42 protein-coding genes, 3 tRNA genes, 3 rRNA genes and 1 riboswitch (1 of these 49 running past the window's edge) are annotated in these 57671 nt (G+C 58.2%); of the genes, 18 read left to right on the top strand and 30 right to left on the bottom strand.

The window, feature by feature from the left end:
- On the top strand, window positions 1-1023 hold the 3' portion of the coding sequence (locus ACZ5FP_RS18415; RefSeq protein WP_464663428.1) for a UvrD-helicase domain-containing protein. It extends 396 nt beyond the left edge of the window; 1023 of the gene's 1419 nt are visible here — the last part of the coding sequence; its start codon lies beyond the left edge, outside the window; it ends in the stop codon at window positions 1021-1023.
- A 662-nt stretch (window positions 1024-1685) separates the two neighbouring features.
- Here ACZ5FP_RS18415 and repC read toward each other — a convergent pair.
- From repC to ACZ5FP_RS18395, 4 genes are all read right to left on the bottom strand, one after another.
- Window positions 1686-3062: a plasmid replication protein RepC gene (gene repC / locus ACZ5FP_RS18410; protein ID WP_464663426.1), complete on the bottom strand. Its 1377-nt coding sequence runs from the start codon at window positions 3060-3062 to the stop codon at window positions 1686-1688.
- Window positions 3063-3218: 156 nt separating this feature from the next.
- Window positions 3219-4229 carry a plasmid partitioning protein RepB gene (gene repB / locus ACZ5FP_RS18405; protein ID WP_464663424.1) on the bottom strand — a complete coding sequence of 337 codons (1011 nt, stop codon included), beginning with the start codon at window positions 4227-4229 and terminating at the stop codon, window positions 3219-3221.
- Between the two features lie 3 nt (window positions 4230-4232).
- Window positions 4233-5432: a plasmid partitioning protein RepA gene (gene repA / locus ACZ5FP_RS18400; protein WP_464663423.1), complete on the bottom strand. Its 1200-nt coding sequence runs from the start codon at window positions 5430-5432 to the stop codon at window positions 4233-4235.
- 391 nt (window positions 5433-5823) lie between these two features.
- Complete coding sequence (locus tag ACZ5FP_RS18395) at window positions 5824-6657, bottom strand: aldo/keto reductase (RefSeq protein WP_464663421.1); 834 nt, start codon at window positions 6655-6657, stop codon at window positions 5824-5826.
- A gap of 125 nt (window positions 6658-6782) precedes the next feature.
- Here ACZ5FP_RS18395 and ACZ5FP_RS18390 point away from each other — a divergent pair, with 125 nt between their 5' ends.
- The gene (locus ACZ5FP_RS18390) at window positions 6783-7694 is read left to right on the top strand and encodes a LysR family transcriptional regulator (RefSeq protein ID WP_464663420.1); all 912 of its coding nucleotides are present in this window, start codon (window positions 6783-6785) and stop codon (window positions 7692-7694) included.
- A gap of 52 nt (window positions 7695-7746) precedes the next feature.
- On the opposite strand, the gene ACZ5FP_RS18385 is transcribed toward ACZ5FP_RS18390, so the two are convergent.
- Complete coding sequence (locus tag ACZ5FP_RS18385; RefSeq protein ID WP_464663418.1) at window positions 7747-8097, bottom strand: VOC family protein; 351 nt, start codon at window positions 8095-8097, stop codon at window positions 7747-7749.
- On the opposite strand from ACZ5FP_RS18385, the gene ACZ5FP_RS18380 reads away from it, so the two are divergent.
- Window positions 8081-8635: a DUF3592 domain-containing protein gene (locus ACZ5FP_RS18380; protein WP_464663417.1), complete on the top strand. Its 555-nt coding sequence runs from the start codon at window positions 8081-8083 to the stop codon at window positions 8633-8635. The genes ACZ5FP_RS18385 and ACZ5FP_RS18380 overlap by 17 nt on opposite strands.
- 50 nt (window positions 8636-8685) lie before the next feature.
- Here the strand turns inward: ACZ5FP_RS18380 and ACZ5FP_RS18375 are convergent, their stop codons facing one another.
- Both ACZ5FP_RS18375 and ACZ5FP_RS18370 read right to left on the bottom strand, forming a co-directional pair.
- Window positions 8686-11829, bottom strand: coding sequence for an efflux RND transporter permease subunit (locus ACZ5FP_RS18375; protein WP_464663415.1), 3144 nt, complete (start codon window positions 11827-11829; stop codon window positions 8686-8688).
- Window positions 11826-12989 carry an efflux RND transporter periplasmic adaptor subunit gene (locus ACZ5FP_RS18370; RefSeq protein ID WP_464663413.1) on the bottom strand — a complete coding sequence of 388 codons (1164 nt, stop codon included), beginning with the start codon at window positions 12987-12989 and terminating at the stop codon, window positions 11826-11828. Before ACZ5FP_RS18370 ends, ACZ5FP_RS18375 begins: the two co-directional genes overlap by 4 nt.
- Before the next feature lie 35 nt (window positions 12990-13024).
- On the opposite strand from ACZ5FP_RS18370, the gene ACZ5FP_RS18365 reads away from it, so the two are divergent.
- From ACZ5FP_RS18365 to ACZ5FP_RS18350, 4 genes are all read left to right on the top strand, one after another.
- Window positions 13025-13870 (top strand): TetR family transcriptional regulator, encoded by an 846-nt coding sequence (locus ACZ5FP_RS18365; protein ID WP_464663411.1) that lies wholly within the window; start codon window positions 13025-13027, stop codon window positions 13868-13870.
- A gap of 153 nt (window positions 13871-14023) precedes the next feature.
- A complete protein-coding gene (locus ACZ5FP_RS18360) occupies window positions 14024-14206 on the top strand; it encodes a hypothetical protein (protein ID WP_464663409.1) in 183 nt (60 codons plus the stop codon).
- Window positions 14207-14211: 5 nt separating this feature from the next.
- Window positions 14212-14505 carry a YkgJ family cysteine cluster protein gene (locus ACZ5FP_RS18355; protein ID WP_223616087.1) on the top strand — a complete coding sequence of 98 codons (294 nt, stop codon included), beginning with the start codon at window positions 14212-14214 and terminating at the stop codon, window positions 14503-14505.
- A 158-nt stretch (window positions 14506-14663) separates the two neighbouring features.
- Window positions 14664-14957: a hypothetical protein gene (locus ACZ5FP_RS18350; protein ID WP_464663408.1), complete on the top strand. Its 294-nt coding sequence runs from the start codon at window positions 14664-14666 to the stop codon at window positions 14955-14957.
- A gap of 27 nt (window positions 14958-14984) precedes the next feature.
- Here the strand turns inward: ACZ5FP_RS18350 and ACZ5FP_RS18345 are convergent, their stop codons facing one another.
- The 5 genes from ACZ5FP_RS18345 to ACZ5FP_RS18325 form a co-directional block, all read right to left on the bottom strand.
- Entirely contained in the window at window positions 14985-16274 is a 1290-nt protein-coding gene (locus ACZ5FP_RS18345; RefSeq protein ID WP_464663406.1) for an Hsp70 family protein, read from the bottom strand.
- Between the two features lie 134 nt (window positions 16275-16408).
- The gene (locus ACZ5FP_RS18340) at window positions 16409-18985 is read right to left on the bottom strand and encodes a DNA translocase FtsK (protein WP_464663404.1); all 2577 of its coding nucleotides are present in this window, start codon (window positions 18983-18985) and stop codon (window positions 16409-16411) included.
- 421 nt (window positions 18986-19406) lie between these two features.
- Window positions 19407-20624, bottom strand: coding sequence for an aminotransferase-like domain-containing protein (locus ACZ5FP_RS18335; RefSeq protein ID WP_464663402.1), 1218 nt, complete (start codon window positions 20622-20624; stop codon window positions 19407-19409).
- A gap of 152 nt (window positions 20625-20776) precedes the next feature.
- Window positions 20777-22252, bottom strand: a complete 1476-nt coding sequence (locus ACZ5FP_RS18330; protein WP_464663400.1) for an MFS transporter — start codon at window positions 22250-22252, stop codon at window positions 20777-20779.
- A gap of 272 nt (window positions 22253-22524) precedes the next feature.
- Complete coding sequence (locus ACZ5FP_RS18325; RefSeq protein WP_464663398.1) at window positions 22525-23820, bottom strand: amidohydrolase family protein; 1296 nt, start codon at window positions 23818-23820, stop codon at window positions 22525-22527.
- A gap of 267 nt (window positions 23821-24087) precedes the next feature.
- Between ACZ5FP_RS18325 and ACZ5FP_RS18320 the strand changes: the two genes are divergently transcribed.
- Window positions 24088-25152, top strand: a complete 1065-nt coding sequence (locus tag ACZ5FP_RS18320) for a GSU2403 family nucleotidyltransferase fold protein (protein ID WP_464663396.1) — start codon at window positions 24088-24090, stop codon at window positions 25150-25152.
- A 39-nt stretch (window positions 25153-25191) separates the two neighbouring features.
- Here ACZ5FP_RS18320 and gcvP read toward each other — a convergent pair whose 3' ends face one another.
- The 4 genes from gcvP to ACZ5FP_RS18300 form a co-directional block, all read right to left on the bottom strand.
- Window positions 25192-27990 (bottom strand): aminomethyl-transferring glycine dehydrogenase, encoded by a 2799-nt coding sequence (gene gcvP, locus ACZ5FP_RS18315; RefSeq protein WP_464664000.1) that lies wholly within the window; start codon window positions 27988-27990, stop codon window positions 25192-25194.
- 10 nt (window positions 27991-28000) lie between these two features.
- On the bottom strand, window positions 28001-28369 hold the full coding sequence (gene gcvH, locus ACZ5FP_RS18310) for a glycine cleavage system protein GcvH (RefSeq protein WP_223616047.1): 369 nt from the start codon (window positions 28367-28369) through the stop codon (window positions 28001-28003).
- Window positions 28370-28374: 5 nt separating this feature from the next.
- Window positions 28375-29478 carry a glycine cleavage system aminomethyltransferase GcvT gene (gene gcvT, locus ACZ5FP_RS18305; protein ID WP_464663394.1) on the bottom strand — a complete coding sequence of 368 codons (1104 nt, stop codon included), beginning with the start codon at window positions 29476-29478 and terminating at the stop codon, window positions 28375-28377.
- 150 nt (window positions 29479-29628) lie between these two features.
- Window positions 29629-29725, bottom strand: a riboswitch (glycine riboswitch).
- A 129-nt stretch (window positions 29726-29854) separates the two neighbouring features.
- A complete protein-coding gene (locus tag ACZ5FP_RS18300; protein WP_464663393.1) occupies window positions 29855-30862 on the bottom strand; it encodes an adenylate/guanylate cyclase domain-containing protein in 1008 nt (335 codons plus the stop codon).
- A gap of 450 nt (window positions 30863-31312) precedes the next feature.
- On the opposite strand from ACZ5FP_RS18300, the gene ACZ5FP_RS18295 reads away from it, so the two are divergent.
- The 8 genes from ACZ5FP_RS18295 (at window position 31313) to ACZ5FP_RS18260 (ending at window position 40516) form a co-directional block, all read left to right on the top strand.
- Window positions 31313-32317 (top strand): LLM class flavin-dependent oxidoreductase, encoded by a 1005-nt coding sequence (locus ACZ5FP_RS18295; RefSeq protein WP_464663391.1) that lies wholly within the window; start codon window positions 31313-31315, stop codon window positions 32315-32317.
- Window positions 32318-32333: 16 nt separating this feature from the next.
- Window positions 32334-33686, top strand: a complete 1353-nt coding sequence (locus ACZ5FP_RS18290; RefSeq protein ID WP_464663390.1) for an LLM class flavin-dependent oxidoreductase — start codon at window positions 32334-32336, stop codon at window positions 33684-33686.
- A complete protein-coding gene (locus ACZ5FP_RS18285) occupies window positions 33686-34879 on the top strand; it encodes a M20 aminoacylase family protein (RefSeq protein ID WP_464663388.1) in 1194 nt (397 codons plus the stop codon). Before ACZ5FP_RS18290 ends, ACZ5FP_RS18285 begins: the two co-directional genes overlap by 1 nt.
- 18 nt (window positions 34880-34897) lie before the next feature.
- Window positions 34898-35449, top strand: coding sequence for a GNAT family N-acetyltransferase (locus tag ACZ5FP_RS18280; protein WP_464663386.1), 552 nt, complete (start codon window positions 34898-34900; stop codon window positions 35447-35449).
- Between the two features lie 220 nt (window positions 35450-35669).
- On the top strand, window positions 35670-37475 hold the full coding sequence (locus tag ACZ5FP_RS18275) for an amino acid ABC transporter permease/ATP-binding protein (protein ID WP_464663384.1): 1806 nt from the start codon (window positions 35670-35672) through the stop codon (window positions 37473-37475).
- A 43-nt stretch (window positions 37476-37518) separates the two neighbouring features.
- Window positions 37519-38454 carry an ABC transporter substrate-binding protein gene (locus ACZ5FP_RS18270; RefSeq protein ID WP_464663382.1) on the top strand — a complete coding sequence of 312 codons (936 nt, stop codon included), beginning with the start codon at window positions 37519-37521 and terminating at the stop codon, window positions 38452-38454.
- 41 nt (window positions 38455-38495) lie between these two features.
- On the top strand, window positions 38496-39545 hold the full coding sequence (locus ACZ5FP_RS18265; RefSeq protein WP_464663381.1) for an LLM class flavin-dependent oxidoreductase: 1050 nt from the start codon (window positions 38496-38498) through the stop codon (window positions 39543-39545).
- A 35-nt stretch (window positions 39546-39580) separates the two neighbouring features.
- Window positions 39581-40516 (top strand): ABC transporter substrate-binding protein, encoded by a 936-nt coding sequence (locus ACZ5FP_RS18260; protein WP_464663379.1) that lies wholly within the window; start codon window positions 39581-39583, stop codon window positions 40514-40516.
- A 56-nt stretch (window positions 40517-40572) separates the two neighbouring features.
- On the opposite strand, the gene ACZ5FP_RS18255 is transcribed toward ACZ5FP_RS18260, so the two are convergent.
- The 8 genes from ACZ5FP_RS18255 to ACZ5FP_RS18220 all read right to left on the bottom strand — a co-directional run bounded on the left by ACZ5FP_RS18255 (window position 40573) and on the right by ACZ5FP_RS18220 (window position 51105).
- The gene (locus tag ACZ5FP_RS18255; protein WP_464663378.1) at window positions 40573-42972 is read right to left on the bottom strand and encodes an aldehyde dehydrogenase family protein; all 2400 of its coding nucleotides are present in this window, start codon (window positions 42970-42972) and stop codon (window positions 40573-40575) included.
- Between the two features lie 11 nt (window positions 42973-42983).
- A complete protein-coding gene (gene deoC, locus ACZ5FP_RS18250; protein WP_464663377.1) occupies window positions 42984-43943 on the bottom strand; it encodes a deoxyribose-phosphate aldolase in 960 nt (319 codons plus the stop codon).
- A gap of 41 nt (window positions 43944-43984) precedes the next feature.
- Window positions 43985-44992, bottom strand: a complete 1008-nt coding sequence (locus ACZ5FP_RS18245) for an ABC transporter permease (protein WP_403185084.1) — start codon at window positions 44990-44992, stop codon at window positions 43985-43987.
- A complete protein-coding gene (locus ACZ5FP_RS18240) occupies window positions 44979-46475 on the bottom strand; it encodes a sugar ABC transporter ATP-binding protein (RefSeq protein WP_464663375.1) in 1497 nt (498 codons plus the stop codon). The genes ACZ5FP_RS18245 and ACZ5FP_RS18240 overlap by 14 nt, the downstream gene beginning before the upstream one ends.
- Complete coding sequence (locus ACZ5FP_RS18235; protein WP_346305145.1) at window positions 46465-47460, bottom strand: sugar-binding transcriptional regulator; 996 nt, start codon at window positions 47458-47460, stop codon at window positions 46465-46467. The genes ACZ5FP_RS18240 and ACZ5FP_RS18235 overlap by 11 nt, the downstream gene beginning before the upstream one ends.
- The gene (locus tag ACZ5FP_RS18230) at window positions 47457-48977 is read right to left on the bottom strand and encodes an FGGY-family carbohydrate kinase (protein WP_464663373.1); all 1521 of its coding nucleotides are present in this window, start codon (window positions 48975-48977) and stop codon (window positions 47457-47459) included. The genes ACZ5FP_RS18235 and ACZ5FP_RS18230 overlap by 4 nt, the downstream gene beginning before the upstream one ends.
- Before the next feature lie 44 nt (window positions 48978-49021).
- Window positions 49022-50044 (bottom strand): galactitol-1-phosphate 5-dehydrogenase, encoded by a 1023-nt coding sequence (locus tag ACZ5FP_RS18225; RefSeq protein WP_464663998.1) that lies wholly within the window; start codon window positions 50042-50044, stop codon window positions 49022-49024.
- A 71-nt stretch (window positions 50045-50115) separates the two neighbouring features.
- Window positions 50116-51105 carry a substrate-binding domain-containing protein gene (locus ACZ5FP_RS18220; RefSeq protein WP_464663372.1) on the bottom strand — a complete coding sequence of 330 codons (990 nt, stop codon included), beginning with the start codon at window positions 51103-51105 and terminating at the stop codon, window positions 50116-50118.
- 292 nt (window positions 51106-51397) lie between these two features.
- Here ACZ5FP_RS18220 and ACZ5FP_RS18215 point away from each other — a divergent pair, with 292 nt between their 5' ends.
- Entirely contained in the window at window positions 51398-52339 is a 942-nt protein-coding gene (locus ACZ5FP_RS18215; protein WP_464663371.1) for a threonine/serine dehydratase, read from the top strand.
- 86 nt (window positions 52340-52425) lie between these two features.
- On the opposite strand, the gene ACZ5FP_RS18210 is transcribed toward ACZ5FP_RS18215, so the two are convergent.
- From ACZ5FP_RS18210 to ACZ5FP_RS18200, 3 genes are all read right to left on the bottom strand, one after another.
- Window positions 52426-52502: transfer RNA gene (locus ACZ5FP_RS18210), tRNA-Met, on the bottom strand.
- A gap of 299 nt (window positions 52503-52801) precedes the next feature.
- Window positions 52802-52916, bottom strand: a 5S ribosomal RNA gene (gene rrf / locus ACZ5FP_RS18205).
- A 287-nt stretch (window positions 52917-53203) separates the two neighbouring features.
- Window positions 53204-56153, bottom strand: a 23S ribosomal RNA gene (locus ACZ5FP_RS18200).
- A 61-nt stretch (window positions 56154-56214) separates the two neighbouring features.
- Between ACZ5FP_RS18200 and ACZ5FP_RS18195 the strand changes: the two genes are divergently transcribed.
- The gene (locus ACZ5FP_RS18195) at window positions 56215-56502 is read left to right on the top strand and encodes a hypothetical protein (RefSeq protein ID WP_464661485.1); all 288 of its coding nucleotides are present in this window, start codon (window positions 56215-56217) and stop codon (window positions 56500-56502) included.
- 47 nt (window positions 56503-56549) lie between these two features.
- On the opposite strand, the gene ACZ5FP_RS18190 is transcribed toward ACZ5FP_RS18195, so the two are convergent.
- From ACZ5FP_RS18190 to ACZ5FP_RS18180, 3 genes are all read right to left on the bottom strand, one after another.
- Window positions 56550-56625: transfer RNA gene (locus ACZ5FP_RS18190), tRNA-Ala, on the bottom strand.
- A gap of 17 nt (window positions 56626-56642) precedes the next feature.
- Window positions 56643-56719: transfer RNA gene (locus ACZ5FP_RS18185), tRNA-Ile, on the bottom strand.
- 308 nt (window positions 56720-57027) lie between these two features.
- A 16S ribosomal RNA gene (locus ACZ5FP_RS18180) occupies window positions 57028-57671 on the bottom strand; the annotation flags it as partial.

Genomic DNA, 57671 nt, shown 5'->3' with positions numbered 1-57671 from the left:
GAATACCAAGACTGCAGCGTTGATCAACACAAGATCGTGCGCCTGTTGTCTAGGCTCGTTCCCACCCTTATTTTTGGAGATCCGCTGCAGAGCATATTCGATTTTGGTGGCGAACCCACCGTAGGCTGGCAGGACGACGTCCTGCCAGCCTTTCCGGAAATCGAGGAGTTGGACACGCCTTGGCGCTGGATAAACAAAAAGAATGATCCACTTGCGGATTGGCTTCGTACTGTGCGCACCGACCTCTTGGCAGGCAGGGCGATCGACTTGCGCAAGGCGCCGGCCTGTGTCCGGGTTCACCATCTGGACGAACCAGGGCGGCTGCGGTCCCTAGAGACAAAGGCCTGCAACCATAGCAACCTGTCAGACGCCAACCGGCTCGCCATTATCGGCTCCAAAAGCAGCGAACGGGTGCGCGCAGCATTGGCAAAACGGGTTCAGGCTCAAAACGTCGAGACGATCGAATGTAAGGATCTGCAGACGGCCTGCTCAAAAATTGAGGCAACGGCCGGTATGGATCGGTTAACGTTTGTGATGGGGTTGCTCCAGCGGTCGATTGTCAGGGTGAACCTGACACCCTTCCTGCGCCGGATAAGTGAAATCCATGGCGGCAAGCAGATCCGCAAGCCCCTTACGTCAGCCGAAGCCGCAGCCTTGGCGATCGTGACGAATGACAAGTTGGACCCAGTCATCGCCCTGCTCGACGAATTCCGGAAAGGGAGGCGTACGTTCCGCGGTGAACTCATCTTTGCTCTCCGTGAAAGTCTTCAGCTGCGCTGCTTGTCTGGAAGTCCGTCACTGCTGGAATGCGGCTGGCATGTGCAAGAACGCCGGCGCCATGCCGGCCGACGTCACGGCTATAAGATCGTCACCAGCACCCTCCTCGCGAAGGGCTTGGAGTATGAGAATTCGGTGGTTTTTTTGACGGATCTCACCACGAAGGAAGATATCTATGTCGCTTTGACTCGAGCGTCGCGCCGGATCGACATTGTAACCGCCACCCTCGATCTCTCAGCCACATGATCGCGACGACTTTCTGACAAAGCACTTGTTAAAAGCCGTGATGAATCTTGTTGCAAGAAGCCGGCCGCTGTCGGCTCCATCGCGGTCATTCGATTTCATTGGTTCAGTGATCGTTATGGCCACAATGACGAGCGGATGGTCCACCTGCTTTCTTGGCTCAACCAGTTCTAGAGATCAGATCGGACCAATGGATGGAGGCTCATTGCGGCCGCAAAATTTGCCCCATTTACCCCAATTCGAAACGAGCTCCAACACCGAACGCAGATCATTTAGTGTTGTTATCATTATATTAATTACCTTATCACGCATTTATAATGATAATAGCTTCCTTACCGTGGACTAAAAATACTGCTTAACCATCTGACACTTACTTCCTGAGCTGTCTTATAAGCGCAATTTCGCTCTGTGGTCGTCCATCGGCCCGGCACATGCCCATTTCCTGCATTTGCTCGGCGTTACAGCATTGGTTTTGAAGGGTTTTCCGGTGTCCCCTGCCCTCTCCGCTCTGTCCCGTCACCCGCCCGCCCACCGGTGTTTTCGTCTTATCGGCATATACAACTGTTCGTTTTCTCGCGTCTTGCGTGTTTGTACACATTGGATTTGCTGGGGTTTTCCGGGTGGTTTCGCCCGCGAAACGGTGTGGTTGGCGCGCCGCATTGGTGTCATTCCAGCTGCCCCTTGACCAGCCTGACATGGGTGCCATTGGCCCTGAGCTGGGCGAGCAGCATCGGCCAGACGGAGAATTCGCCCTTGGCCGCCTTGTCGGTGAGGGAGCGGAGGTAACCGCCCGCCGAATTGATCTGATCGGCCCTTTGCAGGATGCAGGCCATGGCAATGGCGGCGTTTTCCTGGCCGAGCACCGCACAGGCCTCCTCATAGGCGGATGGGCTGACGCCGAGCATGGAGCGCACGACAATGGCCGCGCCCATCAGTTCGGACCAGCTGGCAAGGCCGTTCCTGGCATAGGCCGCTATATCCGGACAGGCCTGGCGCACCAGTCCGAGCGGAACCGCTTTGGCCTCGAAGGCTTCCGCGCCCAGCCCGGAAAGATCGACGCTGCGGCCGGACATATCTGCCGGCAGCCCGGCGGCCTCCGGCATCCTTCGGTCCGGGCCCGGGTTTTCCGCTGCCTGGTTTTCCCCCTGCTCTTGCTGCGGTTCGCTCGGCAGATCCCCGTTGTGGTTGTGCGCGTCGGCTTGGCCTTGGTTTTTTCTAAAGCCAGGTTCAAAATCAGAAGTGGATTGGGTATTTGAATTTTGTTTGTGGCGCTCAGAATGAGACTCTTTGGCGCTTGTTTGTGTCGAATTCAGCTTATCCTGCAACAACTTGGAGATCTCCAGCTGGATGCATTCCAGGCCATCGACAACCGGCTCCAGATCGCGGATCGTCGCCTGGCGCGGAATGTCATCGATCACACCGCGAAACGCCGTGTGGTGGCCGTTCCAGTCGATGTCAGGCATTTCCTCAAAGCCGAGCTCAATCAGCTTGACGATGTCGCGGCGCAACAGCGTCACCTTCTCCTTCATCAGCTTCAGCTGCAGCCGCTCGGCCCGCACCGTCTGCGCCATGGTGTCGAACTCCTGCGCCCGCACCACCAATGGCGCCAGCGAGAAGCCAAAGGCCTCGCCGCCCTCCCCTGCCCCCGCTGCCCGGGTTTTGCGCGCATAGCGCTTGCCGTTGGGGCTGTCCTTGCGGAAAATCAGGCCGGTTTCCACCAGCGCGCTCAAATGCCGGCGCAGGGTTGCCGGCGCCATGCCGTGCGCGCGCAGCGACAATTGCACATTGGACGGAAACACCACCAGCCCGCCCGCCTCGCTGAGCGCGTTCTGCGGATAGAACGTCAGCAGCGCGTTCAAAACCACCAGCGCCCGGTCGGAAATCCCGATCAGCGCCCGCGCCTCGCACAAGGAGCGAAACAGCTTCCATTTGTCGACCGAAGCCTCTGGATCGACGTCGCTCGCCTGCGCCTGCGTTGCCAGCATGCCAAACGACAGCGATCGCCGCCCGAAGGGCGTCGTGAATGCATTCCCCGACTGCATCGTCTTCTACCTTTCCATAGGCAAAAGAAATCCACTCGCCCAAACGACGCCAAAATGTCTTGACACTGATTCCCGGAAATGCGATTCTCAAGTTACCACACTGTGAGAAGGGCTTCCGCGACGGCAACGTTCGGGAGCTTTTTTCTTTTGCGGTGTCTAGTCTCCTGTTTCCTTCCGGAATTCTTCAAACAAAGTCAGCAGCTTGCGCTCGACAAAAGCGCCGAACTGCGTGCCACTCCGTTTGTCGAAAGCTATATTAAGCGCCGTATCGGTCTCCTTGATCTTCGCCGGAGATGTTCCGTCAGGCGCAGTCCAAGCCGTCACACGCGGCTTGTCTTTGCTGATCTTGAGGAGATCAAAGATAATCTGAAAGCGAGCATCGCTCCTGGCTGCGAGAAAATCTGCATCTTCAACGTGCTTGAGGGCCCGCATGCGCTTGGCCCTGTCCTCGACCATATCAGCGATTTCTGCCCACCGTTGCCGCCCAAAAGACGGAGCCGGGCCGATCGCTTCGATCAATGGCGATGGCACACGCCTTACCAGGGCAATCATCCGTGACAGTGCCGCTTTATCCACGCCCAGTGACGACATGATTGTCTCGCGGCCAAACCCCTTGGTTTCCAGCTTTGCCGCAAAATAGCACCGTTCAATGAACGACAAGTCCGTGCGGGCGTTGTTTTCCTGGCCCTGCGAGACGATCAGTTGCTCGTCCGTGAGATCGCGTACAACAGCTTTAACCGTCCCGCCGATCTCCTTGACGGCGGCCAGACGCCTGTGACCATAGGCAACCTGAAACCGCCCTGCCCTTTCAGGATGCGGGCGCACCAGGATCGGGACCTGCTGGCCGTGTTCACGAATCTGGTCGACCAGACCGGATTGATCCTCCGCATCAACACCGAGACGATCAACAACGAACGAGGCATCAACCAGCGAAGGATCAAGCTCGATGATCGCCTGCCCTTCGGCAAGGCGCTTTTCAATTTCTTCCGCGCGCTGCGCCTTGGCGGATATGCCATCCAGCGATTGGGAGATTGCACCAACGGGGCTTGCCGGGCGCAATGGACGATCAAGGCCCAGCAAAGGCCGGCCGAGCGTTGTCCTGACAGGTGCCGCAGCTTCCGGTTCAGCGGTATCCGGCGTCATTTCAAACAGGTTCTTGCGCGCCATGGGTTACTTCCTTCCCCACGTTCTACGGAGCAGTTCTTCGATTTCACCATTGACCAATGTCAGGCTTTCCAGTGCGCGATCGTAGGTGCCGCGCGTGAACAGCGAACGGTCCACTTCGTAGAGCGTTTGCTTGGTCAGGCCGGCATCGGAAATCGCCGTGGATTTCAGCATTTCATTCTCAAGAACGCGATTGCCGAAAATCGAACGCATGAAGCCCGCCATCTGGTTTTGCGGGCCATCATTCGGTTCAAAGCGCGTCACCAGATAGCGCATCCAGTCATAGTCGGTCTTGCCCCCGGCATTCTCCACCACGGCAAGCAGATCGCTGGTCATGTGCAGGAACTGCGACATCGACATCACATCCAGCATCTGCGGATGAACCGTGATCAGGATGGCGGTTGCAGCACAAAGGGCCGACAGCGACAGGAAGCCCAGCTGCGGCGGGCAATCGAGGATGACCACGTCATAGGCGGATTCGATATCGGCAAGACATTCGCCAATCCGCGAGAAAAACATCGTATCGGGACGCTTGTCCGCCAGAACTTTCGGCGTTTCGTGCTCGAACTCCATCAATTCCAGATTGCCCGGAATGATGTGCAGGTTCGGCGTATAGGTTGCACGGACAATTTCGGTGATATGCCTGCGCTCGGAGCCGTAGCGGATGGCGCCGTACAACGTCTCGTTCTGATCCACATCTAGTTCCGGCTGGTGCCCGAACATGGCGGAAAGCGAAGCCTGCGGATCGAGGTCGATGGCAAGCACGCGATATCCCCGCAGCGCCAGATACTGCGCCAAATGTGCGGATGTCGTCGTCTTGGCGCTTCCGCCCTTGAAGTTCATGATCGAAATGATCTGCAGCTTTTCACCGTCCCGGCGATGCCGCACATATTTGGCAGCACTCTTGCCGTTGGCATCGAGCAGACGGCGCAGTTCTTCCAGGTCATTGACGGAATAGAGCCTGCGACCATTGGGTTGCGGCGCGGGGCCATGACCATCCGCCACGATCTGGCGCAGATACCCCTCATGAATGCCGATGAAGTCTGCAGCCTCGGCCGGCGTGAAAAGACGGATTGTCTTCTGCGCCGTGGGCGGGAAAATGCGTGATTGATGAGCTTGCAGCTGCCGCGCCAAATCTTCAGCGTCAGATGCGATCAACGACCGCAACGTCGTTGCGGGCACATCTGCCGGGTTCTGATCAAGCATCTCAACCTCTCATCCGCGCATTTTGGTCCAAACTTTAAAAATATGCGCTGATTACAATATGGAGAGATTCTCTTTTTGTGGCAAACTGTTTTAGGTTAACCAACAGTTAAGTGGGCTGACGCCCCAGGAAGCCACCGCTGTTGTACGCGTACAACCAATTCCAGGAATGCTTGCCCGCGAATCCCGCACTGGCAGGTGGCCGTCGTTGCCGATAAGTTGTACGCGTACAACGCCGGACAATCGCAACATTGCGTGATCTTCGGCAAATAAAATGGAATCACCATTCCTCGCATCATAACAGGTATCAGGCAGTTCACCTCCCTTGCAAAGACAACGGAGGTGAACTGCAGTTTCATCCCATCGCAGGCAGCTTTCTTGCCTGCGGCCTTGCTTATGCAATTTTATCCCATACCGGAGCCAGGCCGCTCGGGCTGACGATACGGCCGTCCGTACGCGCAAGTCCATGGATGGCCGTCATATCCGCATCATTGAGCGCAAAGTCGAAAACGGCGAAATTTTCGATCGCACGTGCCTCGCTCACGGTTTTCGACAAAGCAATCATCCCACTCTGCTGCACCATCCAGCGCAACACAATCTGGGCAACGGTTTTTCCTTCGCGCGCAGCGATGTCCATGAGCATGGAATCGGCAAAAACAGCGCCGTCTGCCATCGCGTAATAGCCGGTCACCGACAGGCCAGCCTTTCGCGCCGCATCGATGACGGGCTTCTGGTCGAGATAGGGATGATACTCTACCTGGTTGGTTACCAGCGGTGCATCGGTCAGCGCCACCGCTTCGGCCATCAGCGTTGTATTGAAGTTGCTCACTCCGATATGGCGCACTTTGCCCTCCGCCTTCACTTCGTTCAGGGCGCCAATCTGTTCGGCAAGCGGTACTACATCATTCGGCCAATGCAGCAGCAGAAGGTCTACATAATCGGTCTTCAGTTTTTTTAGGCTCTCTTCGACCGAGGCGACGAAGGCATCACGCCGATAATTGTCAACCCAGACCTTGGTTGTCAGAAATACATCACGGCGTGCAACACCCGAATTGAGAAGACCTTCGCCGACCTCGGCTTCGTTCCCATAGATCTGCGCAGTATCGATGTGGCGGAAACCCAGTTTGAGCGCATGCGGCACCATGCGCAGAACATCGGCACCGGGCATACGGAACGTGCCAAAGCCCAGAGCGGGTATCGAGGCACCATTGGCTGAAACGGAATGCATTGTATTCTCCTGTGTTATTCCACGGTTACTGACCGACATATGGCGCAAACCCATTGCTGTTATAATGCAGTAAAATAAACTATGGTCTGTGAAATGAATTCATATGAATGGCCGAGGTGTTTGCCGTGAACAATCGCGCAGGCGAGATGGAGGTTTTCGTGGAAGCCGTGGAGCGCGGCAGTTTTACCGCCGCGGCCGAACGGCTTGGTCTGTCGCCCTCCGCCATAAGCAAGCTGATCACCCGGATCGAAGAACGTCTCGGCACGCGCCTGCTTGTTCGCTCGACGCGGGCACTGCAGCTGACGCCGGAAGGCGAGGCCTATCATCAGCGCGCGGTGCGTATCATTGCCGAAATCGAGGAGACGGAACGGCTGATGACCTCGGGCGGCGCGGCCGTTGCGCGTGGTCTGTTGCGCGTCAACTCGTCGGTGGGTTTCGGGACGCGCTGCATCGTTCCCCTGGTACCGGCTTTCCTGGCGCGTTATCCCGATGTCGAGCTGGACCTGTCACTCTCGGATGGAGTCATCGACATCATCGAAGAGCGCGCGGATGTGGCCATCCGCACCGGCCCCATGCGCGACTCGGGCTTGAAGGCGCGCAAACTGGGCGAGAGCCGCCGCGTGGTCGTGGCTGCGCCGGACTATCTGGCCAAGTACGGTGTTCCGCAGACGCCGGACGAGCTGGCACAGCACAATTGCCTGACGTTCAATTTTCGCCGCAGCATGGATGAGTGGGCGTTCCGCTATCCGGGGGAGGAGCGCATTCGCCCCATCGCGGTGAAAGGCAACTTCAAGGCCAATAACGGATCGAGCGTGCGACAGCTGGCGATTGCAGGACTGGGACTGGCGCGCATTGGCCAGTTTCACGTGCAGAAGGATCTGGATGCTGGTACACTCGTACCGGTTCTCGATGATTATAATCCGGAAGACATGGAGTTTATCCATGCCGTCTTCGCCGGACATGAGCATATGGCTGCTCGCATTCGCGCCTTCATCGACTTTCTAGTGGAAAGTAACCCCGCGGACATGACCGTATAAGAACTATCTTGTTTTAAAATCATATAGTTAAATGGTTAACCGAAATATAGGTTCAGCCGTGTGAGAGAATATTGACGATATTTCCGAAGGGATCGCAGACATAGAAGCGGCGCACGCCCCATGGCTCAATGGTTATATCGTATGGAATCTCCAGTCCGGCTGCTTTTGCCCGCTGATAGATGATGTCGACATCATCGACCTCGATGGAAAGGGAGGGGAGGGGGGTGCCTGAACCGCCTTCGCTTGCCACACTTACTTCCGGCCTGGAGGTCACGTCAGAAGCGAATGTCAGTATCCAGCCGTGATCCATGACCACGTCGAGATCGAGCAATTCCTGATAAAATTTCCTGGCAAGTTCAGGATCGGATGCCTTGAGATTTGGCACTATGCGTCGAACGGCCATCGCTTCCTCCCACGTATCGCCAGCCGCCTTCTTAGCGTTCAGCGCCGACTTGATCTATACGCCAAGTTCATTAAAAACTCTGCCCATGCGTGGCTCAACAATCGCCAAACCCGTTTTTCTCGCCGTGACGCTGATTCTCTTCGGAGTTTCAGGTTATTTGGCGATACACGCACATCGTTTCATCGTTCACGCGCAACAGGCTCAGGGGCGCGTCGTTGAAATGCTGATGGAGTCGCCCGGAAACGGGGGACCCGCTCTTTCTCGGCCCATGGTCGAGTTCATGACAACGGATGGCACCAGAATCGAATTCAAGTCGACAAGTGCTTCCTATCCACCATCCTTTGCTCGCAACGAAATCGTTACCGTCTTCTATGATCCCGATGAACCGCAATCGGCCGAGATCGATAGTTTCTTCTCCTTGTGGGGAGGGGTGGTCATCACAAGTGGGCTCTGCGTGGTCTTTGCAGGTTTTACGACCGCGTTCTATCTGCGCGTGCAAAAGTCTCGGCACAAGCAAACATCACAAGCAAAATCTTAACTGGAAAAAGAAAGCCCCCTCGATCCAGAGCGGGGAGGGGGCTTCATCTGCTACTCAGCTGGCGCCGGCGCCGGTTGCGTATCGGGCAGGGATGATTTCTTCTTGCCCGGGTCCTTCCAGGCGATAAGCCGGTAGAACATCGGGATGAAGAATGTCGCAATAAAGGTCGCCGCCAGCATGCCGCCTATAACGCCCGTACCGATCGCATGACGGCTTGCCGAACCGGCACCTGAACTGATGGCCAGCGGTACAACACCCAGAATGAACGCGAGGGAAGTCATGACAATCGGCCGGAAACGCAGCCGTGCGGCCTCGATGGCAGCTTCTGCCGCCGAATAGCCTTCCTGGCGTTTCATGACGGCGAATTCGACAATCAGGATGGCGTTCTTTGCCGCAAGACCGATCAGCGTCACCATGCCGATCTGGAAGTACACGTCATTGGTCAATCCGCGCAGCATAGTCGCGGCCAAGGCACCGAAAAGTGCGAAAGGCACCGCCATGATGACCGCCAGCGGCAGGCTCCATTTTTCATACTGGGCCGCCAGGATCAGGAACACCATGATGATGCCGAAAATCATCGCCTGCGAGCCTGTACCGCTCGTTGCCAACTCCTGAAAGGAGGACCCAGTCCAGGCGATCTGGAAGCCTTCGGGCAGCGTCTCCTTGGCCACTTGCTGCATGGCCTTGATGGCATCGCCCGATGTGTAACCCGGTGCCGGATTGCCGGTCACCTTGGCGGCGCTGAAGGCATTGAACCGCTCGAGCTGATCCGGACCAACAATGCGCTTGACGCTCACCAGGGCGCTGAGCGGAATCATACTGCCGGAATTGGCACGCACAAACACCTGGCGCAGGTCATCGGGCGTACGGCGGAAATCCGCTTCCGACTGCAGGTTGACCTGATAGTTACGGCCATACAGTGTGAAATCATTCACGTAGAGGCTGCCGAAGGACGCCTGCATGGCATCGAAGACAGAATTGATCGGAACATTCAGCGCCTTGGCCTTGTCGCGGTCGAGATCAAGCTGGTACTGCGGCACATTCGGATCAAACGTCGTTCTCACGCTCGTGAGTTCGGGGCGCTTGGATGCAGCCTCGACGATTTTATTTGTGGCGTCCGTGAGCTTCGCCACATCGCTCCCCGTGCGGTTCTGTACGTAAAGCTCGAAACCGCCCGTCGTACTCAATCCCTGAATGGGCGGCGGATTGAATGCCAGCACCATGGCATCTTTGATACCCGCATTCATCCCCATGATCGGACCCGCCATATTGCGGGAATCGAGTTCCGGCGTCTTGCGTTGGCTCCAGTCCTTCAGGGTGAGGAAGGTGGTGCCGGCATTGGACTTCTGCCCGCCCGAGAGGAGATCGAAACCGGCGATGGCAAAGACGTTCTCGGCCGCAGGATGCTTCGCCAGATTCTGCGATGACTGCTCCATGGCCGCTTTGGTTCGCGTCAGGGAAGCCGCAGGGGGCAGGACCGCAACGCTGAGAAGCACGCCCTGGTCTTCGTCAGGAACAAGCGAGCCCGGTATCTTGTAGAACATATAGGCCGTGCCGCCGATCAGGAAGGCAAACAGCGTCAAGCCGATGGCGACCCGTTTGATCAGGAAGCGAACGCCTGACGTATAGCCTGACGCCACGCGGTCAAAAGCCCGGTTGAAGATACGGAAGGGCAGGGCCGGTTCATGATGACCCGGTTTTAGGATCAGGCCGCAGAGCGCCGGCGTCAGCGACAATGCGACAATGCCCGAGATGGTCACCGACATGGCGATGGTAACGGCGAACTGCTTGTACATGGCGCCGGCAAGCCCGCCCATGAAGGAAACAGGCACGAACACCGCGCACAGCACCAGAACGATGGCGACAACGGGTCCGGTCACCTCGCTCATCGCCTTGATCGCCGCCTCGCGCGGCGGCAGCTTTTCTGTCGACATGATGCGTTCGACGTTTTCCAGCACCACGATCGCGTCATCGACCACGATACCGATCGCCAGCACGAGACCGAACAGTGTCAGCAGGTTGATGGAGAAGCCAAGCACGTACATGCCGGCAAATGTGCCGATGATCGAGATTGGAACGGCAATGACCGGAATAAGCGTGGCGCGCCAGTTCTGCAGGAAGATGAAGACCACCAGCACGACGAGAATGATCGCTTCGATGAAGGTGGTCACGACTTCATCGATCGACGCCTGGATGAATTTGGTGGTGTTGTAGGGGATCGAATAGTCCATGCCTGTGGGGAAGGCGGCTTTCAGCTCATCCATGCGGCTGCGCACGGCTTCCATCGTGTTGAGCGCATTGGCGCCCGGCTGCAGATAGACTGCGATGGGAATAGCAGGCGTGCCATTGAGCTTGCTATCGACGGCATAGCTCTGTGCGCCGAGTTCCACCCGTGCCACATCACCAAGCCGCAGGGTTGCCGCGTTGGGAGAAGAGCGCAGGATAATGTTCTCGAAAGCCTTCGCATCAGGCAGACGACCCATTGTTGTGGCGGAATAGGTGAAGGCATTGGACTGGGGATCAGGCTGATCACCAAATTTGCCTGCGGCGAACTGGGAATTCTGCTCGCGAATGGCCGTTGCCACATCCGTCGGGGTCAAACTGTATTGTGCCAGCTTGTCGGGGCGCAGCCAGATGCGCATGGAATAATTGGGATTGCCGAGAACCTGCGCGTCGCCGACACCCGGAATGCGCTTCAGATCGTCGACAACGTTCAGCAGCGCGTAATTGCCGATATAGGTGCGGTCATACTGGCCGCCCTCGGAAAACATCGCGACAAGGCCGAGAATGGATGTGGAGCGTTTGGCGACGGTCACACCCTGCCGGGTCACGTCCTGCGGCAGGGTCGATGTCGCGCGCTGCACGCGATTGTTGACGTTGATCGTCGCCTGGTCAGCATTGGTTCCCAGCGCAAAGGTTACCGTCAGCTGCATCTGGCCGCTGGCCGAGTTGGTCGACTGCATGTAGAGCATGTTTTCGACGCCGTTGATCTGCTGCTCCAGCGGTGATGCAACGGTTTGGGCGATGGTTTCGGCGCTGGCGCCCGGATAATTGGCGCTGACCACCACCTGCGGCGGCGTCAGTTCCGGATACTGGGCAATCGGGAGCACCCTTATCGCGACAATGCCAGCGAGAACGATGATGATCGAAATGACGGCCGCAAAAACCGGCCGGTCGATGAAGAACCGGTTCATTGGGTCACCAGCGCCTGTTTCACACTGTCAGTCGCCGAAACCAGTTGTCCCGGTTTGACCTTGATGACACCTTCCGTGACCACACGGTCACCCGCGGCGAGGCCGGAAAGTACGATCCAGCCCTTGTTGACCTGCTGACCAAGATTGAGCGGCCGGACTTCCGCCTTGCCTTCATTGTTCACGATATAGACGAACTGGCCTTTGGGTCCCTGCATCAGGGCCGCTTCAGGAATGACGATTGTATCGTTCACCGTCACACCCGTCACCGTCGCGCGGACGAACTGGCCGGGAAGGAGACGGCGATCCGGATTGTCGATGATGGCACGCACACCCAGCGTGCCCGTTTCCAGATCAAGACTGCTTGAGGTGAAATCGATGGTTCCGAGATGATTGTAAACCGTGCCGTCGCCAAAGGAGAGTTTAACCGCAAGCTTGTTGGCTTCGAGCCCCTTGGCTTTGCGCTCGTCCAGCAGACGGCGGATTTCCGCCGCTTCCGTATCGGTAAAGGAGAAGTTGATATAGACCGGATCGGTCTGCGTAATCGATGTCAGCAGGCTGGAAGCCGCATCTGTTCCAATCAGGCTGCCTTCCGAAACCTGCTCGCGTGTTGTCACACCGCTGATGGGCGCAGTCACTTTCGTATACTGCAGATTGAGTTCTGCAGTCCTGACCTGCGCCTTTGCCGCGGCAACCGCTGCAGCGTTCAAATCGCGTGTCGATACTGCCGTATCGCGCGCCGCGGTGCTCTGCACTTTCTGGTCCACCAGTGTCTGCGCCCGATCCGCATCTCGTATGGACTGTGCGTACTGAGCCTGAGCCTGTTGCAGCTGGGCCTGGACGCGAGCAAGCTCCGCTTCATAAGGCGCCGGATCGATCTCAAACAGCAGATCGCCGGCTTTCACTTCCGAACCTTCGATGAAATTCCGCTTCAGGAGAATACCGCCAACGCGGGCACGCACCTGCACGTCACGGTATGCCGTAATCCGCGCCGCATATTGGTAGGACAGGTCCACTTCCTCCGGCTGAACCGCAACCGCCGTTACTTGTGGCGGGGGAGGGGCCTTGCCGCCTGCCTGCTGGGCATTAGCCGGCAAATTGAATGCCAGCGTCGCGCCTGTAAAAAAAACGAGACTGAGAAAACGGGTACCGAGCAAAGTCATGGGAGGGTTCGCTTGTCCGAGGAATATCTGGGTGCATGTACAAACATACATCCGTGATTGTAAATAAACGAAAGCGTGATATTGTGTCGGAAAATCGACCGGACGCGATCACGTTTGGGTTATCGAACCAGCGGTACGAATGGCCGCCATCGAATAGCTCGCTGACGATGTCCCGGCATCCCCGGAGGGATCACCCGAGCGAAGGAGGCATTATGCGCAGGACCAAAGCCGAGGCAGGAGCAACGCGGGAAGCCATTCTGGATTCCGCGGAAACTGTCTTCTTGGAACATGGTGTCAATCGGTCAACCCTGAACCAGATTGCCGAACATGCCGGCGTAACGCGCGGCGCCATCTACTTCCACTTCAAGGACAAGATCGAACTCTATCAGGAGGTCGTCGAACGCGTGCGGCTGCCACAGGACGATCTTCTCACCAAGGCAATCTATTGCGAGAACGCCAACCCTCTCGATATTGCCCTGGATGCCGGTATCTATTGCCTTGAGAATTTTGCGGGCGATCCGAGAAAACAGCGGGTTTTCACGATCATCACCCAGCGTTGTGAGTACGTCGGTGAAATGGCCCAGATCCTGGAGCGGTTGCGTGCGCTCAACGACGAAGTTCATCACATGCTGTTGCGTTTGACGACACTGGCCAAGAAGCGCGGCATGCTGTCATCCGCCTGGCATCCAGACATTGCGGCGCGCGCCTTACAAAGCACGATGTCCGGGCTGCTGTTCGAGTGGATGCGGCTCGAGAAGAATTTCGACCTGGTCGCCGCCGGGACAATGACGATGACCGCCATTGTCGACTCCTTCCGCAAGAAGGACATCCCTGTTGATGCGCCTGTCATCAGGGTCAAGAGGCAGTTGGTGGTATCCTGATCATCCCATTGTCTCATGCTGCTTCCCCAGATAAATGGCCCCCAAGCCTAGTATCGGTGCCACATACGGAGTAAACAACGGCTCCCTTCCTGCGCTGTCGGTCTGCTTGGCAATCCGTATCGCTCATCAGGGCGAACACGAGAGGATTGAACAATGGCCATCAAGTTTACCGCCAAAGACCCGGCAATCACCGAAAGCCCTGCACCAGCAAAAGTTGCCAAGCCTGAAAAGCTTGAATCGGTCGCGCCTTCTTCGGATACCGAAACCGGATCAGGCGACAGTGATCTCTTCAATGCGGCTCCCAAGACGCCGGCGCGCAAACGCAAGGGCAAATAAGGCGTATGGAGGCAGGCGAGATTTTTGATTGCCAATCCTGCGGCGCCTGCTGTTGCTACTCATCCCAGTGGCCGCGATTTTCCACGGAAGACGACGCGCAGCTTGCGCTTATTCCAGCCAAATATGTTGCCAGTGATGAAAGCGGCATGCGATGTGTCGGTGTCCGTTGCTCCGCGTTGACTGGTGAAATCGGCAAGACCACCGCTTGTGGAATTTACGACGTGCGGCCCGAAGTGTGCCGCTCCTGCATGCCGGGCGATCCAGAATGCCTTATGGCACGCAAGGCCCACAATCTCTGAGTTTGAACCTCGCAACATATCCCGCATGATTTCCATCAATAAGATGTGATTCCGATGTGTCCGGATCGGTCAAAAACTTGCCCCGATTGCGGCGGTAACTCCCGCAGCCTTTCGAACTGTACTGCCTGCATCCAATTCAAACTATCCGGAGAGTCATCATGCATAGAAGCAATGTCGAGCGTGAACCGGAATATGTAAGGGACCGCACCGAAGGACCGCAAAATCTGGGACGCATTTACCTGTTGAGTCTGGCACTGTGCGCCGCGCTGATTGCCACGACCGCCGTTGGATACGAATCCGAATGGCCAGATGTCGTGACGATAACCGCTTCCACGGCAAATCCAGAATTTTACCAGAGGGCAGACGGCAAGACACCCCTGACCTTCTGCAACACCGCCGAGCACACACCAGGGGCGGATCCAAAGCCGGCATGGCGCACATTTGATATCTGATACCCGGCCGCTAGGGCCGGGCAGCGTTTATGCAGTCCACTGCGGGATGTCGTCGCGCTCGCCGATGAGCGCAAGCCCATGCGCGATCGAGAGCAGTTCGCCGCCTGTCTCGATCCGGTCCTGCGCGAAACGTTCAGTGAATATGCGCCGCACGGCTGGGACAAACGATGTCCCGCCCGTCAGGAACACTTTGTCAATTTCACCTGCCACCGTATTGGTCCGTTCAAGGACATCGTCAAGTGCGCCTTCGATGCGGGCGAGATCACCGGCAATCCATCCCTCGAATTGGCTGCGCTTGATGAGCTTGCGGCTGCCGCGGCCGAGCGGTTCGAAATTGAACTCAGCCTCGTCGGCGGTCGATAGCGCCATCTTGGTAGCCGATACGGCCTGATACAGCGGATAACCTTCATCATGGTCGACAAGATCGACGAAAGTCTCAAGTTTTTCCGGCTCCAGACTGGCCCGCACCAGCTTCTTCAGTTCGGAAAACTCCCGGGATGTCTTGAAGATGGACAACTGGTTCCATCGGCCGAAATTGGCATAATAGGAGGACGGGACTTCGAGTGTCTTGTCGAAGCTCTTGAAGAAACTTCCCTTGCCGATTTGCGGAGCGACGATGCTGTCGATCATCCGGTAGTCGAAATGATCGCCGGCAATGCCGACACCGGAATAGCCGATGGGCGTTGCGCTGAGCTTTCCGCCGTGCGTCTCGAAACGAATGAGCGAATAGTCGGTCGTACCCCCGCCAAAATCCGCCACAAGAACGGTCGCATCGGCCTTAAGGTTCTGGGCAAAATAGAAAGCCGCCGCCACCGGCTCGTAGACATAGTGGATTTCAGGAAAACCGAACCGGGTGAGCGCCTCGTTGTAACGCGCCGTTGCCAGGGCAGGATCCGGATTGGCTCCGGCGAAATGTACTGGCCGGCCAGTCACGATGCGTTTGACGTCCGTGGGCCAATCGTTACCGGCATAGCTCCGCAACCGGCGCACAAAAATTTCCATCAGGTCTTCAAACGAATGGCGCTTTGCAAAGACAAGCGTGCCCTGGAAGAGGGCACTCGCGGCAAATGTCTTGATCGACTGCAGAAAGCGGCATTCGCCGGGGTTATCGATGAACTGCCGGATCGCCGCGTGCCCGGCCTCAACCTTCAATGCCGCCGCACCGGCAAGAGGGTCCTTCATGAAGGATAGTGCCGTGCGCATGCTATCGGCTGTGCCGGTCGCATTGGTGAAGGACAGCGAACGTGTCTTTGTCCCATCCGCCAATGCCAAAACCGTATTGGTTGTGCCAAAGTCGAAACCCAGCGCCTGAGCCATTGCCGCGCTCCTTTATGCCATGAATGTCAGAAATCGGGACAAAGCCCGTCGAATGGGCTCAGCGCGCCCAAATCAAGGACGCGCGTCATGACATAGCAAACGTGCAGACGCAAGGTGCGTTTTATTCGGACAGGCTATTCCACGCTATCTGCAGCGCTGAACGGGGCATTGTCCCGGCTGTGCGAGAGAATTTCCCGCTTGCCGACATGATTGGACGGTCCGACAAGCCCTTCCTTTTCCATGCGCTCCACCAGCGATGCAGCTCTGTTGTAGCCGATCTGCAGACGCCGCTGGATATAGGACGTGGAGCACTTCTTGTCGCGCATGACCACCTTGACCGCCTGGTCGTAGAGTTCATTTCCGTCTTCCGCCGCAACAGCTCCCTTATCGAAAACCGCTCCGCCGGTTTCCGCTTCCGGTTCTTCCTCTTCGCTCTCGTCGGCAGTGACCGTATCGAGATAATCCGGGCGACCCTGCGCCTTCAGATGCGCGACCACGCGCTCGACTTCCTCGTCGGAGACAAACGGGCCATGTACGCGGGAAATCCGCCCGCCGCCCGCCATGTGCAGCATATCGCCTTGACCGAGCAACTGCTCTGCACCCTGTTCGCCAAGAATGGTCCGGCTGTCGATCTTCGACGTCACCTGGAACGAAATACGGGTCGGGAAGTTCGCCTTGATCGTGCCGGTGATGACATCGACCGACGGACGCTGCGTGGCCATGATCAGATGGATACCCGCAGCACGGGCCATCTGGGCGAGGCGCTGAATGGCGCCTTCGATGTCCTTGCCCGCCACCATCATCAGGTCGGCCATCTCGTCGACAATGACGACGATATAGGGCATCGGCGTCAGATCCATGACTTCCTGCTCGTGAATGGGCTCGCCCGTCCCCTTGTCGAAGCCGGTCTGGACGGTGCACATCACCGTCTCGCCCTTTTCCTTGGCGAGGGCAGCGCGCGCATTGAAGCCGTCGATATTGCGCACGCCCAGCTTTGACATCTTCCGGTAACGGTCTTCCATTTCCCGCACAGCCCACTTCAGCGCCATGACCGCCTTTTTCGGGTCGGTCACAACAGGGGTAAGCAGGTGAGGAATACCGTCATAGATCGACAGTTCGAGCATTTTGGGGTCGACCATGATCAGGCGGCACTCTTCCGGCGTCAGCCGGTAAAGCAGTGACAGGATCATTGTGTTGATCGCAACCGACTTGCCCGAACCCGTTGTACCGGCAACCAGCAGATGCGGCATCTTGGCGAGTTCAGCGATAACCGGCTCACCGCCAATGGTCTTGCCAAGGCAGAGCGCCAGCTTGAGCTTGGTGCTCTCGAAATCCGGCGAAGCGATCATTTCGCGGAAGTACACGGTCTCGCGCGTCGCATTCGGCAGTTCAATGCCGATGACATTGCGTCCGGGCACCACCGCGACACGGGCTGATAAGGCCGACATGGAACGGGCAATATCATCGGCAAGGCCGATAACGCGAGAGGACTTGATGCCGGGTGCCGGCTCGAATTCATACAACGTCACCACCGGTCCGGGGCGCACATGAATGATCTCGCCGCGGATGCCGAAGTCCTCAAGCACGCTTTCAAGAAGTCCGGCATTCTGTTCCAGCGCTTCCTGCGTAATGATCACTTCCGCGCGTTCCGCCGGTTCCTGCAGCAACGACAGCGGCGGACGCTCATACATCTCGCCATAGGACTGTACGGCAAGCGGTGTAAGGCGGGTCGGCACGATAGCGGGCTTCTCCTGGCGCACCGTTACCTGCAGCCGCGACGGCTTTTCTTCAACGGCCGCTTCTTCCGGCGGTAATGGTGCCGCCGCAGCGGGAATAAGGGTCACTTCCTCTTGCGCATCAATCGCAGGATTCATAACCGCTGCGCTTTCCACGACCGGATCGGCCTGACGCTGCCGTGTGGCAGCTGCAACTGCCGCCGGTGCATCTGGAATAACCGGTGCGGCAGGCAAGGGAGCCGGCGCTACGGGCACTGTGGTCTCAGGAGCGGTGGCGGTATGCGGCTGCCGGAGCTCGACAACACGGAACAGCGCGGTAATGGCATCGGGTGCGATCTTGCGTACAGCCTTCGACGCAGAGGCTGCAGGGGTAGCAACAAAGCCGCCCGAGAACTCCATCGATTCCCAGAATGCATAATCCGAGAGGTAGTCCAGCGTTCCGGATTTTTGTGGAATTGGCTGCGCACCGCTTGTTTGCAGGCTTGGCCGGGCCTCACGCGCAACGGGAGCGGTTGGTGCGTGCGTGACGACCGCCGGTGCATAATTTGTGACGAATGCCGGGCGCCGCGGTAAACCGGACTGCGCCGGGGCAGGGGCCTTGCGAAGAACAGTCTCGCCAGCGACCGGCTTGGGAGCCGCCGGAGCAGCAGCAGGAATCTTCGGGGTTGGCGCCGGGATGGCCGCCTTTGGTGCGGCAATCGGCCTTTCCACCTTGGGAGCAGGTGCCGGCGTTGCGCTTTCGGCCCCGTTGCGGTGCTTTTGCAGAACGGTATCGGGGGTGCGGGTGAAACGCACATTGGCCGACAGGGAGAACATCCGCTTCGAAATGGGAGCCGTGGGATCCGTATCCGGCTCAAGTGTGATCGGCGCACGTGCAGGCGCGCGCATCCCACCGCTGGGCGTGGTTGACGCAGGGGCCTCAATGGAACGTCGGGTGGAGACCGGCTCATAGGGCGAAGCAGCAGGAGTGCGCATGTTTCCCGAACCGTTTGGCCCACTATTTCGAGCCGCCTGGGCCGGAGCTGGCGGTTGCACCGCCTCCGGTACGGGGGGCTTTTGTGCCACAGGCGGTTGTGCAGACGCTGGCGATTCGTGCGCATCGCCATATTCGTCTACGTAATCGTCTGACTTCATTGAGAAATTTGTTCTTGGAATACGCATGATACCTGCAAGCGAAGCGATTGGATGTTGCTCGTAAACTTGCCTAATCGAATAGAAAATGAAGGTTAATAAGTTGCTACTGATGGCTGCAAACACTCTCCCTGTTGCCGCCTCCTGACAGGGGCAGCGACAGCCTGGATCGACGCAGGACACGTGTGCAGGCATGCCCCGGATAACAAAAAAGCAGCCTGTTTGAGATCAGGCTGCTTTGTTTGTCATGTATCAGTATGAGCCGTCAGGCGGCTTCTTCTGCAATCAGCTTGCCGAGACGGGAAATCCCGGTTTCGATTGATTCCTTGTTGGGCAAGGAGAAGTTGAGCCGAATGGTATTCTTGCCGGTCCCGTCCGCATGGAATGCAAAGCCGGGAACAAACGCCACGCGCACCTTTTGCAGCGCTTGCGCGAGGAGAGCTGCGCCGTCCATGCCTTCCGGCAAGGTGACCCAGACAAACATACCGCCCTCCGGTTTTGTCCACGTCACGCCTGGCGGCATGAAACGGGCAAGGGCATCGAGCATGTAGTCGCGGCGCTGGCGGTAGCTGTTGCGCACCTTCTCGACCTGCTTGTCGAAATCCCGGGACGCCACATGATGGATTGTCATCTGATTGATGGTCGGGCTGTGCAGATCGGCAGCCTGTTTGATCAGGACCAGCTTGGCAATCACAGGCTGTGCAGCGCAAATCCAGCCGACACGCAAGCCGGGTGTAAGGGTCTTGGAGAAACTGCCGGAGTAGACGACACGCGTGCGGTCGATATTTCCTTCACGTTCGCAATCGAGGGCAAGCATCGACGGCACGGGCTCTCCATCGAACCGCAAGGCCTGATAGGCCGCATCTTCGATCAGCGGTATGTCGAGTTCGTGCGCCAGCTCAATCAGGCGGATGCGGCCATCCCGGCTGACCGTTTCGCCCGTCGGATTGCAGAAATCCGCCGTCAGATAGGCAAGCTTTACATCACCGCCTGCAGCCTTTGCATTGTCGCGATAGGCGACCGGCGTCATGTTTCCCTGTTCGGGGTTGAGGCGGTCATAGCGCGGCTCATAGGCGTTGAAGGCCTGGAGGGCACCAAGATAGGTGGGCCAGGTCGTGAGCACCGTATCGCCGGGTGATATGAACAGCTTGCCGAGGTAGTCCAGTGCCTGTTGCGAGCCCGTGGTGATGATGATGTTGTCGATCGTGCAGGGCACGCCGAGCGACGCCATGTGCTGCACCAGCCATTCGCGCAGCGGGCGATATCCCTCGCTCACCGAATATTGCAGCGCGACGTCAGCATTCTGGCTGAGAACAGCCTCATAGGCTTCCCGTATCGCTTCCTTGGGAAAAAGGGCGGGGTCCGGAATACCGCCGGCAAAGGAAATGATGTCTGGCTGATCAAGCAGTTTCAGCAGTTCGCGTATTTCGGATGCACGCATGTTTTTCGTGCGTGTTGCGTACAGAGCATCCCACTCGCCCATTGTTTCCTCCCGTTTGTTCGCAGGTGCATAGCACCGTAAAACACCAGATATGTCAACAATACTGACATATCTGGTGTCGTTATTTTGCAAGGCTTGTTGACCGTACCAATCAAGATGCGGTGAGGGCGGGCAAAGCCAGCCGCTACGCAATCCTATTCGCCGGGAGCCTTGACCATTTTCGTGTGACCGCTGATGTCGGCGCCTGCCGATTGTGAAAAGCGGAGATTCCAGATCGTCGCGGTGAGGGAGATTGCCGTTACAACAAGAAACGCCGCCGAGAAGTCGCCAAGTTCCGGTGTCGCATGGCTTCGAACCAGCATTGAACCCGAAAGGGCCAATGCGCCGACACAGATACCGAGCGACAACATGAGCTGCTGGAATGTCGTATAGAAACTGGTCGCAGAACTCATGCGCTCCCGTCCGATCTCGTCGTAGGCCACCGTGTTGTAGGCCGTGAACTGGAACGACATGAAGAACCCGCAGCAAAGCAGAACTGCGAAGATGAGGGGCAGGGGCCAGTCCGGCCGGAAGGCTGCACAAAGGGCGTAGCCAAACGTCGCAATGAGGCCATTAACGATAAGGCTTGCGCGGAAACCGAAGCGCCGCAGGATTTTCGGTGCAACGGCCTTCATCATCATGGAGCCGAGAGCGGTGGCGACAACGATGCCGCCCGCGCGCGCCGCAGAAAACCCGAAGCCGAGCTGCAGCATCAGGGGCAGCAGGAACGGCTGTGCCCCCTGGGTGATGCGGGTCAGCGAGCCGGCGATGACAGACGTGCTGAAGCTGCTGACGCGCATGAGCGAGAAATCGAGAATGGGCGAGGGATGCCGCTTGGCATGTGCGAGATAACCCGCACCGAAAGCCATCCCCACAGCGACAAGAACGGCTGCCAGTTCACCTTCACCCGGGCGGCTTGCCATTTCGAAACCGAAGAGGAGAGAGCCGAGTGAAATGCCGGAAAGGAAAAGGCCGAGAAAATCGAAGGGACCGTCGGACACCCCCTTCACCTCTTCGATGAAGCGCCTGACGAGAATGAAACCAATGCAGCCGATCGGCACATTGATATAGAAAATCCAGCGCCAGTCGAAATAGGTGACAATCAGCCCGCCTACGGGCGGCCCGAGAATGGGGCCGACAAGCGCGGGAACCAGCAGCCAGGACATGGCCGAAACAAGATCCTTGCGCGCGACGCTGCGCATCAGCACGAGCCGGCCGACCGGCATCATCATCGCACCGCCAAGGCCCTGAATGATGCGCGCGAGAACGAGAAAGCGCAGATCCGGGGCCTGCGCGCAGAGGATCGAACCAAAGACGAAAACCGCGATCGCCGCGCTGAAAACGGTGCGGGATCCGAACCGGTCGGCAATCTTGCCGCTCGCGGGGATGAAGATGGCGAGACTGAGGAGATAGGAGGTGAGCGCCAGGCTCATGGCAGGTGGCTGAACGCCAAAATCGCGTGCCATGGTCGGCAACGCCGTTGCCAGCACCGTCGCGTCGAGCTGTTCCATGAACATGGCGCTGGCAATGATAAGCGCTATGGTGCGGAAGTTCGGACCTGTTGTTTTGCTGTCAGGCGTTTGGATCGTTCGTGGCCGGGCCTGGGAGGCCTGACTGATTTGGTCCGACATGGTCGGGTTCGCTCTCGGTAGCGCGTACACATCGGAAAGAAAATGTCGCGGATTTGCAAACGGCGGCTGGCCGTGGGGAAACGACCACCGATATAAACCCGCGATTATGTGATATCCATATACAATCTCGTGATTCATTGTACCTGGTACAAAATAATCGTCCGAAATAGAGCGCGCATCTTGGAAGCAAGCCTGAACGGACTGTGCACTTCAAGATAGAACTCACCCCGGCTACATATAAAGATCGCATAATCTATCTTATGGAACTCAAATCATCCTTGGTGAATGAAGGGCGCGTAGCTTGCCGGATCAACCATAGCGGGACGCCGGTCCAAAGCGAGTGTGCTGATCCGTTCCGGCGTGCGCGCGATGACCTTGCCTGCCTTGATGACGGCAAGCCGCGTTGCCTTGAGGCGGATTGCTTCGATTGTATCGGCAGCCTGCAGCAGCACCATGTCCGCCTTGCAGCCGACGTCGAGGCCGTAATTTTCCAGATTGAGAATCTTGGCAGGCTCGGTGGTAACCGCGGCAAAACATTGGCGCATGGCGCTGCGGCTCGTCATCTGCGCCACGTGTAGACCCATGCTGGCAACATCAAGCATGTCAGCCTGGCCGAGTGAATACCAGGGGTCCATCACGCAATCATGGCCGAAGGCAACGGTAACGCCATGGGCCAGAAGCTCCGGCACGCGGGTCATGCCCCGACGCTTCGGATAGGTGTCGTGACGCCCCTGGATGCCGATATTGATCAGCGGATTGGCAATCGCCGCCACGCCGGCCTCGGCAATCAGCGGTAAAAGCTTGCTGACGTAGTAATTGTCCATCGAGTGCATCGAGGTCAGATGCGACCCCGTCGAACGGCCGCCAAGACCGAGGCGCCGGGTTTCATAGGCCAGTGTTTCGATATGCCGTGACAACGGATCATCGGTCTCGTCACAGTGCAGATCGACCATCAGGCCGCGATCCGCCGCAATCTCGCAGAGCGCTTTGACGCTCGCTGCGCCATCGGCCATGGTGCGCTCGAAATGCGGAATGCCGCCAACCACATCGACGCCAAGATCAAGCGCACGCTTGAGCAGGTCGACCGCACCCGGATAGCGGTAATAGCCATCCTGCGGGAAAGCCACCAGTTGCAGGTCGATATAGGGCGCCACCTGTCTTTTGACGTCGAGCAGCGCTTCAACGCCCAGCAGGCGCTCGTCGCAGATGTCCACATGGGTCCGGATCGCCAGCAGCCCCTGTGTGACCGCCAGATCGCAATAGCGCAGGGCGCGCTCGATCACAGCTTCATGGGTGAGAAGCGGTTTCAATTCACCCCATATCCGGATTCCGTCGAGCAGCAACCCGCTTTCGTTGAGGCGCGGCTGGCCGAGCGACAGCGTTGCATCCATATGAAAGTGACTATCGACAAAGGGAGGCGAAACCAGAAGACCGCCGGCATCGATCGTCTCCCCCGCCTCCCCGCCGAGATTGACGCCGACCGCAACAATGCGGCCGGATTGCACACCAATATCGAGACCTGTACGGCCGTCAGGCAAGGTTGCGTTGATAACTTTCAGATCGAACATGGAACCTCTTTGACTGCTTTGCCAATTGCACTGCCTCTACTTTAACAGGCAAACACCGGATAGCTGCAACGGGCAAACAGCACTGCAGGAAATTACGATTGACACCCGCGCATTCAACTCACGTTAGTTATTGAAGGACAACGGATTATCCCCATTCTCATGGATTAATGATATAGTAGGGATAATCCCTTGAATATCAACTTTCTAATTTAGTTTTACCAGTGTATTATCCCTCCCACTGCCAATAATGCAATATTTGGGGATAAAATGAGTAAATTCAGAGAATTATCTTCAGATCAAATACGCCAGCTCATTGATACGGAACAGGCCTATGATGTCTACCGGAGCAGTCTGAAGGAGTATGAACAGCGTTTTTCCGGATCAATGTCGTGGAAGAAAAGCACGAACGACAAGGATTATCTCTACAAGAAGACACAGGGCATCTGGAAATCCCTTGGGCCCCGCTCCCCCGAAACGGAAGTGATCTTCGGGCAGTTTCATATGGGGCGAGAAAGCGCCAAGACCCGCGTTTCCCGCTTGGCAAGACGGCTGGATGAACTCGCCCCCGTCAACCGTGCCATGGCTTTGGGCCGGGTACCGCTTCTGACAGCACGCATCATCCGCGCGCTCGGAAAATCCGGATTGATCGGCACGGCGGTCGATGTCGTCGGCACAAATGCGCTCTTTGCCTATGAACGCATGGCCGGTGTCCAGATTACCGGCGGGCTTTTATCGACGCAGGATGTCGACCTGCTGTTCGACTCCCGGTTCAGCCTGCGGCTGATCAGCAAGGATTTTTCCCACAAGGGTTTGATCGGGCTTTTGCAAAAAATCGATCATTCGTTTGCACCGCTGGCGAGAAATGGGTATCGCGCCGCCAACCGCGACGGCTTTCTCGTCGACCTGATCAAGCCAACGCCAAAGGATCGCATGTCGACGCGGGAGAAAGCGCGCTTCAGCGCCGATGATGAGGATTTGCAGGCAATCGAAATCGAAGGCCTGACATGGCTGGTCAACAGTCCGAAAATCTCGACCGTTGTCATCGATGAAAAAGGCTATCCGCTGGACTATACCTGCCCCGATCCGCGTGCCTTTGCCTTGCACAAACTGTGGTTGTCGCGCCGCAGCGACCGCGATGCCGCCAAACGTATACGCGATGAACTGCAGGCAAAAACCGTTGCCGGATTGATCCGGGCAAGACTGCCGCACCTGTCCTTCGAGGCGAATGACCTGCAGGCGCTCCCCCTGGCGTTGCGGCAGCTGGCACCGGAACTTGAGCCGATGCCCGATGGCGATGTCGGCGAAGCTCTGAGCTTGACGCCGAACTGGTAAAAAAGCCCCTCCCGGATGATCCGGAAGGGGCACTCTACTTTAGCTGTAGGCCTGCATGGGCGGGCAGGCGCAGACGAGATTGCGATCTCCGGCGACGTTGTCGATGCGCGACACCGGCGGCCAGTATTTCGGGTTCTCTTCGCTCTCGCCTGCCGGCAGGCTGGCTTCCCTGCGGGTGTAAGGATGCGACCAGTCATCGGCCAGCACATCACCGGATGGGTGCGGTGCATTGACGAGCGGGTTGTCGTCACGCGGCCAGACGCCACTGGCAACCTTCTCCGCTTCCCCGGCAATGAGGATCATCGCATCACAGAAGCGGTCGATCTCGCGCTTGGATTCCGATTCCGTCGGCTCGACCATCAGCGTACCGGCAATCGGCCAGGACATGGTCGGGGCGTGGAAGCCGTAATCGATGAGGCGCTTGGCGATATCTTCGACGCTGATCCCGGCGCTGTCCTTCAGCACGCGGGTATCGAGAATGCACTCATGCGCCACGCGGCCGTTCTGTCCTGTGAACAGCACGGGATAGTGGCCCTTCAGCCGCTCCGCGATGTAGTTGGCGTTGAGAATAGCCATCTCGGTTGCACGCTTGAGGCCCGCCCCGCCCATCATGCGGATATACATCCACGTGATGGGAAGAATGGATGCGCTGCCGAAGGGAGCCGCTGAAACCGCGTGCTGCGATCCCTTGGCCACATGACCGGGCAGGAAGGGAGCAAGATGCTTCTTCACGCCGATCGGACCAACACCCGGCCCGCCGCCGCCATGGGGAATGCAGAAGGTCTTGTGCAGGTTCATGTGGCAGACATCGGCACCGATATCGCCGGGACGGGCAAGCCCGACCAGCGCATTGAGGTTGGCGCCATCGAAATAGACCTGGCCGCCATGCTGATGAATGACCGTGCAGATATCCTTGACGCCTTCTTCGAACACACCATGGGTCGATGGATAGGTGATCATCAGCGCTGCGAGATTGGCACCGTGCTGGTCGGCTTTTGCCTTGAGGTCCTCAAGATCGATATCGCCAGCCTCTTCGCATGCCACGACCACCACCCGCATGCCCGCCATATGGGCACTGGCCGGATTGGTGCCATGCGCCGATTCCGGGATGAGGCAGATATCACGATGCGCATCGCCCCGATCCAGATGATAGCGGCGAATGGCCAGGAGACCGGCATATTCACCCTGGCTGCCGGCATTGGGCTGCAGTGAAACCGCATCAAAGCCGGTGATCTCGGACAACCAGGCTTCCAGATCGTCCGTCATCGCCTTGTAACCAAGCGCATGGCCGGCAGGAGCGAATGGATGCACATTGGCAACGCTGTTCCAGCTGACCGGCAGCATTTCGGCGGCTGCGTTGAGCTTCATTGTGCACGAGCCGAGCGGGATCATGGCGCGGTCGAGCGCCAGGTCCTTGTCCGCCAGACGGCGCAGGAAACGCATCATCTCGGTTTCCGAGCGCTGCTGGTGGAAAACGGCCTGGGTCATGAAACCCTCGGCCTGCCTTTCGCCGGGCAATGTTGCCTTTGCTTCCGCAGGCAGATCGGCACCGAAAAGTGCTGAGAGTGCTTTCAGGTCATCTTCCGATGTCGTTTCATCCACCGTGATGCCGAGCCGGTCCTGATCGACAATGCGCAGCAGACGTCCGCCCTTTTCAGCCTCCGCAGCAATGAAGGCTGCTTTGCCGGGAACAGTGGCCGTAACCGTATCGAAGAAATGCGATCCGGCGATGGAAAGGCCCGCCCCTGTCAGCGCAGCGGCCAAACGGGCCGCCTGGGCATGCACGCGGCGGGCGATGGCCTGAAGCCCCTGCGGACCATGCCAGATGGCGTAGGACACCGCCATATTGGCTAGCAGTGCCTGCGCGGTACAGATGTTTGATGTCGCCTTGTCGCGGCGGATATGCTGCTCGCGCGTCTGCAGGGCAAGGCGATAGCCGGCACGCCCCTTGCTGTCGACGGACTGGCCAACCAGACGACCGGGTATAAGCCGGGTCAGCGTTTCGCTGACGGCGAGATAGGCGGCGTGCGGGCCGCCATAACCGATCGGCACACCAAAGCGCTGCATGGAACCGGCAGCAATATCGACACCGGCCTTGGCAGGCGGGGCGGTGATTGTCAGGGCCAGCGGATCGGCCACGGCGATTACCAGCGCACCAGCGGCCTTGGCCGCCTGAATGACCGAAGCATGGTCACCATAGACACCGAATGTGTCCGGCCATGGAACGATGATCGCTGCAACGCTGGCATCGATCTCGCCTTCATCCACGGTCATGCCCAGCGGCTCGGCGCGAGTCTTGACCACATCGACTGTCTGCGGATGCAGGGCACCGGTGATCGCGATGCGGGTGCGCTTCTCACGATGATGGCGATAGGCGATGCCGACGGCTTCTGCAACGGCCGTCGCCTCGTCCAGGAGCGACGCGGATGCAACCGGCAAACCGGTCAGTTCCGTCACCAGCGTCTGGAAGTGGAACAGCAGTTCAAGGCGACCCTGGCTGATTTCCGACTGATACGGCGTATAGGCGGTATACCAGGCCGGGTTTTCAAACAGATTACGCAGGATAACCGCGGGCACGTGGGTGCCGTGATAACCCTGACCGATAAAGCTCTTGTGGGTCTTGTTCTGGCTCATCTTGGCGGCAAGCTCGGCCAAAGCTTCCGACTCATTGACGGCCGCAGGAATGTCGAGCGGCCGTTCAAGCCGGATGGATTTTGGCACAGCCTGCGCAATCAAAGTTTCCAGCGACGGAATGCCAAGAGCCGCCAGCATGGCGCGGGAGCCTTGTATGCTCGGACCGATATGGCGGTCAGCGAACGGGAATATGGTGTCTTTCATCATCATGCCTTCAGCCAATGATTGCTTTGTAGCCTGCCTCGTCGAGAAGGCCGGTCAGCTGATCCGGATTGGACAGCTTCATCTTCCATAGCCAGCCGTCGCTTGCAGCGGCCGAGTTGACCAGCGACGGATCGCTTGCGGTTGCTTCGTTCACTTCCGTCACTTCACCGTCCAGCGGCGCATAGACGTCTGATGCCGCCTTGACGGATTCAACGACAACCGTGGCATCGCCTTTGGACAAGGACTGACCGACATCCGGCAACTGGACAAAAACCAGATCGCCGAGCTGATCCTGCGCGTGATCGGTAATGCCAACCGTCGCAATGTCATTCTCGACGCGGACCCATTCGTGATCTTCGGTAAAGTAAGTGGCTGCCATCTCAATTATCCTTTGTGGTAGCGATGTGGAGTGAAGGGAAGTGAATGAATATCGACCGGGACGCGGTTGCCCCGCACCTCGGCGAAAACCTTGGAGCCCAGCGCGGACAGATCCTTGCTGACGTACCCCATGGCAACAGGGAAACCTGCCGATGGTCCGAAACCGCCCGACGTGACCAATCCAACCTTGTTGCCATCGGCATCAAAGAGTTCGGCATCGGTGCGCACCGGCTGCCGGCCATCGGGCTTCAGGCCGACGCGTTTCTTGGCCGATCCTGTTGCGATCTTGGCGAGAAGCGCCGCAGCGCCGATAAAGCCCGCTGTCTCGCGCACCGGCTTGGCAATGGCCCAGAGCAGTCCGGCATCGACCGGATCATAATCCGGCGTTATGTCATGGCCGTGCAGGCACAGACCCGCTTCCAGGCGCAGACTGTCGCGGGCAGCAAGCCCGATCCAGGAGACACGCTCGTCGGCGAAAAGCTTTTCGACAAGCACACGGGCATCGGCTTCCGGCAGGCCGATCTCAAAACCGTCCTCGCCGGTATAGCCGGAGCGGCTCATGAACCAGCCCAGCTTCGGCTCAAATCCGTTCATGAAAGCAAGGTGAGTTCCGGCAATACCGGCATCCCGCAACACATTCACGGCCTGCGGCCCCTGGATGGCCAGGAACACACGATCCAGAGCATCGATCTTGCAGTCGAAATCCTTGGCGACACCGCGCAGATGCGCTTCGTCAGCCGCGGCATTTCCGGCATTGGCAACGACCATGAAATGCTCGTCCCCGAGGCGGGTGACGATCAGGTCATCGAGAATGCCTGCCTTGTCATCGAGAAAGAAGGTGTATTTCGACTGGCCCGCCTGAAGCACAGACGCATCCAGCGGACACGCGCGTGACAGCAGTGCCGCGGCCTGCGGCCCGGCGACATCAAAGAGCTGCATATGCGAAATGTCGAAAAGCCCGGCCTTCTCGCGCGTGTGAAGATGTTCCTTCATCACACCGAGCGGATAGGTGATCGGCATCGACCAACCGGCAAAACCGCCAAAGCGCGCATTGGCGGCCTTGTGCAGATCGTCAAGCGGCAATTGTTTCAGATTATCTTCCGTGCCCATTTTTACTCCAGAGACGTGCAAAGACCTCCGCCACACGACGGAACATTTCTTTGCCCCTCTGTCGGAAGCCTGAGAGACTCGCTCAATCAGGACCCCTGACTGAACTTACACCTTCGGCGCGGAGTTTCCCCCGACTTTCCAGAGTTGCCTTCCCGGTTTGCGGTTCCTGGTACCTGAGAGATTTCGGGCGATTTCCCCTTCGGTGGCCTGCACATTTCAGTGCACGACACTCTCCCGCAAACTGACAGGGCCGAAGCCCTCGACAGGCTGGACCATAGCGCAACGGCCTCTGCCTGTCATCGTGCAAATGGCCGATTTGCCGCTTTGTGGACAGAAATTGTCTGAATGAGGATACTTCGACAGGAAGCGTCCGATGTCAGCGGGTCAGGGCCATCACCCCGAGCGCCTGCCCCCTGCCCTTGACGCCATGCATTCCAAGGTAATTTGCCTTGATTTCATTGGAGAAACTCATCCTCTGTGCCAATTCGCTGGAGATCAAAACCGGCGTGGCCAATGTGCGGCAGAGGCTTTCCAGCCGCGCCGTGGTGTTCACCGTATCGCCGAAATAGGTGATCTTGTGGTGATCCACCCCGATCTCCGCCGTGATGATCGGGCCGCCATGCAAGGCCGCACGCAGGCGCGGCACCCTTCCGAATCGCTCAAGCCATTGATTTGCATTCTTTTCGATGTTGTCCAGAATATCGAAGACACAGCGGGCGCAACTCGCATCCTTGATGCCGCGCTCAATGGGCCATGTGATGATGGCCGCATCCCCGACATAATCGTCAATGGCTCCGCCGTGACGCCGGACAGGTTCGGCAAAGGCGGCAAAGAGCGCGCCGAGAAACTGCTGGGCCCGCAGATCGCCATGTTCTTCAGCAAACGAGGTCGACCCGACAAGATCGATGAAAAGAAACACCCGCTCTTCGGCCACAGGCTGGCGGTACCGGCTCATCAGAAGGCTGGCAAAAATGTCGCGGCCGAGAAGATCGCGCACCCGCAGGATGAAAATCATGACGGTCAGGACGGCAAGCGTGTAGAGCAGCACCTGCGGTGACAGCGTTGCCGCGCGCCAGAAAGGACCGTCAATCCAGCCGAAGCTCCACAGCGTTATCCCACAAACGGCATTGCCGATGCTGATCAGCACATAATCGGCTATCAATGCGGCGACGAGAAACCCCGCAGTCGGCAATGTGTTGATCCAGGCACGCAATTTCGGAAAGATGAGGCCGCGTTCGAACGCCAGGATCGGCACACAGATGGAAAGGGCAAACACGGCCCCTAAAAAATATCCCTGCCTATAGACCAGCCAACTATAGAGATAGCCGCTTGCCGCGACTGCGCTGAGAAGGAATACCCACAATCCCACTGAATTTCTGCGCATATTCCCGTTCCGATCCATTTCAAACCTTCAGGGCCGGCCTCAATGCCGCGTCCCTCCGTGATTTCATTTATGCGCCGAGCGATATTATCCAACCAACAGATATCCGCGATCTCGCGATATCCATCTGGAGAATTACACCAAGGATCATCCCATCAGACTCACTGCCGCGCAAATTGTCCATCGGATACGGTCAATTTAAGGCTCCAGATTGTTGGAAAATGACCATTGCTGAACAGGAGATCAACGATAAACCTCGTGCCCTGTATCCAAGCCACCAGGTTAATCCACGCCGTCAGCGCGAGGAATATTAATACAGTTTGCCCGCTGATTTTTAGCAAAGCGTTCTTTGACGGGTCTCCAAATCCGATAAAATCTGATCGCCTCTGAAAACGGAGTCCGCGCTGCCTGTGGCGATGCGCGGCTTCAATCACATGGAGGCCATACCCTAACATGGGCTACGCACTGAGTTTGCTCGATAAAAGTCCGATCCACGATGGCGAAACGGCCAGCACGGCGCTGAAGCGGACGGTCGCGCTGGCCCGCCAGGCGGAACAGTGGGGCTTCCACCGGTTCTGGGTGGCCGAACACCACGATGCGCCGACGTTGGCAAGCTCGTCGCCGGAAGTGCTGATCGCCTTCCTGCTGGCCAACACGGCGCGTATTCGCGTCGGCTCCGGCGGGGTCATGCTGCAGCACTACAGCCCCTACAAGGTGGCCGAAAATTTCAATGTCCTGGCTGCACTGGGGCCCGGCCGCGTTGATCTCGGCGTGGGCAAGGCTCCCGGCGGGTTGCCGTTTTCGACGCGCGCCCTGCAGGGCGTTGTCCCGCGGACGCAGAAGCAGGATTTTTCCGCCCAGCTCGCCCAGCTCAGCGCCTTTCTCGACAAAGGGCTGCCTACAGATGACCCGCTTGCCGGCGTTCAGGCAACACCGCGTCCTGCCGTCGCTGCCAACCGCTTCCTGCTTGGCGCCAGTGTCGACAGCGCGCTGCTTGCCGCCTCCCAGGGTTGGGATTTTGTCTTCGCCAGCCACCTCAACGGCGACGAAACGATCCTGCAGCAGACACTGGAGGCATACCGGAAGGCCGCACCCGGCCGTGCGCCTCTCCTTGCCGTGGGGATCGTAGCGGCCGAGACGGATGCGGAGGCTGACCGGCTGGCCGGCAATATCCAGCATTTCAAGGTGCATGTGAACAATGGCCAGAGCGTCACCGTCGGCAGCGTGGAACAGGCCGAAGAATATGCGCGCCAGGCAGGTGCTGCCAATTACCGGATCGAGAAGAAGACGCCCAATGTCCTGCGCGGCGCGGCCGACACGGTTTCAGACCAGCTCGACCGGCTGCATGACCGATTCGGCATCGGCGAATTCATCATCGACACCCCCATCAATGACGCTGCGAAGCGCCTCCGGTCCATCGAACTTCTGGCTCAGGCGCAATTCGCCGCTGCCGCATGATCAAGGAGATTGAATAATGTCCAAGCGACCCATTCCGTTCGGTGTGATGCTGCAGGGTGCTGGCGGCCACATGAATTCCTGGAAACACCCGAGTTCACCTGTTGATGCCAGCGTCAATTTCGATTTCTTTGTACGCAATGCCCGCAAAGCCGAGGAGGCAGGCATTGCCTTTGCCTTCGTCGCTGACGGGCTCTACATCAACGAAAAATCCATCCCGCATTTTCTCAACCGTTTCGAACCGATTGCCATTCTGTCCGCGCTGGCCGCGACAACCTCGAAACTCGGTCTCGTCGGCACGGTCTCGACCTCCTACAGCGACCCCTTCACCGTTGCCCGGCAGTTCGGCTCGATCGACAAGATCAGCAACGGCCGCGCCGGCTGGAACGCCGTGACATCGCCGCTTGAAGGCTCGGCCAAGAATTACGGCCGCGACCATCCCGACCATGCCCTGCGCTATGAGATAGCGGACGAACATCTCGAAGTGGTCAAGGGTCTGTGGGACTCATGGGACGACGACGCCTTTGTCCGCAACCGCGAAACGGGCCAGTTCTTCGACAAGACCAAGCTGCATCGCCTGAACCATCATGGCCGGTTCTTTAATTCGGAGGGCCCGCTGAATATCAGCCGTTCCGAACAGGGGCAGCCGGTCATTTTCCAAGCCGGATCGTCCGACGACGGTATCGACCTCGCCGGCAAGCATGCGGACGGCGTGTTCACCAACCACGTGCCGATCGAGGAGGCGCAAGCCTTCTATCACCGGGTTAAACAAAGCGCGGTTGCGCACGGCCGCAAGCCGGGCGATGTCCTGATTTTCCCCGGCATTGCGCCGATCGTCGGTGCAACGGATGAAGAAGCGGAGGCAAAGTATCGCATCATCCGCGATCTCGTGACCGTTGACGAAGCGCTTGCCTATCTCGGGCGCTTCTTCGATCATCACGATTTCAGCGCCTACCCCATTAATGCGCCGTTCCCGGAACTCGGCGATATCGGCAAGAACAATTTTCGCTCCACGACGGACCGCATCAAGCGCAACGCCAAGGAAAAGGGCCAGACCTTGCGCGAAGTTGCGCTGGAAGTCACGACGCCGCGCAATGCCTTCACCGGCACACCGCGGAAGATCGCCGACGAACTCATCCGCTGGGTCGAAACCGAAGCGGCCGACGGGTTCATTCTCGGCTTCCAGATCCTGACCGAAGGGCTCGAGGACTTTACGTGTGACGTGCTGCCGCTGCTCGAGGAGCGCGGCTATCACAACAGGGTGCTTCCCGGCACGACATTGCGCGAAAACATCGGCCTGCCCTTCCGCGAAAGCCGCTACACCAAAGCCCATCAGGCCACGAAGGAACGCATCAAAGAGACGGCACTCTGATGGGCCGGCCGGCGGATCCGGTTGAGGAAAGAATCAGCAACTATCTCGATGAGATGGTCGCTCTTCGCCACGACCTGCACCAGAATCCCGAGCTGGGTTACAACGAGCACCGCACCAGCGCGCTCATTGCCGGCCGATTGCGCGACTGGGGCTATCAGGTCACCGAGGGCATCGGCAAAACCGGTGTCGTCGGAACCCTGCAGAACGGCAACGGCCCCAAACGGCTCGGCATTCGCGCCGATATGGATGCCCTGCCGATCGTCGAAGCGACGGGCCTGCCCTATGCCAGCACCATACCCGGAAAAATGCATGCCTGCGGCCATGACGGGCACACCACCATTCTTCTGACCAGCGCCCGCTATCTCGCCGAAACGCGTAACTTCTCCGGTACCCTCAACGTCATCTTCCAGCCAGCCGAAGAAGGCGGTGCCGGAGCCCGGAGCATGGTTCGCGATGGCCTGTTCGAGCGCTTTCCCTGCGATGCCGTCTTCGGCCTGCACAATTGGCCAGGTGTTCCCACCGGTCAGTTCGGGTTCATCACCGGCCCGGCGATGGCCTCGGTCGACAAGGTCACCGTCCGTATCATCGGCAAGGGCGGCCACGGCGCCCGTCCCCAGGAAACCATTGATCCCGTCGTCGCCAGCGCCTCCTTCATCATGGCGTTGCAAAGCATTGTCGCCCGCAATATCGATCCGCTCGACGCCGCGGTGATCACGGTCGGCACCATCCACGCAGGCATCGCTCCCAATGTCATTCCCGATAGTGTCGAGCTGGAGCTGACGGTGCGCACTTTCCGCAAGGAGGTGCGGGAAGCCATCAAGTCCCGCCTCACCACGCTGGCAAAAGCGCAAGCCGAAAGTTATGGCGCTGTCGCCGAGGTGGCATATCCCAGCGGCTATCCCGTGCTGGTCAACCATGCCGATGAAACGGCGTTCGCCAGAAACGTGGCGCTTGAACATTTCGGCGACGCGCGGATCGAGAAGGATTTCCGGCCGATTTCCGCCAGCGAGGATTTTGCCTTCATGCTGCAGGAAACACCGGGAAGCTATCTTTTCCTCGGCAATGGCGACAGCGCTCCGCTGCACAGTCCGCTCTACAATTTCAATGACGAGATCCTGCCGTCAGCCGCCCGTTACTGGGTGAAGCTGACCGAAACCTATCTCGCCAGGAATCCCTCCGACAAGCCCATCTGACAAGAACGCGAGACAATCATGACTGATGTTTTTGTTTACACGACACCGAACGATGAACGCTCACAACCCTTGATCGACGCTCTGATCATCGAATACGAAACGCGCTATGGCAACTTTTATGGTGAACCGGCGCGCAACGAATTGAGTCGCTACCCGGCCGAGCTTTTCGCCGCGCCGGACGGTGCCTTTCTGCTCCTGATCCGCGACGGGCAAACCATCGGCGGCGGCGCGTTCAAACGCTATGACGAGCAGACAGCCGAACTCAAACGCATCTGGACCCATGCGGATTTGCGCCAGCAGGGCCTTGCGCGCAGGGTTGTGACCGAACTTGAAGAGCAGGCTGCGCGCCAGGGCTATACGCGGATTTACCTGACCACCGGCTTCCGCCAGCCTGAAGCAAAAGAACTGTATCTGCGTTCGGGATATACCGCTCTTTTCGATGTCAATGCCGATCCGGAAGTCTATCGGCACCTGCCCTTCGAGAAGGATATCAGTGCATTGACAGCACAGTTGTCCAAGGTTCCCGCTTCTGCTTCGCCAGACCGTGATCTTCTGCGTCAGGCCGGGTGACTTCACCGGTATCGGGATTGCCCGGACCTTGGGATTTCATGCTCAATAAACCCGGTTCTTTGCAACAATGCTTCTCTAACCCCTTTGATTTCGCAGTCCGTCGTCTTTGACTGTTTCGCTTAAACACTACTAAATCAGTCGAGTAAAATACGAGCCCGCAGAAGATTTTCCAATACGGACTCGCTCGACTGAAAAGTGTTGCACAGGGGAATTTGCAAGCATGGCGATTACAGCAGACTATTCGGCTACACATTCCGTCCAGCCGCCCGCCGCCACAACCGAGGATTACACCCACTACAGGATTGTGAAAGCGAAATACCCGGCACGTTTCTTCGGAACATTGTTTGCCGCGCTGATCATTGCTGTCACGCTTCAATCCATTCTGACCAATCCGAAATGGGGATGGAACGTTTTTGCCGAATGGTTCTTCTCGGCTCCCGTTTTGGCTGGCCTGGCGCGCACGCTCCTGCTGACCGTACTCGCAACCATTCTCGGCTTCGCGCTGGGAACAGCGCTTGCGCTCGCCCGCGTGTCGAAATCGCCCCTTCTGTCAGGTCTGTCCTGGGCCTATATCTGGCTTCTGCGCTCGATCCCGCTGATCGTGCTGCTCCTGATCCTCAACAATCTCGGCTATCTCTATGCGACGGTGCGCATTGGCGTGCCCTACACGGATATTCTCTTTGCCGAATATCCAACCATCTCGATCCTCAGCCCTTTTGCAGCGGCGCTCATCGGTCTCAGCCTCAATCAGGCAGCCTTCTCCTCTGAAATCATCCGCGGGGGTATCCTGTCCGTCGACCAAGGCCAGCTTGAAGCCGCGGCCGCGCTCGGCCTGCCCCGGCGCCGGCAGGCTTTCCGCATCGTCCTGCCGCAAGCCATGCGCACCATTCTTCCCACCGGATTCAACGAGATCATCGGCTTGGCCAAGGGCACATCCATGGTCTACGTGCTGGCCCTGCCGGAGCTCTTCTACACGGTTCAGGTGATCTATCGCCGCAACCTCGAAGTGGTTCCGCTGCTGATGGTGGCAACGGTCTGGTACCTGATCATCATGACCGTGCTGTCGGTCGCCCAGCACTATATCGAACGGCACTTCTCCAAGGGCGCGCTGCGTAATCCTCCCGCCCCGATTTTCCGCAAACTGTTTCGCCGGCTCTTCGGTGCCCCGATTCTTGCCCGTCCGCGGAGCGCAACCGTGTCCGCCCTGCAAATTACGGCCGCGGCTAGAACCAGCGACCGCAGCATACCTCTCGCCACTTGGCGGGCGCCGGGATCGGTGAAAATCCAGGGTGTTTCCAAAAGCTTTGGCCAGCTTAAGGTGCTCGACGATATCCGGCTCGACATCAAGGCAGGCAGCGTCACCGCGATCCTCGGCCCTTCTGGCTCCGGCAAGTCCACCCTGCTGCGCACCATCAATCATCTGGAGCGCGTCGACGACGGTTTCATCACCGTGGACAACGAGCTGGTCGGTTATCGCAAAAGCGGCCGGACACTCTATGAACTGAAGGAGAAGGACATTCTCAAACGCCGCGCCGATATCGGCATGGTGTTCCAGAGCTTCAACCTGTTCCCACACCTCACCGTTCTCGAGAATATCATCGAGGCACCGGTATCACTCGGCCAGCTGACCCGCCCGGAAGCCGTCGGCCTCGCACGGGAACTGCTTGCCCGCGTTGGCCTCAGCGACAAGATCGACGCCTATCCGCGGCAGCTCTCCGGCGGGCAGCAACAGCGCGTGGCGATTGCACGGGCGCTGGCCCTGCGGCCGAAAGTGCTGCTGTTCGATGAGCCGACATCCGCACTCGACCCCGAATTGGTCGGCGAGGTGCTGGATGTCATCAAGGAACTGGCCCGCTCCGGCACGACTCTCATCATCGTTACCCACGAGATCGGGTTTGCCCGGGAAGTGGCCGACACGGTGATCTTCATGGATGGCGGCAAGGTCATTGAGACGGGAGCGCCCGAACAGATCCTGAACCGGCCAAGGAATGCCCGCACCAGCGAGTTTCTGGCCAAGGTTCTCTAGCCCCAGCGCCGGTTCCGGCATGCCCATATCCAAGGAAAGCAGCATGATATTTCGCCCATCCCACATCTCCTTCGCTCTGGCAGTGCTTATCGCCACCGTTTCCGGTCTCGCCATGGTTCACGCCGAAGGCTTTGACCTCAGCCCCGACCAGAGTGGCCGTATCCGCGCGGAAAAGAGCGAAAAGGTCATTGCCTCGATTCCCGCGACGTTCAAATTCGTCAGGGACGATACACTCACCGTCGGCATCAGCGTCGCGCACCCGCCGCTCAGCACCTACGCAACGGATGCCAAGACTGTGGTCGGCTATGATCCGGACTTCGCCCAGCTGATTGCCGATATCCTGGGCAGGAAGCTGGAACTGGTGCCGGTTGCCTGGGCGGATTGGCCACTCGGCCTGGAATCGGGAAAGTTCGACGCCGTCATTTCCAATGTCGGCGTCACGGAGCAGCGCAAGGAGAAATTCGATTTCTCCACCTACCGCCTCGGCCTGCATGGTTTCTACGTCAAAGCCGATAGTCCGATCGCATCGATCAAGGAGCCAAAGGATATTGCCGGGCTCAGGATCATCACGGGATCGGGCACCATCCAGGAAAAAATCCTGCTCGAATGGGACAAGCAGAATGCAGCAAAGGGGCTGAAGCCTGTTGAGCTCCAGTATTATGACGATGACGCGGTCAGCGCGCTTGCCATCCAGTCGGGCCGGGCCGATGCGGAATTCAATCCCAATGCGCCTCAGGCCTATCGCGCGGCGATCGATCACAAGATCAAACTGGTGGGAACGGTGAATGCCGGATGGCCGCTCATCGCCGACGTTGCAATCACCACCCGCAAGGGGAGCGGCATTGCCGATAGCTTGACCGCAGCAATCAATGAACTGATCGCCGACGGTAAATATGCCCAGTTGCTGGAACGCTGGAAACTCGGCCCCGAAGCCCTCGACAAATCGCGGACCAATCCTCCCGGCCTGCCGAAAATCTGACGCCACGATTGGTTCACGAACAAGCAACAAGGGCTTCTCCCATGACGAACACATCCCTCGCCGTCAATCACGTCGGCTTCCTCACACCGGGTAATTACCGGGATGACAATCCATATGAAGGATTGGAGAACACGCTCCAACTGCTGGAATTCGGCGAGAAGCTGGGATTTGACAGCGGCTGGGTGCGGCAGCGCCACCTTGAGCATGGCATATCCTCCGCGGGCGTGTTTCTTGCCGCGGCAACCCAGCGCACCAGCCGCATCCAGCTGGGGACAGCGGTCATCCAGATCGGTTTTGAGAGTCCCTACCGGCTTGCCGAGGACCTTTCGACCGTTGACGTCCTGGCGCGGGGACGGCTCAACGTCGGCCTGAGTGCCGGTACACCAGCCCATGCGGAGCTGCTCGGCCCGCGGGTATTTGATGGCGACTGGAAGGAATACGACCTTTCCCACGAGCGTGTCATTCGCTTCGCCGACAACCTGCGCGGTGAATTTCTCGCCGATCCCCAGACATTCATCGCAACGCCGGGCGGGCCGCAACGGCCGCGCCTGCAACCGCATGCCGAGGGGTTGGTCAACCGGATCTGGTATGGCGGCGGGTCGCTCCGATCCGTGGGATGGGCCGGCAGGAATGGCTTCAATCTGATGATCGGCAATGTGACCGCCGGTGAAAACACCGATGATTTCTACGAAGCCCAGGGTCGTCAGCTCGACGCTTACCATCACAATCTCGACGGCATCTTCCGCCGGGTATCGCTCGGGCGTGTGATCGTCCCGACTGACAGCGCGGATGCTGCAACCCGGAAGAAATATGCTGACTATGCGGCAAGCCGTTATGAGCGCACGCTGAAGCCACAGGGTGGCCGCCGTACGCTGTTCCCCAAAGATCTTGTCGGAACATCCGAGCAGATTCTCGAACAGCTTTTCAACGACCCGATCGTGGCGCGCGTCGGAGAGTTGCGGCTGGAACTGCCCTACGAGTTCCAACAGCACGAATATCAGCAAATCCTCTCCGATTTCATCTCCCACATCGCTCCGGAAATCGGCTGGGGCAATCAGCCCGTGCGCATCAGTGCGGGGGCACGGCGCTGACCATCAACCAACAAACCACACTCAAGGGGTTATCCATGACAACCAGACTGCGACTTCTATCCTTTGTGGCCGGGGCATTTATTGCCGCCACGACCCATCTCGCCTTTGCTGCCGGGGACGGCTTCGATCTCAGCCCGGACCAGAAAGACCGCGTGCGGGCCGAGAAAAATCAGAAGGCAATTGAAGCTGTCTCCAAGAGCTTCAAATTCGTCAGCGACGGCAAGCTCACCATCGGGCTGCACCCGTCCAACCCGCCGCTCAGCACCTATGCCAGCGATGCCACCACCGTCGTCGGCTTTGACGTCGATCTTGCCCAACTGGTGGCGGACAGCCTCGGACGCGAGCTGGTACTGGTACCGGTCGCGTGGGCCGATTGGCCGCTTGGGCTTGAATCCGGCAAGTTCGATGCGGTGATTTCCAACGTCACCGTTACCGAACAGCGCAAGGAGAAGTTCGATTTCTCCACCTATCGCAAGGATGAGCTGGGCTACTACGTCAAGGCGGACAGCGCCATCAAGGCCATCAAGGAACCCAAGGATATCGCCGGGCTGAAGGTGATTACCGATGCCGGCACCAATCAGGAGAAAATCCTGCTGGCCTGGGACAAGGAAAATGTCGACAAAGGCCTGAAAGCCATCGAAGTCCAGTATTATGACGATGATGCGGTGAAGTATCTGGCAATCGAATCCGGGCGTGCCGACGCCGTCTTCAGCGTCAATGCAACCCAAGCCTATAAAGCCGCCGTCAACGGCAAGACCAAGCTCGTCGGAACCGTCAGCGGCGGCTGGCCGATCACCGCTGAAGTGGCCGTGACAACCCGCAAAGGCAGCGGCGTGGCGGACGGTGTCACAACGGCGCTTAACGCAGTCATCGCCGATGGCAAATATAAAAAGGTGCTCGATCGCTGGAATCTTGGCTCGGAAGCCATCGACAAGGCAACCACCAACCCGCCCGGTCTGCCAAAGAGCTGAGACCGTTCACATCGAAAGGCCGCACCGGTATAAACCGGTGCGGCCTTTTGCTTGGCCTATTCGCCGTAGGGGACCCAGATGTTCTTCACCTGGACGGCGCGGCGCAGATAATCCTTGCCCTGCCCCTGTTGCGTGTTCGCCCAGTCCCGCTGGCGGCCATTGTTGACCCAGGTGGCTTTCAGATTACCGCACGATGCCTTTTCAACCATCGCGCTGCCTTCTTTTGAGCCCGCGTACCACAGCGCATCCACTTCGTCGTGTTCAGCCAGGGTCTTCGCCAGAACATCACGTTCGCCGGTGACGATATTGACCACGCCGCCCGGAACATCCGAGGTGTCCAGCACCTGATAGAGATTGGCTGCGAGCAGCGGATGTCTGGCGGATGGTACGGCCACGACGCGGTTGCCCATGGCAATGGCAGGCAGAACCAGCGAGATGAACGCCAGCAGCGGCTGTTCGTCCGGGCAGACGATACCGACGACCCCCCATGGCTCGTTCATTGCCAGCGTCACATGGCGTGACTTGGTGGAATGCACGGCACCGTCATATTTGTCGGACTGTGCGGCATAATAGAATATGCGGCGAAGCGCAGTTGCGAATTCGTCAGCTGCCACCTTGGCTGAAACGCCGGTGCTCTCCACCAGCAATGCTTCAAATTCGGCCTGCCGCGCGCTCAAGTTTTCGCCGAGATAGTACAGCACCTGTGCCCGGTTATGCGCCGTGACGCCACCCCAGGAACCAGCCTTCGCAGCCGCTTCCACGGCATTGCGGATATCCTTGCGGTTGCTGATGCCGGCCTGACCGATGACTTGGCCGCCCTTGCCGACGACCGAATAGCTGTAACCGCCGTCGGGGCGTGCCTGCTTGCCGCCAATGTAGTTCTTGACGGTGCGATCAATTGAACCGCCAAGCGCCATTTTTGCCTCGCCGTCCGGCGCTGCCGATGGCTTGAATGCCTGTTCGGCCTTGCCGGCTGGCAGACGCTTCTCCCAATCTGCGGTCAGGTACTCATAGAGCCCTTCACGTCCGCCCTCGCGGCCATAGCCGCTCTCGCGATACCCGCCAAAACCGGCACCCGCATCGAGCAGGTTGGTGGAATTGATCCAGACCACACCCGCCTTGACGCGGGCAGCCATATCCAGCGCCAGATTGATGTTTTCCGACCAAACGGAAGCTGCCAGTCCGTATTTGGTGTTGTTGGCAAGGGCGATGGCTTCATCAGGTGTACGGAACGTCGTTGCTGTGGCAACCGGTCCGAAAATCTCCACTTCGCACACGGTCGACGCTGGCTCGACATCGGTGAAGAAACCCGGTGCAAAGAATGCACCCTTGCTGGGCAGTGTTACCGGCGCCTGCCAGAGCGTACCGCCCTCTGCCTTGCCCTGCTCGACCAGCGATGTAATGCGCTTCAGCTGTCCCTTGGAGACAATAGCGCCGACATCCATGGTCTTGTCGAGCGGATCACCGACCCGCAGGGTTTCCATGCGCTTGCGCAGTTTTGCATAAAACCGCTCGGCGATGCCTTCCTGGATGAGAAGACGCGAACCGGCACAGCATACCTCACCCTGATTGAACCAGATGGCATCGACCACGCCCTCGATAGCGCCATCGATATCGGCATCTTCGAACACGATGAAAGGCGACTTGCCGCCCAGCTCCAGCGACAGCTTCTTCTCCGAACCGGCAATCTGCTCGCGGATGATCCGGCCAACTTCGGTCGAACCGGTGAAGGCCACCTTGTCGATGTCGTCATGGCCACAGATCGCTGCACCCGTCGCGCCATCGCCGTGGACGATGTTGACGACACCAGCGGGCAGGCCGATTTCGTGACAGACTTCGGCGAAGGCAACCGCTGTCAGCGGTGTCAGTTCGGCCGGTTTGAGAACAACTGTATTGCCGGCGGCAAGCGCCGGCGCGATTTTCCACGCCAGCATCAGCAGCGGGAAATTCCACGGGATCACCTGACCGCAGACACCCACGGGTGAAAAGCCTTCGAATTCTGTTTCCACCATCTCCGCCCAACCCGCGTGATGGTAGAAATGCCGGGCGACCAGCGGAATATCGATGTCGCGGGTCTCGCGGATCGGCTTGCCATTGTCCATGGTCTCCAGAACGGAGAAGAAGCGCTCGCGCTTCTGGATATGGCGGGCAATCGCGTAGAGATATTTGGCGCGCTCGTGACCGGGCAGCTTCGACCATTTGCCGAAGGCCACGCGGGCCGCCTTCACAGCCGCATCGACATCGGCCGCCGTGCCGTGTGCCACCTTCGTCAGAACGGCATCATTGGCCGGATTGATGACGGCAAATGTCTCGCGGCCCTCGGTGCCGGTGAACTTGCCATTGATGAAGTGACCAAAACCCGCCTTGTTGGCATCAAGCCAGCTCTGGACGTCGGTATTGCTCTCTGGTGCCGGGCCATATTCCATCGTGCGAAGAATATCCTTGATCTGTCCCATATTCCTGTTCCTCAAGCGAGTGCGTGGCGCGAAGACGCGGCATAGCGACCCGTCACATAATGTTCCAGCTGCCGTTCGATATCGCCAAGCATCGAGCTGGCTCCGAGCCGGAACAAATCCGGCTGCATCCACGGCAACCCCAATTCTTCCTTCATCAGGATCAGCCAGTTCATGGCATCCTTAGCCGTCTTCATGCCGCCCGCAGGCTTGAAGCCCACGGTCTGGCCAGAAAGCTCGCCATAGTCCCGCAAGGCGCGCAGCATCACCAGACTGACGGGCAGCGTGGCATTGACATCTTCCTTGCCGGTCGACGTCTTGATGAAATCGGCACCGGCCTGCATCGCAACTATCGACGCACGGTAGACATTGCGCAGCGTGTTGAGATCGCCGGTTGCCAGAATGGCTTTCATATGCGCCTCGCCCGAAGCCTCACGCATCCGGGCAATCTCATCATAAAGCGCCGACCAGTTCTGGGTGAGAACGTGTTCGCGTGTGATGACGATATCGATCTCCTTGGCACCCTCGCCCACCGCATAGTGAATCTCGGCCAGGCGCTGCGGCAGCGGGGTCAGGCCAGCGGGAAAACCCGTGGCAACGGATGCAACGGGAATGCCCGAACCTTCCAGCGCCTTGACCGCGTGGGGAACCATCGTCGGATAGACGCAGACCGCACCCGTTGTGATATGCGCATCGGCAAGCCCGAGCGCTTCCAGAATGTCGTCCCGCACCGGCTTTTTCGCCTTGGCGCATAGGCGGCGGACGCGGCCCGCCGTGTCGTCGCCGGCAAGAGTCGTCAGGTCGATGCAGGTGATCGCCTTAACGAGCCAGGCTGCCTGATACTCCTTCTTGACCGTTCGCCTGGTGGTCAGTGTCGCCGCCCGGCGCTCCGTAGCCGAACGGTTGACCGCGATGTCCTCGAACCAGTCCGGCAGAAGTTTCGTACCGGTGTTGCGCGCGTGGGAATGTGGCATTTGGATTTCCGTGCCCTTTTGGACCAATGGTTGTTGCGTGTTCATCCCCGACCCTTCCTATGATCGATGAAGCGATTGAGCAGGATGGCTGCAACGATGATGATACCGGTGACAGTCATCTGGTAGAAGGAGCCCAATCCCAGAAGATTGAATATGTTGCGGAGAACCTGCAGCAGCATCACGGCAAAAAAGGTACCGAGCACGCCGCCACGTCCACCGAAAAGACTGGTACCACCCAGCACAACTGCAGCGATGGCGTCAAGCTCAAGCCCCTGCGCCGCTGTAGGCTGGCCAATGCGCAGGCGCGATGTCAGAAGAATACCGCCCAATGCTGCCATGAACCCTGACACCGCGAAAACCGCCGTGATCATGAAGCGGGTCGGCAGGCCGGACAGCCGTGCTGCTTCCGGATTGCCACCCGTCGCGAAGACATATTCGCCGAACACGGTGAAGCGCAGCACCAGACCCGCGACAATGCACAGGACAACGAAGATCAGACCCATCGACGACAGGGAGAAGCCGGGCAGAAGCGGGATCATCGTCGAGCTGATCGACGCGAAACCCTGCGGCAGACCGCTCACAGGTACACCGTCGGTCATCAGATAGGTGATGCCACGGAACGAGACGAGCCCGGCCAAAGTCACGATAAAGCTCGGCACCTGGGCAAGCGCGCTGATTGCCCCCATCCCGGCACCGCAGGCCGTCCCCACGAGTGCCGTTATCGCAACCGCCACGAAGGGATCAAAGCCGTGCGACATCAGCACGGCGACCAGCATGCCGCAAAGCGCGACGACACTGCCGACAGAAAGGTCGATATTGCCGGTCAGGATGACGAAAGTCATGCCGATGGCAACCACACCAACAACCGCAGCCTGCTGAAACAGATTGGCAATATTGGTAAAGGTCAGGAAGTTGCTCGACAGCGAGGTCGCGATAACAACCACTGCCAGAAAGATGACGATGAAGTTGTACTCGATCGCCAGATCGACAAGACGCTTGCCGAATGCCGGCGTATCGGCTGGCGGCAACGCGGTTTCAGTGTTGGACATGATTTTCACCCAGAATTGTTGCCCTCAATATTGCGTCGCGGTCCGCAACCGAGGGATCGTATTTGCCGATGTTGCGGCCTTCATGAAAGACCCAGATCGTGTCGCAGGCGGCATAAAGCTCATCGAGCTCGCTGCTGGCGACAATGACGGCAGCCCCTTCCCGGGCGAGCCTGTCGACCAGATTGTAGAGATCTGCCTTGGCGCCGATATCGAGGCCACGGCTGGGCTCATCGAGAAGCAGCACGCGCGCGCCATTGATGATCCATTTTGCCAGGACGACCTTCTGCTGGTTGCCGCCGGAAAGCTGCACGACAGCCTGCTCCGGCCGTCCATATTTGGTCGACAGGCTTTTCAGGACCGGCGCCGTCTTTTGCTTTTGCAGCGAATGGCGCGTCAGCCAGCTCTCGCGCATGGATGGCAGTGTTGCATTCTTGTAGATCGGGGCGTGCAGGACGAGGCCTTCCGTCTTGCGGTTTTCCGGCACCAAGCCGATACCGCTGCGGATGGCGTGAGCCGGGTGACGCGGATGGAAGGACTTGCCTTCCAGCTTGATGTCACCGTCGAAACGGTTGGCGCCGAAGAGGGACTTGAGGAACGAAGTACGACCGGAGCCATTCAGCCCGGTCAAGCCGACGACCTCGCCCCAGCGCACGTCGAGACCGCTGATATCAAGTCCTTCCGGTCCGCGCAGCCGGTTGACACACAGCGCGACATCGCCGGTCACCGGTTCGCGGGTTTTCCGTTCGATCAGCGAGCGCTGTTTGCCAATGATCGCTTCCACCAATGCACCATCCCCGGTGCTCTTGACGTCGAATGTCTCGATGGTCCTGCCACCGCGCAATACGGTGACCCGGTCGCCGATTTCGCGCAGCTCACCCAGCCGGTGGCTCACATAGAGTATGGCAACCCCCTGCCTGACGAGTTCGCGAATGACCTTGAACACGCTCTCAAGCTCGGTTTCATTGAGCGATGCCGATGGCTCGTCCATGATGATGATCTTGGCATCCATGGTTAGCGAGCGGGCAATAGCGGTCAGTTGCTGGTTGGCGACCGACAGGGTCTCGACCCGCGCTTCCGGTTTGAAATGCGCGCCGACGCGCCTCAACGCTGCGGCTGCCCGTTCCCGGCGCTCCCTGTGATTGATCAATCCAAACCGGCCCGGTGCATGGCCGAGAAACAGGTTCTGTTCGACGGTCAGTTGCGGGACAAGGTCCAGTTCCTGATAGATCATCGAAATGCCAAGCCGCGCGGCCTGAGACGGAGAATGCAGTTCAACAGGCTCGCTATCCAGCAGAAGCGAACCGTCGGTCGGGCGGAAAGCTCCCGCTATGATTTTGAGCAGTGTCGATTTGCCGGCGCCATTGGCGCCAAGAAGACAATGCACCTCTCCGGCACGGACATTCAGCGAAGCCGATTCCAGGGCCGTGATATTGGGCGGGAATTTCTTCGACACCTGGTGGACGGTCAGAACATCAGTCGTCACTTGCGGCCTCCAATGCATAGCGGGCCGTTGCTTCGTCGGTAACGATGACCGAGACAAAACCGGCCTTCAGGGCAGCCAAAGCTATCTGCAATTTTTCCTCACCCGCAACGACCCCGATCGAGCGCTGCTTGGTCTTGAGGTAATCAAGCCGAAGCCCAACCGTGCGGTCGTCAATGGTCTGATCAACGATGTTGCCATCCTTGTCGAGGAAGCGGCCAAGAATGTCTCCGACGGCGCCCGCATCTTTCAGCCGGTCGATATCGGCCTCTTCAAGATAACCGGAACTGAGCAGCACGGATTCGTGTGTAATGCCGCCCATGCCGAAACAGACCACATCCGCCTGCATCGCAAGTTTGAGAACACGCTCGATGATTGGATCTTCTTCAAGCACTTCGCGGGTGCTTTTCTTGCCCAATATGGCAGGAACCGGCAAAAGCGTGGCGATGCCGTTGCCTGCCTTGGCGAATTCCTCCGCAACGGCACTTGTATGGGTTGAGGTCGAACGCAAATTCGTCGAGCCGTTCACCAGAACCACATGCACGCCCGGGTTCCAGTTGTTCGGCAAGAATTTGGCAACCGCGGACATGGTGCGGCCCCAGGAGACACCGATCAGATCGGCCTTGGGATTGAGGCCGGCCAGGTATTTCGCCGCTGCCTGCGCCACACTTTCCATGAGAAGGGCTGAATCCGTCGTTCCGCCCGATGGGACGACGATGGCGTCGCGCAGGCCGAATTCCTGTTGCAGGCGCACCTCGAGCTCCGTCCGCCGATAGGCGCGCGGCGTGATCTCGATGCGAACAACCCCCAATTCCTTGGCTTCGATGAGCAGTCGCCCTACCTGCCAGCGCGTCAGACCGAGTTCCGTGGCAATCTCGCTCTGGGTACGCTCAAGATCATAATAAAGCTTGGCGACGCGCACCATCAGGTGCTCCCGCTGCTCGTCGGAAGGCAACCGGACAGATGGATTGATCCGTGCGTCGCTCATTGTGCAGCCCCCGCCAATTGCCTTGCGCTCAATGCATGCAGCGCCGGTGCTAATGTTTCGGTCGTATCCCGATAGAGCGCCATCGTATCCCGATAGCGCCTGCTGCGCACGGGGTCAGGCTGCACTTCCCGCGCCGGAGCAGCGCAGGCTTCCGACGCCGCGATGAGGTCGGGAAACAGTCCAAGCGCACGGGCGGAACACACGGCCGTTCCGATGAGAGAGAGATTGTCATCACTCGCCACGTGAACGGGCCGGCCGATTGCGTCGATTGTCGCCTGCAACCACAGCGGGTTCTTGCAGATGCCGCCAGCCATGACGATCTGCTCGACGGAAACGCCGCGTTCTTCCAGAACCGCAACGACATTGGCGGAACCAAGCGCAATGGAATCCACCGCCGAGGAATAGATGTCTGCCCTGTCGTGACTGAGCGACAGGCCGAGGATTGCCCCGCGCAGATCCGCATCCCGGTAGGGTGTGCGGTTGCCCATCCAATAATCAAGCGTCAAAAGGCCTGAATCCTGCGCCGAAACCACGGACGCCTGGCGGATCAGATCGCGGTGGCCCTGCTCGTCCAATCCGAAAATCGTGCTGCTGAACCAGTTGAGGATTGACCCGGCCGAAACCTGCCCCGCCTCCACCAGCCACAACCCATCGACGAGTGCATTGGGATAAGGTCCCCAGAAGCCGGTCACATTCCCCTGTTCCTTCAGGTGCGTCAGATGCACAACGGATGTCCCGCCGATGATCAGCATTCCACCCGCAGCAACGGTTCCCGCACCAAGCACACCGATATGCGCATCGATGCCACCCTGGGCAAGAAGCGGTTGCGAAGCGATGCCAAGGGCTGCGGCAACGTCCGGTTTCAATGATCCGATAGCATCGCCAACCGGAACGATCCTTTGCGGCAGCTTGTCCTGCAACGCGGGAATAGCGAGCGCTTCATAGATCTCTGGAACAAACGTGCCATTCTTTGAATCATAATTCCACTTGCAGGCGGCATTCATGCGCGAGCCTACCCACGCGCCGCACAGCCTGTAGTTGATGAAATCCAGCGCTTCGCAAATGATATCAGCCTCGTCAAAGATGGCTGGTTCGTGTTCGGCCAGCCACATCGCCTTGGGAACCAGCCATTCGACGGCATCGCCGCCGCCGCTATAGGCCATGACGGGATGATCAACCTTTTCCGTGGCGCGAGCCTCTTTGGCCGCCCGGCAGTCCATCCAGAGAATGGCCGGATAAAGCGGCATGCTTTCCCTGTCGCAAATCACAACGGAGGAAGCAGTCGTGGCAACACAAACCGCAGCTATTTCAGTCGATCCGCATTGCTCGACGGCCTGACGGCCGGCCCTCAGAAGCGCGTTCCACCATTCCTCGGGCTGCTGTTCTGCCCAGCCTGCACGGGGATATATGGTGGAATAGCTGGCTTCCGACAGCGAGAGCATGGTCCTGCGCTCGACATCGTAAACACCGGCGCGGACTCCTCCCGTGCCAAGATCAAAGTTCAGGACAAGTGTCATCCTGCCGTCTCCTCCCTCGATTCCCTGCCTCTTCCCGAAGTCTTTCAGGGCCGGAACATGACCTTCGAAAAGAACATGCTCCTGTCTGTCCGGAACTTTTCGAACATTCCCGGCAACTCGGCAAGGTCGAGATCATGGGTTATCATGAATTCCCATTCCAGTGCGCCGGATCCCAGCTTTTCCAGCGTCACCGTCCATTGCGGTCCCGGATAGGGCGCGCCGAACGAATTCCACGAGCCATGCAGCGATACCTCCTGCCGCAGGAAATGCTGGAATGTCTTGTTGTCCAGGGTTACCTCCGCAACCGGAATCCCGATGAAGACCACATGACCACTCGGTGCGGCCATCTTCACCGCCATGTTGATCGACGACGGATGTCCAGCGGCTTCGATAATCGTATCGCAAAGCAGGTTGGCGGGAATGTCCGCACCGGACAGGAATGTGTGCGTTGCACCGGCACGCCGCGCCATGGCCAGCTTTTCCTCCGATACATCGACGGCAACCACATCGCTCGCGCCCATCAGCTTGAGCCATTGAATGGCAAACAGGCCAATCGGGCCACAGCCGATGACGCCGCCGCGCTGACCCATTCCGATACCGCCGGCCTTCCAAATTGCGTGAATGGCAATCGACGCAGGATCAGTCATGGCGACCGCTCTTGGGTCAATCCCCTTTGGTGTCTTCAAAAGGTTGGAAACGGGAACGCAGACGAATTCCGCATAGGCGCCGTCCCGGCGCGAACCGAAATAATCATAGTCACGGCAGCGCGAAAACTGCCCCTTCTGGCACTGGTCGCATTCGAAGCATGGCAGCATCGGCGGAATGGCCACCAGTTCGCCGAGGTCAAAGCCTTCAACGCCTTCGCCAAGCTCAGTGATATGACCGGAAAACTCATGGCCGCAGATGAGCGGCATCCTGTGTGCGCCCTTGATCAGCATGCGCGGCAGATCCGACCCGCACACACCCACCGACGCGACGCGGACAATCACGTGTCCCGGTTTGATCTGTGGTTCCGGGACGTCTTCAAGGCGAATATCGCCCGGGGCATAGAGAACTGCTGCACGCATCATGGTATCCTGTAGGTCTATAATAATGAGAGCTGCGGAACAGGTGTGCTCCGCAGGCTCGGGAGGAGGCCTTACTGGCCGAGAACGTGCGGGCGATATTCGGCAAATAGTCCGGCGCGGGGGAAATCCGCAACATTCTTGGACGTCACCAGTGCCGTGCCCGCATCGACAAAGGACGAAACCGGCTTCTTGGCCGCCGCTTCGCGGGCAACCTGAATTGTCACATCACCGAGATATTTGGGATCATTCAGCGCCGAACCGATGTAATTGCCGCCGTCGGCAATGATGGCGAGCGCTTCCGACAAACCATCCACACCGGCAACCAGCACATCGTTGCGGTTGTTTTCCTTCAGGACCTGCAGGGCGCCAAGCGCCATATCGTCATTGTGCGCATAGACAACCTTCACATCCGGATTGGCCTGAAGCAGGTCCTGCATGGCGGTGACCGCATTGGCACGGATGTATTCCGCATAGGGGCCTTCGACGATAGTGTGACCCGATCCTTCAATGGCGCTATGAAAACCGTCGCGCCGGTCCATCATGACCGCGCCGCCGGCATCGCCCTGGATCTCGATGATCTTGGCTTTCTCGACACCGTCAGCCTTCAGGCGCGCGACAACCGCTTCACCGACCAGCTTGCCCATGTTCTTGTTGTCGCGGCCGACATGAGCGGTAACGCCCTTGCCGTTGACGCTGCGGTCAACCGTAATGACCGGAATACCGGCAGCAACGGCTGCTTCGAGCGATGGCACGACCGCATCGGGATTGACCGGGTTGATGATCAGCGCGCTCACGCCCTGCGTAATCAGATCCTGAATGTCATTGTTCTGCTTGCTGACGTCACCATTGGCATCGAGGAAAACCAGAGTATCGCCGCCGGCCTTGGCGGCCGCTTCCGCTCCTGTCTTGAGCTGCACATAAAAGGGCGACTGCAAGGTCACCTGACTGAACCCGATTTTCAGGCCTTCCGCATTGGCTGCGGTCATGCCCATACCTGCCACCAATGAAATGGCGGTTCCGGCAAAGGCGAATCTGAACAAAAAGCTGCGACGGTTGAGCATGGTTTTCCTCCCCAAAGACTCATTTTTCTGGTAAATCTACATTTGAGCAAATATCGCTCATTTGTTATTTTAGATAATCAGAAGTTGCCGAATGAGTCAACGCGGTTGACAAGATCGCCGGAGAAAACAAACAAGCATTTGAAATATATATGATATTCATCCGCCCCATGCGGCGCCTGTCCGGCAAATGCAAAGGGAATAGTGTGAACAAAGGATCTGCAGCAAACCACAAAAGTTGCATTTGCAGGCGAGAGCGCTCTAAGCTGGGCTCTTCGCATCGTGAGTTCGCACCATGTCCAGCCCAATACAGATCACGCCGGAACGCATTGTTGAAACCGAGCGTCTCATCCGGCCGCACATCCGGCATACTCCGGTCATACGGGCCGATCTCGGTGACTTCGGCCTGCCACCGCGCGGCGTCGATTTCAAACTTGAATTTCTGCAGCACTCTGGTTCGTTCAAGGCGCGCGGCGCCTTTGCCAACCTTCTCACCCGCCCAGTGCCGGAAACGGGCGTTGTTGCCGCGTCGGGCGGCAATCATGGTGCTGCCGTCGCCTACGCGGCCATGCGGCTTGGCATACCCGCAACCATATTCGTGCCCGGCGTCACCGCACCTGCCAAGGCGGACCGCATTCGCGGTTACGGTGCAAACCTTGTTGTTTCCGGAGACCGGTATGCCGATGCCCTGGCGGCGAGCGAGCAGTTCGTGGCGGAACGCAGGGCCATGCCGGTTCACGCCTTCGATCAGCCGGAAACCCTGCTCGGCCAGGGAACGCTTGGCCTGGAAATCGAAATGGACCTGCCTGCCATCACGACCCTGTTGGTCGCGGTGGGTGGCGGCGGCCTGATTGGCGGGATTGCCGCCTGGTTTTGCGGCCGCGTCAAAATCGTCGCTGTGGAACCGGAGGGGGCACCGACCCTGCACCAGGCATTCAGCGCAGGCAGACCCGTCGATGCGCCGACGGAAGGCATCGCCGCCGATTCCCTGGCGCCCAGGCGCGTCGGAGAACTGATGTTCCCGTTTGCCCGGGATTTTGTCGCGCAGTCCGTGCTTGTCTCGGACGATGACATTCGAGCTGCGCAGTCGGCCCTTTGGGAGCGGCTGCGTATTGTCGCTGAGCCCGGTGGCGCCGCCGCCTTTGCCGCGCTTCTGGCGCAGAAATATGTTGCCGGTCCGGACGAACGTGTTGGCGTTCTCCTGTGCGGCGCAAATACGGGCGCCGTGCAGTTTTAAGAGGGCTGCTCCGGCCTTCTTTAAACGACAAAGCCCCGCCGGAGCGGGGTTAATGTTTGTGTTTTGAGATTGTGTTGTGAGGGATTTGGTTGCGGGGACAGGATTTGAACCTGTGACCTTCAGGTTATGAGCCTGACGAGCTACCGGGCTGCTCCACCCCGCGCCACCATATCCGGCGATTGCCGTTTTCGTGTGCCTGTCCTCGGGCGTTGCCCTGCGGTCAGACGGTACAGCCCGGATATCTCCGTTTGTCCGTCCTGGAAGCTTTGAGGCTTCTGCGGTCGGACGGGGCTGCTGCACCCCTTGCCACCATGCCGGTATTTCCGGCTACCGCGTTTGAAGCGGCGTGTAATTATGCACTTGTGCCTGCTGTTTTGCAAAAGCAAAAGGCCGCTTGATGCGGCCTGTTGATTGGAACGTATGGGATGTGGAGAGATTATGATTTCATGTTGCGTTTGGCAGACCTGGCAGCGACCTACTCTCCCGCGTCTTGAGACGAAGTACCATTGGCGCTGGAGCGTTTCACGGCCGAGTTCGGAATGGGATCGGGTGCAGCCGCTCCGCTGTAACCACCAGGTCAGCAAAAAGCAACGATGAAAGAGAAGCTGGTTTTGTTTGTGTTGAATGTCGCTCACGCATATCAGCCCTATCGGGCTGTGCTCCGCGGGGGCGCGGCACGAGCCGCGACGCACTATCGTGCTGTATTTGGAGCTTTTCCTAGAACCGAAGTTCCAGAAAGTACCTATACAGACCGCTAGGTCGTCGCCGGACGTCCGGCGCGCCGTCGCAGCGCCCGCCCCAAAGGGGCGATACGGCGCGTGAGACAGTCAATTCATCGCTTCGCGATGGATATAAGTAATGAGAATGATCAAGCCAATCGAGCTATTAGTACCGGTAAGCTTCATGCGTTGCCGCACTTCCACACCCGGCCTATCAACGTGGTGGTCTTCCACGGCTCTCAAGGGAATACTCGTTTTCAGGTGGGTTTCCCGCTTAGATGCCTTCAGCGGTTATCCCGTCCGTATATAGCTACCCTGCTATGCGGCTGGCGCCACAACAGGTCCACCAGAGATACGTCCATCCCGGTCCTCTCGTACTAGGGACAGATCCTGTCAATATTCCTACACCCACGGCAGATAGGGACCGAACTGTCTCACGACGTTCTGAACCCAACTCACGTACCGCTTTAAATGGCGAACAGCCATACCCTTGGGACCTGCTCCAGCCCCAGGATGCGATGAGTCGACATCGAGGTGCCAAACAACCCCGTCGATATGGACTCTTGGGGGTCATCAGCCTGTTATCCCCGGCGTACCTTTTATCCGTTGAGCGATGGCCCTTCCACGCGGGACCACCGGATCACTATGACCGACTTTCGTCTCTGCTCGACTTGTCAGTCTCGCAGTCAGGCGGGCTTATGCCATTGCACTCGACGACCGATTTCCGACCGGTCTGAGCCCACCATCGCGCGCCTCCGTTACTCTTTAGGAGGCGACCGCCCCAGTCAAACTACCCACCATACACTGTCCCGGATCCGGATAACGGACCGCGGTTAGACATCCATATAGGTAAGGGTGGTATTTCAAGGATGACTCCACGAAGGCTGGCGCCCCCGCTTCAAAGTCTACCACCTATCCTACACATGCCGACACGAATGCCAGTGTAAAGCTATAGTAAAGGTGCACGGGGTCTTTCCGTCTAACCGCAGGAACCCCGCATCTTCACGGGGAATTCAATTTCACTGAGTCTGCGTTGGAGACAGCGGGGAAGTCGTTACGCCATTCGTGCAGGTCGGAACTTACCCGACAAGGAATTTCGCTACCTTAGGACCGTTATAGTTACGGCCGCCGTTTACTGGGGCTTCGATTCAAAGCTTGCACCTCTCCTCTTAACCTTCCAGCACCGGGCAGGCGTCAGACCCTATACGTCGTCTTGCGACTTCGCAGAGCCCTGTGTTTTTGGTAAACAGTCGCTACCCCCTGGTCTGTGCCACCCTCACATACTTGCGTACATAAGGGTCACGCTTCTTCCGAAGTTACGCGTGCAATTTGCCGAGTTCCTTCAACGCAGTTCTCTCAAGCGCCTTGGTATTCTCTACCAGTCCACCAGTGTCGGTTTAGGGTACGGTCTATACGCGGGAGCTATTTCCTGGAACCGCTTCGAAGCCCTTCCAATCCAATAAGGAAGAACAACATACGCGATCCGTCACTACCCGCAGGCCCACGAATATTAACGTGGTTCCCATCGACTACGCCTTTCGGCCTCGCCTTAGGGGCCGGCTAACCCTGCTCAGATTAACTTTAAGCAGGAACCCTTGGACTTTCGGCGAGGGAGTCTCTCACTCCCTTTATCGTTACTCATGTCAGCATTCTCACTTCTGATACCTCCAAGAGCCCTCACGGGTCTCTCTTCAACGGCTTACAGAACGCTCCGCTACCACTCCCGGGAACCCGAAGGTTCCAAAGAATCCACAGCTTCGGTGTATGGCTTTAGCCCCGGTACATTTTCGGCGCAAAGACCCTTATTTAGACCAGTGAGCTGTTACGCTTTCTTTAAATGATGGCTGCTTCTAAGCCAACATCCTGGTTGTTTTGGGATCCTCACATCCTTTCCCACTTAGCCATAACTTAGGGACCTTAGATGGTGGTCAGGGTTGTTGCCCTCTTCACGACGGACGTTAGCACCCGCCGTGTGTCTGCCGATTAGTACTCTTCGGTATTCGGAGTTTGGTTAGGTTTGGTAAATCGGTGAGATCCCCTAGCCCATCCAGTGCTCTACCCCCGAAGGTATTCGATCGACGCTCTACCTAAATAGATTTCGCGGAGAACCAGCTATCTCCAAGTTTGATTGGCCTTTCACCCCTAGCCACAAGTCATCCCAATCTATTGCAACAGATGCGGGTTCGGTCCTCCAGTAAGTGTTACCTTACCTTCAACCTGCTCATGGCTAGATCACTTGGTTTCGGGTCTAATCCGACGAACTGAACGCCCTGTTCAGACTCGCTTTCGCTGCGCCTACACCTACCGGTTTAAGCTTGCTCGTCAGACTAAGTCGCTGACCCATTATACAAAAGGTACGCTGTCACCCAGAACAAATCTTGGGCTCCAACTGTTTGTAGGCATTCGGTTTCAGGATCTCTTTCACTCCCCTTGTCGGGGTGCTTTTCACCTTTCCCTCACGGTACTGGTTCGCTATCGGTCATGCACGAGTACTTAGGCTTGGAGAGTGGTCTCCCCATGTTCAGACAGGATTTCACGTGTCCCGCCCTACTCAAGGACTTTTATTCGCATTACGTGTACGGGACTATCACCCACTTCGGTCACCCTTTCCAAGGTGTTCCACTTGTCTCATAAAAGCCACTGGCCTGGTCCGCGTTCGCTCGCCACTACTTACGGAGTCTCGTTTGATGTCCTTTCCTCCGGGTACTTAGATGTTTCAGTTCCCCGGGTTCGCTTCTAACCCCTATGTATTCGAAAGTTAGATACCTTATTTTGATATCTAGAAATTATTTTGGTTCTACCGATCGCTCACGCGCCGTACGTCCTTCGGACTGGCGCTCCGCTGGGGCGGCCAAAAGTGGCCGACGACCGAGCGGTCTGTATGGGCGCGTCCTTCTGGGAAGGCAGCCCGTCCAATGGTTGTGATCAATCTTCCAACCAAAATAATTTTCTAGATATCTAAGGTGGGTTTCCCCATTCGGAAATCGTCGGATCAAAGGGTATTCGCACCTCCCCGACGCTTATCGCAGCGTATCACGTCCTTCATCGCCTGTGCATGCCAAGGCATCCACCAAATGCCCTTAAGACACTTGATCATTCTCATTGCCAATATCCATCCTTGCCTTCACGAACATTTCGTCTCCATGGGGGATACCAATGGACAACCAAACATTCAGCAACAATCGATTTGACAAAAAAGACCAGCTTCTCGAGATAAATCCGATGGCTCTGCGGTTAAGCGGCCAATCTTCTGCAAGGGCTTTTGATGAGCATCCCTTGCGACATTTTCCGGCGTTCATGGCCCGAAGGCCGGCGGACCCGCACCAGAAGGTGCAAACCCTTGAACATCCGGAACAATCCGAATTTATCTTCTCTTCACGATTTCATACAGAACAGGCAACCGAAAGGCTCAAAGCCTCACAAGCTGCAAACTTGCTTCTTTAGATGATGTTTTTGCTCCGTCCATCTGCCAAGAACCTTGCCAAGAACCTTGGTGGAGGCGGACGGGATCGAACCGACGACCCCCTGCTTGCAAAGCAGGTGCTCTCCCAGCTGAGCTACGCCCCCGTAAAGGTATAGGAATATGGTGGGCCTGGGAGGACTTGAACCTCCGACCTCACGCTTATCAAGCGCGCGCTCTAACCAACTGAGCTACAAGCCCTGATTTGGCGGATCAACCGTCAAATGCAGCGCGCTTACGCGTCGCAGCTCGTGCCGTGCGCCCGTCCTTAGACGGTAGGTCACCAAAGGAGGCCGACCGGCCGTCGCGGCTCGTGCCGCGCCCTCGCGGAGCACAGGTCCAAAGGACCGCACGTGCGTGAGCGCTTACAAAAACATCAAAGAAAGAGAAACGTAGGCGGCAGTCCCTGCATTGTATGCACGGTTGTCAAGCTGACTGGCTTGCAACCTTTGTTCTAATAGACATGTGAAAGACCAGCCTAACTGTTACCTGTTCACGCGTCTCCTTAGAAAGGAGGTGATCCAGCCGCAGGTTCCCCTACGGCTACCTTGTTACGACTTCACCCCAGTCGCTGACCCTACCGTGGTTGCCTGCCTCCTTGCGGTTAGCACAGCACCTTCGGGTAAAACCAACTCCCATGGTGTGACGGGCGGTGTGTACAAGGCCCGGGAACGTATTCACCGTGGCATTCTGATCCACGATTACTAGCGATTCCAACTTCATGCACTCGAGTTGCAGAGTGCAATCCGAACTGAGATGGCTTTTGGAGATTAGCTCGACCTCGCGGTCTCGCTGCCCACTGTCACCACCATTGTAGCACGTGTGTAGCCCAGCCCGTAAGGGCCATGAGGACTTGACGTCATCCCCACCTTCCTCTCGGCTTATCACCGGCAGTCCCCTTAGAGTGCCCAACTGAATGATGGCAACTAAGGGCGAGGGTTGCGCTCGTTGCGGGACTTAACCCAACATCTCACGACACGAGCTGACGACAGCCATGCAGCACCTGTCACCGATCCAGCCTAACTGAAGGAAACCATCTCTGGTAACCGCGATCGGGATGTCAAGGGCTGGTAAGGTTCTGCGCGTTGCTTCGAATTAAACCACATGCTCCACCGCTTGTGCGGGCCCCCGTCAATTCCTTTGAGTTTTAATC

The organism is Phyllobacterium sp. T2-21, assembly GCF_055378485.1.
This window is presented reverse-complemented; position numbering and strand designations above follow the sequence as displayed.

Coding starts and splice junctions, on each gene's coding strand:
- ACZ5FP_RS18395 (WP_464663421.1), bottom strand. CDS start 6,657: ATGCATTCCGTTTCAGCCAATGGTGCCTCGATACCCGCTCTGGGCTTT.
- gcvT (WP_464663394.1), bottom strand. CDS start 29,478: ATGGGCACGGAAGATAATCTGAAACAATTGCCGCTTGACGATCTGCAC.
- ACZ5FP_RS18355 (WP_223616087.1), top strand. CDS start 14,212: ATGGAGGCAGGCGAGATTTTTGATTGCCAATCCTGCGGCGCCTGCTGT.
- ACZ5FP_RS18365 (WP_464663411.1), top strand. CDS start 13,025: ATGTACAAACATACATCCGTGATTGTAAATAAACGAAAGCGTGATATT.
- ACZ5FP_RS18265 (WP_464663381.1), top strand. CDS start 38,496: ATGACGAACACATCCCTCGCCGTCAATCACGTCGGCTTCCTCACACCG.
- ACZ5FP_RS18280 (WP_464663386.1), top strand. CDS start 34,898: ATGACTGATGTTTTTGTTTACACGACACCGAACGATGAACGCTCACAA.
- gcvH (WP_223616047.1), bottom strand. CDS start 28,369: ATGGCAGCCACTTACTTTACCGAAGATCACGAATGGGTCCGCGTCGAG.
- repB (WP_464663424.1), bottom strand. CDS start 4,229: ATGGCGCGCAAGAACCTGTTTGAAATGACGCCGGATACCGCTGAACCG.
- gcvP (WP_464664000.1), bottom strand. CDS start 27,990: ATGAAAGACACCATATTCCCGTTCGCTGACCGCCATATCGGTCCGAGC.
- ACZ5FP_RS18380 (WP_464663417.1), top strand. CDS start 8,081: ATGCGTCGAACGGCCATCGCTTCCTCCCACGTATCGCCAGCCGCCTTC.
- ACZ5FP_RS18325 (WP_464663398.1), bottom strand. CDS start 23,820: ATGTTCGATCTGAAAGTTATCAACGCAACCTTGCCTGACGGCCGTACA.
- ACZ5FP_RS18230 (WP_464663373.1), bottom strand. CDS start 48,977: ATGACACTTGTCCTGAACTTTGATCTTGGCACGGGAGGAGTCCGCGCC.
- ACZ5FP_RS18300 (WP_464663393.1), bottom strand. CDS start 30,862: ATGCGCAGAAATTCAGTGGGATTGTGGGTATTCCTTCTCAGCGCAGTC.
- ACZ5FP_RS18360 (WP_464663409.1), top strand. CDS start 14,024: ATGGCCATCAAGTTTACCGCCAAAGACCCGGCAATCACCGAAAGCCCT.
- ACZ5FP_RS18375 (WP_464663415.1), bottom strand. CDS start 11,829: ATGAACCGGTTCTTCATCGACCGGCCGGTTTTTGCGGCCGTCATTTCG.
- deoC (WP_464663377.1), bottom strand. CDS start 43,943: ATGCCACATTCCCACGCGCGCAACACCGGTACGAAACTTCTGCCGGAC.
- ACZ5FP_RS18285 (WP_464663388.1), top strand. CDS start 33,686: ATGGGCCGGCCGGCGGATCCGGTTGAGGAAAGAATCAGCAACTATCTC.
- ACZ5FP_RS18225 (WP_464663998.1), bottom strand. CDS start 50,044: ATGCGTGCAGCAGTTCTCTATGCCCCGGGCGATATTCGCCTTGAAGAC.
- repC (WP_464663426.1), bottom strand. CDS start 3,062: ATGCAGTCGGGGAATGCATTCACGACGCCCTTCGGGCGGCGATCGCTG.
- ACZ5FP_RS18345 (WP_464663406.1), bottom strand. CDS start 16,274: ATGGCTCAGGCGCTGGGTTTCGACTTTGGCACAACCAATACGGTTTTG.
- ACZ5FP_RS18290 (WP_464663390.1), top strand. CDS start 32,334: ATGTCCAAGCGACCCATTCCGTTCGGTGTGATGCTGCAGGGTGCTGGC.
- ACZ5FP_RS18235 (WP_346305145.1), bottom strand. CDS start 47,460: ATGAGCGACGCACGGATCAATCCATCTGTCCGGTTGCCTTCCGACGAG.
- ACZ5FP_RS18350 (WP_464663408.1), top strand. CDS start 14,664: ATGCATAGAAGCAATGTCGAGCGTGAACCGGAATATGTAAGGGACCGC.
- ACZ5FP_RS18330 (WP_464663400.1), bottom strand. CDS start 22,252: ATGTCGGACCAAATCAGTCAGGCCTCCCAGGCCCGGCCACGAACGATC.
- ACZ5FP_RS18270 (WP_464663382.1), top strand. CDS start 37,519: ATGATATTTCGCCCATCCCACATCTCCTTCGCTCTGGCAGTGCTTATC.
- ACZ5FP_RS18260 (WP_464663379.1), top strand. CDS start 39,581: ATGACAACCAGACTGCGACTTCTATCCTTTGTGGCCGGGGCATTTATT.
- ACZ5FP_RS18195 (WP_464661485.1), top strand. CDS start 56,215: ATGGACAACCAAACATTCAGCAACAATCGATTTGACAAAAAAGACCAG.
- ACZ5FP_RS18335 (WP_464663402.1), bottom strand. CDS start 20,624: ATGGGCGAGTGGGATGCTCTGTACGCAACACGCACGAAAAACATGCGT.
- ACZ5FP_RS18220 (WP_464663372.1), bottom strand. CDS start 51,105: ATGCTCAACCGTCGCAGCTTTTTGTTCAGATTCGCCTTTGCCGGAACC.
- ACZ5FP_RS18245 (WP_403185084.1), bottom strand. CDS start 44,992: ATGTCCAACACTGAAACCGCGTTGCCGCCAGCCGATACGCCGGCATTC.
- ACZ5FP_RS18385 (WP_464663418.1), bottom strand. CDS start 8,097: ATGGCCGTTCGACGCATAGTGCCAAATCTCAAGGCATCCGATCCTGAA.
- ACZ5FP_RS18255 (WP_464663378.1), bottom strand. CDS start 42,972: ATGGGACAGATCAAGGATATTCTTCGCACGATGGAATATGGCCCGGCA.
- ACZ5FP_RS18370 (WP_464663413.1), bottom strand. CDS start 12,989: ATGACTTTGCTCGGTACCCGTTTTCTCAGTCTCGTTTTTTTTACAGGC.
- ACZ5FP_RS18340 (WP_464663404.1), bottom strand. CDS start 18,985: ATGCGCACTCCTGCTGCTTCGCCCTATGAGCCGGTCTCCACCCGACGT.
- ACZ5FP_RS18295 (WP_464663391.1), top strand. CDS start 31,313: ATGGGCTACGCACTGAGTTTGCTCGATAAAAGTCCGATCCACGATGGC.
- ACZ5FP_RS18320 (WP_464663396.1), top strand. CDS start 24,088: ATGAGTAAATTCAGAGAATTATCTTCAGATCAAATACGCCAGCTCATT.
- ACZ5FP_RS18275 (WP_464663384.1), top strand. CDS start 35,670: ATGGCGATTACAGCAGACTATTCGGCTACACATTCCGTCCAGCCGCCC.
- repA (WP_464663423.1), bottom strand. CDS start 5,432: ATGCTTGATCAGAACCCGGCAGATGTGCCCGCAACGACGTTGCGGTCG.
- ACZ5FP_RS18215 (WP_464663371.1), top strand. CDS start 51,398: ATGTCCAGCCCAATACAGATCACGCCGGAACGCATTGTTGAAACCGAG.